Origin of the sequence: Burkholderia sp. Bp9099 (assembly GCF_003857805.1) — a bacterium.
Classification (GTDB): Bacteria; Pseudomonadota; Gammaproteobacteria; order Burkholderiales; family Burkholderiaceae; genus Burkholderia.
The window spans coordinates 108,971-166,641 of sequence record NZ_QTPU01000003.1; the positions used below are offsets into that span (position 1 = coordinate 108,971).

The following is a 57,671-nucleotide window of genomic DNA, read 5'->3' on the forward strand; positions in this document are numbered from 1 at the left end:
CTTGAAGTTCGACGCGATCGCGCCGGTTCCGACGTGATTTCGCGACGCCCGGACGCCGGTTCATCTGCCTCAACCGTCCATCCCGTCTGCGTTAGCACTTTTGAGTATTAAAAAATAAGGAACGATTATTTTTAATCATGTAACCCGTTCGCTAGACTGGCCCGACATCGCAATACCGACAACACTGGAGAACCAAGGATGGCGAAGCGCAATACGGGGCTGGTGGGCGGAGTGGGCCGCCTGATCGCAACACTCGCGCTGGGCGCGGCGGCGGCGCTGGGCGTCGCGACGCATGCCCAGGCCGATACGACGTTCCTGAACGTGTCCTACGACCCGACGCGCGAGTTGTACCAGGACTTCAACCAGGCGTTCGGCAAGGCGTGGAAGGCGCAGACGGGCGAGACGGTCAACTTCAAGCAGTCGCACGGCGGCTCGGGCGCGCAGGCGCGCTCGGTGCTCGACGGCCTGCAGGCCGACGTCGTGACGCTGGCGCTCGCCTACGACATCGACGCGATCGCCAACAAGGGGCTCGTCAACAAGGACTGGCAGAAGCGCCTGCCCGACAACGCATCGCCGTACACGTCGACGATCGTGTTCCTGGTGCGCAAGGGCAACCCGAAAGGGATCAAGGACTGGGATGACCTGACCAAGCCGGGCATCTCGATCGTCACGCCGAACCCGAAGACGTCGGGCGGGGCGCGCTGGAACTACCTGGCCGCATGGGCATACGCGGTCCACAAGCCGGGCGGCAACGAGCAGAGCGCGAAGGAATTCGTGACGAAGCTCTACAAGAATGCGGGCGTGCTCGACTCGGGCGCGCGCGGTGCGACGACGAGCTTCGTGCAGCGCGGGATCGGCGACGTGCTGATCGCGTGGGAGAACGAGGCGTTCCTGTCGATCAAGGAATTCGGCACCGACAAGTTCGAGATCGTCGTGCCGTCGGTGAGCATCCTGGCCGAGCCGCCCGTTGCCGTGGTCGACAAGGTGGTCGACAAGAAGGGCACGCGCAAGCTGGCCGAGGCCTACCTGAATTTCCTGTACAGCCCGCAGGGCCAGGAAATCGCGGCGCGCAACTACTACCGTCCGCGTTCGAAGAACGTGCCGGCGGACCTGACGAAGCAGTTTCCGAAGCTGAAGCTGTACACGGTCGACGACACGTTCGGCGGCTGGACGAACGCGCAGAAGACGCATTTCGCGGACGGCGGCGTGTTCGACTCGATCTACAAGCCGCAGTAACACCAGGCAGCAGCAAACCACAACGACAGCGGCGCGCCACGACAGCGCGCCGCATCCCCGACGGCCCGCCGGCGCGACTCCCCGCGCCGGCGTTTGCGTCGGACCCGTGAGCAGCAACGACCCAGCAAGAGCATCCGATGACGACGTACACCTTTCGCAAGCCGAGCGCGCTGCCCGGTTTCGGCGTGACGCTCGGCATCACGGTGGCCTATTTGAGCCTCGTGGTGCTGATTCCGCTCGCCGCCACGTTCCTGAAGACCGCGACGCTGTCGTGGGACCAGTTCGTCACCGCCGTCGCGTCGCCGCGCGTACTCGCGTCGTACCGGCTGACGTTTGCCTCCGCGCTCGGCGGTGCGGTGATCAATGCCGTGTTCGGTTTTCTCGTCGCGTGGGTGCTGGTGCGCTACACGTTCCCGTTCAAGCGGCTCGTCGACGCGATCGTCGACCTGCCGTTCGCGCTGCCGACGTCGGTCGCCGGCATCTCGCTTGCCGCCGTCTACGCGACCAACGGCTGGGTGGGCCAGTATCTCGCGCCGTTCGGCATCAAGATCGCGTTCACGCCGGTCGGCGTGCTGGTGGCGCTGACCTTCATCGGGCTGCCGTTCGTCGTGCGCACCGTGCAGCCCGTGCTCGAGGATTTCGAGCGCGAGCAGGAAGAGGCCGCCGCGTGCCTCGGCGCAACGCGCTGGCTGACGTTCCGCCGCGTCGTGCTGCCGGCCGTGCTGCCCGCGCTGCTCACCGGCTTCGCACTGGCGTTCGCGCGCGCGCTCGGCGAGTACGGGTCGGTGATCTTCATCGCCGGCAACGTGCCGATGAAATCCGAGATCACGTCGCTGCTGATCATCACGAAGCTCGAGCAGTACGACTACGCGGGCGCGACCGCGCTGGCGGTCGTGATGCTGGTCGTGTCGTTCCTGATGCTGCTGCTCATCAACACGCTGCAGTGGTATCTGCAGCGCCGCACGAGCAAGGGCGCGAGCGGCCCCGCGCCCGCGACCGTCACCGTTGCCGCGACTGCCGCCGGAGGCCAGCAATGAGCCAGGAGTCCACCGCCGTGCTGAACAACCCGTCCGCCGCGCGCGTGCGCGCCGCGAAACAACCGGATCCCGTCAGCGAGCCGCGCGCCGTGCGCTGGCTGCTGATCGGCGTCGCGCTGGCGTTCCTCGCGTTCTTCCTCGTCGTGCCGCTCGCCGCGGTGTTTTTTGAGGCGCTGCGCAAGGGCGTCGGCTTCTATCTCGAATCGCTCGCGGATCCCGACGCATGGTCGGCGATCAAGCTGACGCTGACCGTCGCGGTGATCGCGGTGCCGCTGAACCTCGTGTTCGGCGTGTGCGCGTCGTGGGCGATCGCGAAGTTCGAATTCCGCGGCAAGGCTTTACTGACGACGCTGATCGACCTGCCGTTCTCCGTGTCGCCAGTGATCTCGGGCCTCGTCTACGTGCTGCTGTTCGGTGCGCAGGGCTGGCTCGGGCCGTGGCTGCAGGGCCACGACGTGCAGATCATCTTCGCGGTGCCGGGCATCGTGCTCGCGACGATCTTCGTCACGTTCCCGTTCGTCGCGCGTGAACTGATCCCGCTGATGCAGGCGCAGGGCACCGACGAGGAGGAGGCCGCGCGCGTGCTGGGCGCATCGGGCTGGCAGATCTTCCGGCGCGTGACGCTGCCGAACGTGAAGTGGGGCCTGCTGTACGGCGTGATCCTGTGCAATGCGCGCGCGATGGGCGAGTTCGGCGCGGTGTCGGTCGTGTCCGGCCACATCCGCGGCGTGACCGACACGATGCCGCTGCACGTCGAGATCCTGTACAACGAATACAACTTCGCGGCGGCGTTCGCGGTGGCGTCGGTGCTGGCGCTGCTCGCGCTCGTCACGCTCGCGCTGAAGCTGCTCGCCGAGCGTCACCTCGCCGCCGAACTGGCCGGCGCACGCGATGACGTTCCCGCTCATGCCGGCCCCGCCGCCGCCATTTCGTCGAAATCGTAAAGAGGCAACCAGAATGGGTATCACCGTCCGTCACCTTCAGAAGCGCTTCGGCGATTTCACCGCGCTCGACAACGTGTCGCTCGACTTTCCGCCGGGCGAGCTCGTCGCACTGCTCGGGCCGTCCGGTTGCGGCAAGACCACGCTGCTGCGCGTGATCGCGGGCCTCGAGCACGCGGACGCCGGCCAGGTCGTGCTGCAAGGGCTCGACGTCGCGTCGGTCGGCGCGCGCGAGCGCCAGGTCGGTTTCGTGTTCCAGCATTACGCGCTGTTCCGCCACATGACCGTGTTCGAGAACGTCGCGTTCGGGCTGCGCGTGAAGCCGCGCCGCGAGCGGCCGTCGGAAGCCGTGATCCGCGAGAAAGTGCACGAACTGCTGAAGCTCGTGCAGCTCGACTGGCTTGCGCAGCGCTACCCGTCCGAGCTGTCGGGCGGCCAGCGTCAGCGGATCGCGCTGGCCCGCGCGCTCGCGGTCGAGCCGAAGGTGCTGCTGCTCGACGAGCCGTTCGGCGCGCTCGACGCGAAGGTGCGCAAGGAACTGCGCGGCTGGCTGCGGCGCCTGCACGACGACCTGCACATCTCGACGATCTTCGTCACGCACGACCAGGAGGAGGCGCTGGAAGTGGCCGACCGGATCGTCGTGCTGAACCGCGGTCATGTGGAGCAGGTCGGCAGCCCGCAGGACGTCTACGATCATCCGCAAAGCGCGTTCGTCTACGAATTCCTCGGTGCGGCGAACCGGTTGCCGGGCACGGTCGCCGGGCGCGGCTTCGTGGCCGAGGGGGCGGCCGCGCCGATCGCGGTCGACGCCGATTTCGCGGGTCCCGCGAACGCATACGTGCGGCCGCACGACCTGCAGCTGTGGCCGGCCGGCGACGACCATCGCGACGGCATCGCGGTCGACGTGCGCCGCGTGATCCCGCTCGGCGGCTCGGTGCGGGTCGAACTCGAGGCGCGCACGGGCGGCGCACTCGAAGCGGAACTCGATCGCGACGCGTGGCGTGCGCTCGCGCTGCAGGTGGGCGACGGCGCGACGGCCGTGCCGCGCGCGGTCCGCGTGTTTCCCGCGCACTGACGTCCGGCCGCGGTAAAGAGAAGAGGGCGGATACCGCTCCGAATCGACATTCAAACAACGACAGCCTAAGAGGCATACCCATGAATTTTCAGCAATTGCGTTTCGTGCGCGAGGCCGTGCGCCAGAACATGAACCTGACGGAAGTCGCGAACGTGCTGTACACGTCGCAGTCGGGCGTGTCGAAGCAGATCAAGGATCTCGAGGATGAACTGGGCGTCGATATCTTCATCCGGCGCGGCAAGCGGCTCACGGGGCTCACGGAGCCCGGCAAGGCCGTGCATCAGCTGATCGAGCGGATGCTGCTGGATGCGGAAAACCTGCGCCGCGTCGCGCGCCAGTTCGCGGACCAGGACAGCGGCCACCTCGTCGTCGCGACGACGCACACGCAGGCGCGCTACGCGCTGCCGAAGGTGATCCGCCAGTTCACCGAGGTGTTTCCGAAGGTGCATCTCGCGCTGCGCCAGGGCAGCCCGCAGCAGATCGCGCAGATGATCCTGAACGGCGAAGCCGATCTCGGCATCTCGACCGAGGCGCTCGATCGCTATCCGGACATCGTCACGTTCCCGTGCTATTCGTGGCACCACACGGTCGTCGTGCCGAAGGGGCATCCGCTCGTCGGTCGCGAGAACCTGACGCTCGACGAAATCGCCGAGTACCCGATCATCACGTATGACCAGGACTTCACGGGCCGCTCGCACATCGACCAGGCATTCGCGCAGGCCGGCGCCGTGCCCGACGTCGTGCTGACTGCAATCGACGCGGACGTGATCAAGACCTACGTCGAGCTCGGGATGGGGATCGGCGTCGTCGCGGCAATGGCCTTCGATCCGCAGCGCGACACCGGGCTCGTCGCGCTCGACACGCAGCACCTGTTCGAGGCGAGCACGACGCGGGTCGGGTTGCGCAAGGGCGCATTCCTGCGCGCGTATGCGTACCGGCTGATCGAGATGTTCGCGCCGCATCTTAACGAAGCGGAAATCGCCGGGCTGCTGCGCGAAGCGGTCTGACGGCGGGACGATGTTCCGGGGGCGCGGCAGGCGCCCTTCGGACGCGTTGCATCGGGCGCCGATGCTGCATCCGCCATTTCAGGGCGTGCCGACGCGTCGGTCCTTCGATCGAAGCTGTCGCTCACAAGCCGGGTTGCCGTGAGCGGCGGCCGTCAACTAATCGCCGGTCAACAGAAAAACAAGAGGGCGCATGCGCGTGCCTCGCTTCGATCATGTAACGCGCCGCAATCGGCGCGTGCAACCGCGCGCTCCGAATAAACCCTTAAATATTGATCAGACGGGTTGCGCGTCGAACCGAAACGGTACAGCATAGCTTCCACTCCGCCGGCGTCCCGCCGGCGGTGGCGCGTCACGACAGCACGCGCCAGGCAGTCGGCCGTCTGCCTCGCTTCCATTCCGTGGTACCGACAAGCAGCATCGATGGCCGATGCCCGGGAAGTGTAGCGCAAACGTTTGCTCTCATTAAAACAACAGTCAAACAATAATCTGGCCCGTCGGGCCAGTCGCCAGGAGATGTGTATGAATGTCCTCTTTCGCCGTCGCTTCCTGACCGCCGCACTTGCCGCCGTCGCGGTTGCTGCCGCACCGGCCGTCCATGCGCAGGCCGCGGCCAAGCCGAAGGTCGCGCTCGTGATGAAGTCGCTCGCCAACGAGTTCTTCCTGACGATGGAAAACGGCGCGAAGGAATACCAGAAGCACAACGCCGGCCAGTTCGACCTGATCACGAACGGCATCAAGGACGAGACCGACACCGCGAACCAGATCCGCATCGTCGAGCAGATGATCGTGTCGAAGGTCGATGCGATCGTGCTCGCGCCGGCCGATTCGAAGGCGCTCGTGCCCGTCGTGAAGAAGGCGGTCGACGCGGGCATCACCGTCGTGAACATCGACAACCGGCTCGACCCGGACGTGCTCAAGTCGAAGAACCTGAACGTGCCGTTCGTCGGCCCCGACAACCGCAAGGGCGCGCGCAAGATCGGCGACTACCTCGCGAAGCGGCTGAAGGCGGGCGACCAGGTCGGCATCCTCGAAGGCGTGTCGACGACGACCAACGCGCAGCAGCGCACGGCCGGCTTCGAGGACGCGATGAAGGCGGGCGGGATGAAGGTCGTGTCGGTGCAGTCGGGCGAATGGGAGATCGACAAGGGCAATGCGGTCGCGTCCGCGATGCTCAACGAATACCCGAACCTGCGCGCGTTGCTGTGCGGCAACGACAACATGGCGATCGGCGCCGTGTCGGCCGTGCGCGCGGCGGGCAAGCAGGGCAAGGTGTTCGTGGTCGGCTACGACAACATCAATGCGATCAGGCCGATGCTGAAGGACGGCCGCGTGCTCGCGACCGCCGACCAGTACGCGGCGAAGCAGGCCGTGTTCGGCATCGACACGGCGCTCAAGGCGATCGCCGAGCATCGCAAGCAGGCCGACATGTCCGGCGTGGTCGAGACGCCGGTGGATCTCGTGACGAAGTAACGCCGCCCCGTCGCGGCCGCCGGCCTCAAGAAGCGGGCCCGGCGGCCGTTATACGGAGTGAGCGCGATCACGGCCACTGCATGCACATGCACTTGTGAGCGTCACACCCGCGCGCCGCGTGCGCGCGGCCGCAACCAGGATCGCGATGGAACCGACCTTCCAACCCTCCCGTTCAGCCGTTCCCGTGCTGTCCGTCTCCGGTGTGGGCAAGACCTACGCCGAACCGGTGCTCGCCGACGTCACGTTGACGCTCGTGCCGGGTGAAGCGCTCGCGCTGACGGGCGAGAACGGCGCCGGCAAGAGCACGCTGTCGAAGATCATCGGCGGCCTCGTCGACCCGACCGCCGGCACGATGCAACTCGGCGGCCAGGCCTACGCGCCGGCGAGCCGCACGCAGGCCGAGGCGCTCGGCGTGCGCATGGTGATGCAGGAGCTGAACCTGCTGCCGACGCTGACGGTCGCCGAGAACCTGTTCCTGAACCGTCTGCCGCGGCGCTTCGGCATCATCGATCGCGCGCGGCTGCGCGACGATGCGCGTGCCGCGATGGCGCAGGTCGGGCTCGACGCGGTCGATCCCGATACGCCGGTCGGCGCACTCGGCATCGGCCACCAGCAGATGGTCGAGATCGCGCGCAACCTGATCGGCGACTGCCGTGTGCTGATCCTCGACGAACCGACCGCGATGCTGACCGCGCGCGAGGTCGAACTGCTGTTCGAGCAGATCGACCGGCTGAAGGCGCGCGGCGTGGCGATCGTCTACATCTCGCACCGGCTCGAGGAACTCGCGCGGGTCGCCGAGCGTGTCGCGGTGCTGCGCGACGGCCGGCTCGTGCACGTCGGCGACATGGCCGCGACGACGTCCGACGGGCTCGTCACGCTGATGGTCGGGCGCGAGGTCGGCGAGCACATCGACCTCGGCGCGCGCCGCATCGGCGCGCCGCGCCTCGTCGTGTCGGGCATGACGCGCGGCACGGCCGTGCAGGACGTGTCGCTCGAAGTGCGCTCGGGCGAAATCTTCGGCATCTCGGGGCTGATCGGTGCCGGGCGCACCGAATTGCTGCGGCTGATCTACGGCGCGGACACGCCGGACGCCGGGATGATCGCGGTCGGCGATCCGCTGAAGCCGGCGCGCATCGGCTCGCCCGTCGACGCGGTGAAGCACGGCATCGCGCTGATCACCGAGGACCGCAAGGGCGAAGGGCTGCTGCTGTCGCAGTCGGTCACGTCGAACGTGTCGCTCGGCCAGCTCGACCGGCTCGCGCGCGGCGGCATCGTCGATACGGCGCGCGAGACGGCGCTCGCCGAGCAGCAGATCGACGCGCTGCGGATCCGCACCCACGGCGCCGCGCAGGCGGTCGGCGAACTGTCGGGCGGCAACCAGCAGAAGGTCGTGATCGGCCGCTGGCTCGCGCGCGACATGGGCGTGCTGCTGTTCGACGAACCGACCCGCGGGATCGACGTCGGCGCCAAATTCGAGATCTACACGCTGATGGGCGCGCTCGCGCGCGAGGGCCGGGCGCTGGTGGTCGTCTCGAGCGACCTGCGCGAGCTGATGCTGATCTGCGACCGGATCGGCGTGATGTCGGCCGGCCGCATGACCGCCGTGTTCGAACGCGGCAACTGGACCCAGGATGCGCTGCTGGCCGCGGCGTTCGCCGGCTTCGGCCGCGCAGCGCTGCCGGACGGCGCACGCCATCCGGATGCGGAAAGCGCGCCGCGCGCGGCTTCCGCCTCTTCGACGACAGGACGACAGCAATGACCCAGCCTCCCGTATCCCCGAGCGACGCCGGCGCGCAGCAGGACGTGACCGGGCGCCGCGCGCGCACGCTGTCCGGCACGCGGCTCGGCGTGTCGAACTATCTCGGGCTCGCCGGCGCGCTCGCCGCGATGATCGCGCTGTTCTCGACGCTCAGCTCGCATTTCCTGACCTACGATACGTTCAGCACGATCGCGAACCAGATCCCCGATCTCGTCGTGATGTCGGTCGGGATGACGTTCGTGCTGATCATCGCCGGCATCGACCTGTCGGTCGGCTCGGTGCTCGCGCTGGCCGCGTCGATGGTCAGCGTGGCCGCGCTGAAATGGCATTGGGGGCCGCTGCCCGCCGCGCTGATCGGGATCGCGGTCGCGACCGTGACCGGCTCGCTGACGGGCGCGATCACGGTGGGCTGGCGGATTCCGTCGTTCATCGTGTCGCTCGGCGTGCTCGAGGCCGCGCGCGGTGTCGCGTACCAGCTGACGAATTCGCGCACGGCCTACATCGGCGACGCGTTCGATTTCCTCTCGAACCCGATCGCGCTCGGCATCTCGCCGGCGTTCCTGATCGCGGTCGCGGTGATGATCGCGGCGCAGTTCGTGCTCACGCGCACCGTGTTCGGGCGCTATCTTGTCGGTATCGGCACGAATGAAGAAGCCGTCCGGCTTGCCGGGGTTAACCCGCGGCCGTATAAAATCCTCGTATTCGCACTGATGGGCGCGCTCGCGGGGCTCGCGTCGCTGTTCCAGATCTCGCGGCTCGAGGCCGCCGACCCGAACGCGGGCGTGGGCCTCGAACTGCAGGTGATCGCGGCCGTCGTGATCGGCGGCACGAGCCTGATGGGCGGGCGCGGCTCGGTGATCAGCACGTTCTTCGGCGTGTTGATCATTTCCGTGCTCGCCGCGGGGCTGGCGCAGATCGGCGCGAACGAGCCGACCAAACGGATCATCACCGGGGCGGTGATCGTGGTGGCGGTCGTGCTCGATACGTATCGCAGCCGGCGCGCGCGCGCCCGGTAAAACTACACAGAAAGCAGACCAGAGAGAAACGGGAAATGGCGACGATCAAGGATGTGGCGGCCATGGCGGGCGTGTCGTTTACGACCGTCTCGCACGTGGTGAACAATTCGCGGCCGGTGTCCGCGGATGTGCGTGCGAAGGTCGAAGGCGCGATCCGCGAGCTGAACTACGTGCCATCGGCCGTGGCGCGCTCGCTGAAGGCGCGCTCGACGGCGACCATCGGCCTCGTCGTGCCGAACAGCACGAATCCGTACTTCGCGGAGCTTGCGCGCGGCATCGAGGACCAGTGCGCGGCCAACGGCTATTGCGTGTTCTTCTGCAACTCGGACGACGATCCCGTGAAGCAGCGCAACTACCTGCGCGTGCTGCAGGAAAAGCGCATCGACGGGCTAATCGTCGCGTCGGCCGGCGAGGACGCGGTGCTCGCGCAGACGCTCGCCGACGCGCATGCGCCGCTCGTCGTCGTCGACCGCAACATCGAGGGGCTCGCGGCCGATCTCGTGCAGATCGACCACGAACGCGGCGCCTACCTGGCGACGCGTCATCTGCTCGAACTCGGGCACGCGAAGATCGGCTGCATCACCGGGCCGACCGACACGGCCGTCAGCGCGATGCGCGTGCACGGCTTCATCCGCGCGATGGCCGAGCGCGGGATCGACATCGTGCCGGGCGCGATCGCGGAAAGCGATTTTTCGTGCCTGGGCGGCTATCACGCGGCATCGCGGCTGTTCGAGTCGGTGCACCCGAGCGCGATTTTCGCGGGCAACGACCTGATGGGCGTCGGCGCGCTGCGCGCGGCGGCCGAGCGCGGCATGCGCGTGCCGGACGACTGCTCGATCATCGGCTTCGACGACATCGAATTCTCCCGTTATACCTATCCGGCGCTGTCGACGGTCGGCCAGTCGGTGCGCGCCCTCGGCGAAATGGCCGCGCAGACGCTGATCGAGCGGATCGGCGGCGGCTCGACGGCCGCGCCGAGCCGTCGTCGTGTCGTGTCGCCGCGCCTGGTGCTGCGCGAATCGACGGCGGTCTACCGCGAGCCGGCCGCGCCGGGTGCTCGCCCATGACGGCGCGTGCGGCAGGCGCCGGCCGCGTGACGGTGGTCGGCAGCCTCAACATGGATCTCGTCGTACGGGCGTCGCGGCTGCCATTGCCGGGCGAAACGCTCGCCGGTCACGCGTATGCGCAGGCCGCGGGGGGCAAGGGCGGCAACCAGGCCGTCGCGGCCGCACGGCTCGGCGCGCAGGTCGCGATGATCGGCTGCGTCGGCGCGGATGCGCACGGCAGCACGCTGCGGGCCGGCCTCGAGACCGAAGGCATCGACTGTTCGCGGCTCGCGACGAGCAAGACGGCGTCGACCGGCGTCGCATTGATCGTCGTCGACGACGCCAGCCAGAACACGATCGTGATCGTCGCGGGCGGCAACGGCGAAGTCACGACGGATACGGTGGCGCGGCACGAGGCGGCGCTGGCCGCGACCGACGTGCTGATCTGCCAGCTCGAGACGCCGCCGGACGCCGTGTTCGCTGCGCTGTCGGCCGGGCGGCGGCTCGGCCGCACCGTGGTGCTCAATCCGGCGCCTGCCGTCGCGCCGCTGCCGGACGGCTGGTTGCCGCTGGTCGATTACCTGATCCCGAACGAAGTCGAGGCGGCCGCGCTGACCGGGCTGCCGGTGCGCAATCCGGCCGAGGCGGAAGCCGCGGCGCGTGCGTTGCGGGCAGCCGGCGCGCGCAATGTGCTGATCACGCTTGGCGCGCGCGGCGTGTTCGCGCTGACGGCCGACGGCGCGGCGCGCCACTATCCGGCCCCCGTCGTCAAGGCGGTCGACACGACCGCGGCGGGTGACACCTTCATCGGCGGTTTCGCCGCACGGCTCGCGGCCGGCGCGGACGTCGATGCCGCCATCCGCTTCGCGCAACGCGCGGCGGCGCTGTCGGTCACGCGCGCAGGCGCGCAGCCGTCGATTCCCACGCTCGCCGAACTGGCCGAATAGGGCCCGATCGCGCATCCCGGCCGGCGCGTGCGACAGCAGGCGGCCGGCCATCCTTCCCCACTTGCCTGACCTCGATTGCTTGCCGCGGGCGTTCGCGAAGCGGGCCGGCGATGCTTCGCCCCCATTATTCGGGAATCTGTAATGAACTGGTGAATTGCTGAAAAAATTGATGTGAATACCATCAAGCTGCGCAACATCCGGTCGTAAATACACCTGGGCGAAACACTGTTTCGAAAAACGGGCCTTGCCCGTTCACGACGACGCAATACAGGAAGAATGATGGTGATCGGAAACCTGACGATACGTGCGCGCATCGGTTTGACGATGGCGTTTCTCGCGGTACTGCTGGGCGTGATTGGCGTGCTCGGCGTGTACGGGATGACGCGCTCGAACGATGCGACGCGCGAGATTTTCACGAACCAGATGCCGAGCGCGGTCGACGTGGCCGTTGCCGAAATGTACGCGGCGCGCGAGCGCCTGGCGCTCGATCGCGCCGCGCTGCTGGCGGGCACGCCCGACTCGGCTGCGGCCGTGGAACGCAGCCGCGCGATGCGCACGCAGTCCGACGCGTGGTGGCAAAAATACCTTGCACTGCCGCGCGGCCCGGAGGAAGACCGGCTCGCGCAGGACGTCGCCGCGAAGCGGCAGGCGCTGCAGCGCAGTTGCGACGCGTTCGGAGGGCTGGTCGCGGCGGGCGACCACGACCGGATCGGCGAGGGCGCCAAGCAGCTCTCGACGCTTTATAACGAGCTCTCTGTTGCGGGCGAAGCACTGCGCAATTTCCAGTTCACCGACGGGCAGGCCGGCTTCGACCGCGCGGAATCGTTGTACGAGACGCTGCGCGTGCTGTCGATCGTCCTGCTGGCGGCCGGTCTGGTTGCCGCCGCGTTTTCCTGGCTGACGCTCAGCCGCGCGATCGGCCGTCCGCTCGCGGACGCGCTCGCGCATTTCGACGCGATCGCCGCGGGCGACCTGCGCCGCTCGATCGTCGTGCATCGGCGCGACGAAATGGGCCAGCTCCTGGACGGTCTCGCGAGGATGCAGCGCGGCCTCGTCGACACGGTGCGCACCGTGCGCGGCGGCAGCGAGTCGATCGCGACCGCGGCGCGCCAGATCGCCGCCGGCAACATCGACCTGTCGTCGCGCACGGAAGAGCAGGCGTCCGCGCTGCAGGAAACCGCATCGAGCATGGAACAGCTGACCGGCACCGTGAAGCAGAACGCGGACAATGCGCGGCAGGCAAGCTCGCTGGCAGCGAACGCGTCGGAGATTGCAAACAAGGGCAATACGGTAGTCGGCCAGGTGGTCGGCACGATGGGCGAGATCAACGACAGCTCCGCGAAGATCGCGGACATCATCGCAATCATCGAGGGAATCGCGTTCCAGACCAACATCCTGGCGCTGAACGCGGCGGTCGAAGCCGCGCGCGCCGGCGAGGAAGGCCGCGGCTTCGCGGTCGTCGCGGGCGAGGTGCGCAGTCTTGCGCAGCGTTCGTCGAGCGCGGCCAAGGAGATCAAGATGCTGATCGACGCGTCGGTGGAGCGCATCCGGACGGGGTCGACGCTGGTCGACGAAGCCGGCCGCACGATGAGCGACGTGATCGGTGCGGTGCAGCGCGTGACCGACATCATGGGCGAGATCGCGGCGGCGTCCGAGGAACAGAGCGGCGGCATCGACCAGGTCGCGCGCGCGGTCGCGCAGATGGACGAGGTCACCCAGCAGAACGCCGCGCTCGTCGAGGAAGCGGCGGCCGCCGCGCAATCGCTCGACGAACAGGCCGCGCGCCTGCGCGAGACGGCGTCGGTGTTCCGGATCGACGACGACGCGGCGCAGCCGGCGACCGCTGCCGCCGCACGTCAGGCGCCGCGCGCGGTGCCCGCAGCGGCTGCGGTGCCGGTTTCGCCGCCCGCGCCGGCCGTGGCGCGCAACGATCGTGATGCAGCGCCGAAGCGCGCCGCGCCGGCGCGCAAGCCGGCTGCCGCGGCCGCCGCGCCCGCTCCGGTGGCTGCCGGCGCCGACGACTGGGAAACGTTCTGATTCGCGCGTGACGCGCATCTTTTCGCGGTAACGCTCCCCGGTATCTTTCCCCGTATCTCTCCCCATTTGGCAGCACACGACGCCCGCGACATGCGGGCGTCGTCGTTTCGACCGATGGAATGTGACAGCGCACGTGAAAGTTCGTGCGTCGCCGCGCGCTGCGTGTTCGCATCCGCACTACGGGTATCTCCGGACGATGCGAAAAAAATTTGTAACGGCGCGCGCAGCGTGTCGTCGTAAACGGCCGCTCGAACGTCTAGGGATGAAGGGGGAGTGAAGGGTGCCGCGACGACGACGGAGGTGTCCAACGCACGAGACGTTCCGATGCTCGACGAGACGTCGCGGATGCCGTTTCCGCGACACGGGAGATCGATTGTAAAGCGTCGAAATGCGTTGTCCAAGCGGTGTTGTCGAGAATGACGAACTTCATACGAAGAGTTCGTGAAAAAAAATAAGAAAGGGTTTAGGATGAATTCGAACGCGCTTGCTTCTGCGCAGTCATAGAAGGCAGGCACGTCTTCAGACTCAGGCGAGGGAGGTAGCATGGATATTTACAGCAGCTTCGCGAACCGCTTCGAAAAAACGCGAGAGGAAGAGTTCTCGCTGGAGGAGTACCTCGCGCTCTGCAAGAACGATCCGTCAGCGTACGCCACGGCTGGCGAACGCATGCTGGCTGCAATCGGGGAACCCGAACAAATCGATACCCGCATCGACCCGCGCCTGTCGCGGATCTTCGCGAACAAGGTTATCAAGGTCTATCCCGCGTTCCGCGAATTCTACGGAATGGAGGAAGTGATCGAGCAGGTGGTCGCGTACTTCCGCCACGCTGCGCAAGGGCTCGAAGAGAAGAAGCAGATTCTCTACCTGCTCGGCCCGGTGGGCGGCGGCAAGTCGTCGATCGCCGAGCGGCTGAAGCAGCTGATGGAGCGTGTGCCGTTCTATGCGCTGAAGGGTTCGCCCGTCAACGAATCGCCGCTCGGGCTGTTCGACTACGACGAAGACGGCCCGATCCTCGAAGAGCAGTACGGCATTCCGCGCCGCTACCTGAAGAGCATCCTGAGTCCGTGGGCCGTCAAGCGCCTGCACGAATACAACGGCGATATCCGCCAGTTCCGCGTGGTACGCCGCTTTCCGTCGATCCTGCGGCAGATCGGCATCGCGAAGACGGAACCTGGCGACGAGAACAACCAGGACATCTCGTCGCTCGTCGGCAAGGTCGACATCCGCAAGCTTGAACAGTACGCGCAGGACGACGCCGATGCGTACAGCTACTCGGGCGGCCTGTGCCTGGCGAACCAGGGCCTGCTCGAATTCGTCGAAATGTTCAAGGCGCCGATCAAGGTGCTGCACCCGTTGCTGACCGCGACGCAGGAAGGCAACTTCAAGGGCACCGAAGGATTCGGCGCGATTCCGTTCGACGGCGTGATCCTCGCGCACTCGAACGAGTCGGAGTGGAAGGCCTTCCGCAACAACCGCAACAACGAGGCACTGCTCGACCGGATCTTCGTCGTGAAGGTGCCGTATTGCCTGCGCGTGTCGGAAGAGATCAAGATCTACGAGAAGCTGATTCGCAACTCGTCGCTGGCCGAGGCCGTGTGCGCGCCGGGCACGCTGAAGATGATGTCGCAGTTCTCGGTGCTGTCGCGCCTGCATGAGCCGGAGAATTCGAGCCTGTTCTCGAAGATGCAGGTGTACGACGGCGAAAACCTGAAGGACACCGATCCGAAAGCGAAGTCGTACCAGGAGTATCGCGACTATGCGGGCGTGGACGAAGGGATGACCGGCGTGTCGACGCGCTTCGCGTTCAAGATCCTGTCGCGCGTGTTCAACTTCGACTCGAGTGAGGTCGCGGCCAACCCCGTGCACCTGATGTACGTGCTCGAACAGCAGATCGAACGCGAGCAGTTCCCGCCGGAGACCGAGCAGAAGTACCTGTCGTTCGTGAAGGACGTACTCGCGTCGCGCTACGCGGAGTTCATCGGCAAGGAGATCCAGACGGCTTACCTCGAGTCGTATTCGGAGTACGGGCAGAACATCTTCGACCGCTACGTCACGTATGCGGACTTCTGGATCCAGGACCAGGAATTCCGCGATCACGACACGGGCGAGAGCTTCGACCGCGCCGCGCTGAATGCGGAGCTGGAGAAGATCGAGAAGCCGGCCGGGATCAGCAATCCGAAGGATTTCCGCAACGAGATCGTGAACTTCGTGTTGCGTGCACGGGCGGCGAACGCCGGGAAGAACCCCGTGTGGACGAGCTACGAGAAGTTGCGCGTCGTGATCGAGAAGAAGATGTTCTCGAATACCGAGGAACTGTTGCCGGTGATTTCGTTCAACGCCAAGGGTTCGGCGGAGGAGCAGCGCAAGCATGAGGACTTTGTGAACCGGATGGTCGCGAAGGGCTATACGCCGAAGCAGGTGAGGCTGCTTTGCGACTGGTACCTGCGCGTGCGCAAGTCGTCATGACGCGCGCGGTACCGCGCCCGTGCGGCGAGTCCGTACGGGCGCTTTCAGAGGCGCCGCCCGCATGACGGCAGACGGCATGCGCGGCGAGTGCCCCGGCAGATCGACTTTCGAGCGGGAGACCGGGAGTGCTTCATCAAATCATCGACCGCAGGCTGGCCGGCAAGAACAAGAGCATCGCCAACCGCGAACGCTTTCTGCGTCGCGTCAAGAACTACATTCGTCGTGCCGTGTCCGACGCGGTGCGCGACCGTAGCATCAAGGATATCCAGAGCACGCAAAGCATCACGATTCCGCGCAAGGACATCGCCGAGCCGAATTTCCGGCACGCGCCGGGCGGGCGTCGCGAATACGTGCACCCGGGCAACGAGGACTACGTGCGCGGCGACAAGATTCCGCGTCCGCAGGGCGGCTCGGGCGGCGGCGGCAGTCAGGCGAGCAACGAAGGCGAAGGGCAGGACGACTTCGTGTTCGAGCTGTCCCGCGACGAATTCATGCAGTACTTCTTCGACGACCTCGAACTGCCGCGCCTCGTGAAGACGCACCTGCTGACGGTGCCGAGCTGGAAGAACGTGCGCGCGGGCTGGTCGGCGGAAGGCACGCCGAACAACATCGACGTCGTGCGCTCGCTGCGCAGCGCGCTCGGGCGACGCATCGCGCTCGGTTCGCCGCTCGTCAACGAGCTGCGCGAACTCGAAGCGCGGCTCGAGGTGATGAAGCTCGATCCGGAAGACCGTCGCGAGGATATCGCGACGCTCGAGGCCGAGATCCATCATCTGAAGGGGCGCATCTGGCGGATCCCGTTCATCGATCCGTTCGACCTGCGCTACATCAACCGCGTGAAGCAGCCGCAACCGTCGAGCCAGGCCGTGATGTTCTGCCTGATGGACGTGTCGGGCTCGATGGACGAGCAGCGCAAGGATCTCGCGAAACGCTTCTTCATCCTGCTGTACCTGTTCCTGAAGCGCAACTACGAGCGCATCGAGGTCGTGTTCATCCGTCACCACACGCGCGCCGAGGAGGTCGACGAGGACACCTTCTTCCATTCGACCGAAAGCGGCGGCACCGTCGTGTCGAGCGCGCTCGAACTGATGCGCAAGGTGATGAACGAGCGCTACTCGCCGACCGAGTGGAACATCTACGGCGCGCAGGCGTCCGACGGCGACAACTGGACTGACGATTCGCCGAAGTGTCGCAAAATCCTGGAAGAGGATATCCTCACCAAGACGCGTTACTTCGCGTATATCCAGGTCGCCCCGGAAGAGCAGAACCTGTGGCTGGAGTACGCACAGCTGGCGCTGTCGCAACCGCACCTCGCGATGAAGAAAGTCGAATCGGCTGCCGATATTTACCCGGTGTTTCGCGAATTGTTCGAAAAGCAGGTGGAAATGTCATGACGACCCGCCATCTGCACAACGAGTCGCGCGGCTACGCGCCGCGCCCTTCCGGCGACGACACGGCCGGCCCTGCCGCATCGCAGCAAAGCGGCCGGACCGAACCGGCGGCGCCGGCCGCCGACTTGCCCGGTGCCGGGCAGAAGGAAGCGCGTATGAACGTTGCCGAACGCAAGCCGCTGCCGTGCCCGTCCGACTGGACGTTCGAGCTGCTCGAGGAATACGACACGCACATCTCGCAGGTCGCCGAGCAGTACGAGCTCGACATCTATCCGATCCAGCTCGAGCTGATCAGCGCCGAGCAGATGATGGATGCGTACGCGTCGGTCGGGATGCCGGTCAACTATCGCCACTGGTCGTTCGGCAAGCACTTCCTCGCGACCGAGAAAAGCTATCGCCGCGGCCAGATGGGCCTCGCGTACGAAATCGTCATCAACTCGAATCCCTGCATCGCGTATCTGATGGAAGAGAACACGATGACGATGCAGGCGCTCGTCATCGCGCACGCGGCGTACGGGCACAACTCCTTCTTCAAGGGCAACTACCTGTTCCGGCTGTGGACCGACGCGCACGCGATCATCGACTATCTCGTGTACGCGAAGAACTACGTCGCCGAATGCGAGGAGCGCTACGGCCTCGATCGCGTCGAGGAACTGCTCGATTCGTGCCATGCGCTGATGAACTACGGCGTCGACCGCTATAAGCGGCCGCAGAAGCCGTCGTTGTCGAAGGAGGCCGCGCTGCGGCGCGAGCGCGAGGCGTATCTGCAGTCGCAGGTCAACGAGCTATGGCGCACGCTGCCGGGCAAGAAGCCCGAGCAGATGGAGGAGCAGGAAGGCCGCTATCCGCCTGAGCCGCAGGAGAACCTGCTGTATTTCGCGGAGAAGAACGCGCCGCTGCTCGAGCCGTGGGAGCGGGAAGTGATCCGCATCGTGCGCAAGATCGGCCAGTACTTCTATCCGCAGCGGCAGACGCAGGTGATGAACGAAGGCTGGGCGACGTTCTGGCACTACACGCTGCTGAATACGCTGTACAACCAGGGCAAGCTGGAAGACGGCTTCATGATGGAGTTCCTGCACTCGCACAGCAACGTGGTCTACCAGCCGCCCGTCACGAAGCCGTACTACAGCGGGATCAACCCGTATGCGCTCGGCTTCTCGATGATGAGCGACATCCGCCGGATCTGCGAGGCGCCGACGGAAGAGGACTACAAGTGGTTTCCGGAGATCGCGGGCACCCCGTGGCTGCCGGCGATGCACTACGCGATGCGCAACTTCAAGGACGAGAGCTTCATCGCGCAGTACCTGTCGCCGAACCTGATCCGCGAGATGCGGCTGTTCTCGGTGCTCGACGACGACATGCGCGATTCGCTCGAGGTGTCGGCGATCCACGACGAGTCCGGCTACCAGTACGTGCGGCAGGCGTTGTCGCGGCAGTACGACATCCATCACCGCGAGCCGAACATCCAGGTGTGGGCCGTGAACACGCGCGGCGACCGCAGCCTCACGCTGCGCCATTTCATGACCGACAACCGCCATCTGTCGAACGACAGCGAGGAAGTGCTCAAGCACATGGCGCGGCTCTGGCAGTTCGACGTGTTCCTGGAAAGCGTCGACGAGGCCGGGACCGTGCGCAAGCGCTACGAGTGCCGCTACGTGCCGCCGGAGGTGCGCGTCTGACGATCGCCCGAGAGCAGTTTGCATCGGACGCCAGCCTGAGGGCTGGCGTTTTCATATGACGAACGCGTACCGGGAGAAAAATTTTCTACATCCGGACGAACCCGGAAAGCCCGTTACTTTACATTTCGCTAAAATCCCGTAGCGCCGTGCCGCCGGAACCGGTGCCACGTGCGACCGTACGCGACGGCCCGCGAGCCGTCTCGCCCAGAAAGCACTAAAAGGAACAGACCAACCCATGGACGTCCAGACCGACCAAGCTGCGCTGTCCGCGCATGACACCCGGCGGCGCGTGTTCGCCATCGTCGGCGCCTCGTCGGGCAACCTCGTCGAGTGGTTCGACTTCTACATCTACTCGTTCTGCGCGCTGTACTTCGCACCGGCGTTCTTCCCGAGCGGCAACACGACCACGCAGCTGCTGAACACGGCCGGCGTGTTCGCGGCCGGCTTCCTGATGCGTCCGATCGGCGGCTGGCTGTTCGGCCGCATCGCCGACCGTCACGGCCGTCGCACGGCGATGATGATCTCGGTGCTGATGATGTGCGGCGGCTCGCTCGTGATCGCGGTGCTGCCGACCTATGCGCAGATCGGCGCGCTGGCGCCGGCGCTGCTGCTGGTCGCGCGCCTGTTCCAGGGGCTGTCGGTGGGCGGCGAATACGGGACGAGCGCAACCTACATGAGCGAAGTCGCGCTGAAGGGGCGGCGCGGTTTCTTCGCGTCGTTCCAGTACGTGACGCTGATCGGCGGCCAGCTGTGCGCGCTGCTGGTACTCGTGATCCTGCAGCAGGCGCTGTCGAACGACGAGCTGAAGGCGTGGGGCTGGCGCATTCCGTTCGTCTGCGGGGCGGCGGCCGCGCTGATCTCGCTGTACCTGCGCAAATCGCTCGACGAGACGTCGACGAGCGCATCGCGTGACAAGAAGGACGCGGGCACGATCCGCGGCGTGTGGCAGCACAAGGGCGCCTTCTTCACGGTGGTCGGCTTCACGGCCGGCGGCTCGCTGATCTTCTACACCTTCACGACGTACATGCAGAAGTACCTCGTGAATACGGCCGGCATGCATGCGAAGACGGCCAGCAACGTGATGACCGTCGCGCTGCTCGTCTACATGCTGATCCAGCCGGTGTTCGGCGCGCTGTCCGACAAGATCGGCCGCCGCACGTCGATGATCCTGTTCGGCACGTTCGCGGTGATCGGCACGGTGCCGCTGATGCACGCGCTGAAGACCGTCACGAGCCCGACGGCCGCGTTCGTGCTGATCACGATCGCGCTGGCGATCGTCAGCTTCTACACGTCGATCAGCGGCCTCATCAAGGCCGAGATGTTCCCGCCGGAAGTGCGCGCGATGGGCGTCGGCCTGTCGTATGCGGTCGCGAACGCGATCTTCGGCGGTTCGGCCGAGTACGTCGCGCTGTGGTTCAAGTCGATCGGCAGCGAGGAAACCTTCTACTGGTACGTGACGGTGCTGTGCGCGATCTCGCTGATCGTGTCGTGGCGGATGCGCGATCCGAGCAAGGAAGGGTACCTGCGTCACGAACCGTGATCGGCAGGGCAGCCCGCCGGGCTGCCCGCATCGACCGGCAACGTGCAACGGGACGGCGCTCCGCCATGCAGGCGGAGCGCCGTTTTTTTATGCGTGACGTTTTCGCATGGGCGCGTGCAAGCTCATCGCGGGGCGCACGATATCGATATCGGAATCGCTTCGTTGTCCGCAGCGGACGATGCGCTTATTCTGAACGCGTAGTTCGTGTGACACCTCCTTGACTGGGATTCGCGCCCGCTGCGTGCAGCGGGCGTTTTTTTGTGCGCATGCGCCGCATGCAGCCGCTGCAAGCCTCATCACGAAACCCGCAGAGCAAAGCACCATTTGTTGGTTCGGAATCGCCGCACGCGCTGATACGTTAGCGGCTTCGCGACGACACACAGCGTCGCGATGTTCCTCGAACCGGCCGCCGCGCGATCCGCGCCGGCCTTCATAACAAATCAGGTCGTGCTCATGAAACTCCACACTCTCGCTACGTGGCTCGTCGGGGCCGCACTCGTCGCGGCCGGCACGGTCGCGCACGCGGACCGCCTCGACGACATCAGGAAGGCCGGCGTGCTGCGCGTCGCGACCTTCGACAGCAATCCGCCGTTCGGCTATGTCGACGGCAAGAGCAATCACATCGTCGGCCTCGACGTCGACTATGCGAAGGCGCTGGCCGACAAGCTCGGCGTGAAGCTGCAGCTGCAGCCGACCAATCCCGCGAACCGCATTCCGTTCCTGACCTCCGGCAAGGTCGACCTGGTGCTCGCGAACTTCACGATCACCGACGAGCGCGCGAAGCAGGTCGACTTCAGCATCCCTTATTTCTCGTCGGGCCAGCAGTTTCTCGCGAAGAAGGGCGTGCTGAAATCGGCCGACCAGCTGAACGGCTTGCGCGTCGGCGCGGACAAGGGCACGACGAACGAGATCACGCTGCGCGAGAAATTCCCGAAGGCGACGATCGTCGCGTACGACGACACGCCGTTCGCATTCGCCGCGCTGCGCGCCGGCAACGTGCAGGCGATCACGCAGGACGGGCCGAAGCTGATCGGCCTGCTCGCGAACGTGCCCGACAAGCAGAACTACGAGATCCCGGCATTCACGATCTCCAACGACTACATGGGCGTCGGCGTGCCGAAGGGCGAGACGCGCCTGCTCGGCTTCGTCAACGACACGCTCAAGGGGCTCGAGGCGAATGGCCGCGCGGGCCAGATCTACGACGCGTGGTTCGGTCCGACGACGAAGACGCCGCTCACGCGCATCTTCCGCATCGGCGACAAGACCTGAGTCGCATGCAGGACGCGCCGCGCTCCGCCATCGGTCGTGCCGGTGCGCGGGGATCGCGGCGTTTTTCGTTTCTCCTGATCGCTTGCTTCGCGCCCGCACCACCATGCTCGGCTTGGCTCCCAAATATCTGTCCTGGCTCTGGCAGGGCTTCCTGCTGACGCTCGGCCTCGCGGCCGCGTCGGCGCTCGCCGCGACGGTCGGCGGACTGCTGCTCGCCGTCATGCGGCATGCGCGCGGAACGGCGCCGCGCACGCTCGCGGCCGGCTATGTCGTCGCGTTCCGCAACACGCCGTTGCTCGTGCAGTTGCTGTTCTGGTATTTCGGCGTCGCGTCGTTGCTGCCCGACACATGGGTCGCATGGCTGAACGCGCGCCATCAGCTGAGCGCGGGCCCGTTCACGCTCGCATGGCCGTCGTTCGAGTTCGTCGCGGGCTGGTTCGGGTTGAGCGCGTACACGGCCGCGTTCGTCGCCGAGGAATGCGAAGCCGGGCTGCGCGGCGTGCGCCGTGCGCAGCATGATGCGGCCGCGGCGCTCGGCCTCACGCCGATGCAGTCGCTGCGCTACGTCGTGCTGCCGCAGGCCGTGCGCATCGCGCTGCCGCCGTTGTTCGGCCAATACATGAATCTCGTGAAGAACTCGTCGCTCGCGATGGCGATCGGTGTCGCCGAGCTGTCGTACGCGTCGCGGCAGGTCGAGACGGAGACGTTCAAGACCTTTGCCGCCTTCGGTGTCGCGACCGTGCTGTACGTCGCCGCGGTGGCCGCGATCGAGGCCGGTGCCTACGCGGCCACGCAATGGCGCGACCGGCTCGGGGCGGGGCGTTGACGATGGATCTCTCGCTGCTGCTCGACAACCTGCCGTACCTGCTCGTCGGCGCATTCCCGGATGGCCCGCTCGGCGGCGCCGCGCTGTCGCTCGTGCTGGCGATCGCGTCGGCCATCGCATCGGCGGTGCTGGGCGTGGCGCTCGGTGTCGCGATGGCGCTCGCGCGCGGCCCGCTGCGCGTGCTGCTGCTCGCGTTCATCGGCTTCTTTCGCGCGATTCCGGTGCTGATGCTGATCTTCTGGACGTACTTCCTGATGCCGATGCTGCTGCACATGGACGTGCCGGGGCTCGCGACGGTCGTGTGCGCGCTGGCGCTGATCGGCGGCGCGTATCTCGCGCATGCGGTGCATGCGGGCATCGTCGCGGCCGGCGACGGGCAGTGGCAGGCGGGGCTGTCGCTCGGGCTCACGCGCTGGCAGACCGTGCGCTACGTGCTGCTGCCGCAGGCGATCCGGATCATGACGCCGTCGTTCGTCAACCAGTGGGTCGCGCTCGTGAAGGACACGTCGCTCGCGTATATCGTCGGCGTGCCGGAACTGTCGTTCGTCGCGACGCAGGTGAACAACCGGCTGATGGTGTATCCGGCGCCGATCTTCCTGTTCGTCGCGGCGATTTATCTGGTGCTGTGCACGTCGCTCGACGGTGCGGCGCGCTGGTTGCTGTCGCGTCGTCCTCGCGCGGAGCGCATCGCGCGGGCTGCGGCTGAACGCACGGAACAGGTGCGGTGACGGCGTGCGCGCCGCGTGCGATGCATGCGGCGCGTTTCCGGTGATGAAGGTGAGAGCGTGCGGCTATCCGCAGCGGGCCGCGTCGTCGCCGAGCGAGCGGCGACGGGCGTGAAGGTGCTTCAGAACTTCGGTGCTTGAGAACTTCAGCACTTCAGCGCGTCAGCGTCAGGACGCGCTGTAGTGCGTATCGAACACCGAACGCAGCGTCGACGGACCGGTCGCGAAATCGCCCCACAGCGGGCCGTCGCTCTGCGCGAATGCAAACGGCGTCGTACTGATCGACGCGAGGCGGAAGCGCCATTGCGCCGCTTCCTGGCGGAACGCGGTGAGCTGCATGTCGGACAGCCCCGTCTGCGCGCTCGCGAGCGTGACGAGCGGATCGACCGGGTCGTTCGCGACGCGCACTTCGAAATGCAGGTGCGGACCGGTGGCCGCGCCGGTCATCCCGACCGAGCCGATGCGCTGGCCCTGCTTGACGGTTTCGCCGGTCTTCAGCCCGCGCGCGAACGCGGACAAATGCGCGTAGTAGGTCGAATAACCGTCGGCGTGATCGACGATCACGTAGTGGCCGTAGCCGCCCGGATCGGTTCCGACGAACGACACGATGCCGTCGGCCGCCGCATTGACGGGCGTGCCGGACGGTGCGGCGAGGTCGACGCCGGTATGGAATGCCATCGCCTGCGACAGCGGGTGGACGCGCTCGCCGAAGAACGAGCTGATGCGCGTCCACTTGACCGGCATCGTGAACGCGGCCGCTTCGAGCGGCGCGCCGTCGAGCGTGTAGTACGCGCCGTGGTCGGCGCCCGGCGCGCGGAACCAGATCGCCCCGAACGTGCGGCCCGCGACGCGCAGCTCGAGCGCGGTGAGGTGCGGCGTGCCGTTGTTGGTGTCGTACGCGATGCGGTAGTAGTCGCCGCGCTGCGCGCCAGCGCGCAGCGCGACCTTGCCGGTGACGAGATCGCCGAGCTGGATGCGCACTTCGGGCGGCACGTCGAGACGGTTCAGCGTATCGGACAGCGTGAGTTCGATGTCGCCCGCGCGCATTCCGTGCTGCTGCTCGGGCGGCGCGAGCTGGAACAGGCTCGTATAGCCGAGCATGTCGTTGCGGTGCGCGCTGAGCGGCGCGAACAGGCCCGGCTGCAGGTTGCGGTCGGGGCGTTCGTCGCGTTCGTTGCGCTCGCCGATCGTGCGCGCGAGTTCGCTCGTCACGAAATGCTGCGCGGTGGGAAACGGCGTGTCGGACAGCACGCGCTGCGGCAGCGCGGCCGTGCCCGAGTCGACGGCGCCCGGCAGTTGCGAGACGGCCGGCAGCGCGGCGGCGAGACCGAAGGCGGCGAGGGCGCCGAGCACGGCGGCCGGCACGAGCGCGCGCACGAGGCGCTGCGCGCGCCCGGGCGCGAAAGCATCAGGAATTGCGGCAGGCTTGACCAAAGGTGTCCACATCCAGGAAAAGCGGTTCAAAGAGGTGTGGGCGGGAACCATCGGCGGCAGATCCGTCGGGTGACGACGGGGCGGGCGACGGGCGTGCAACAAAACAGGCCCCGCCAGGGGCCTGTGTCGTTTCCGTTCGACCCAACTCGCGGGCAGGCCCGCTTCGAACGGCGGCGTGACCTTTCCGGGTCGAACCCGGTTTATCACGAAGACGCTAAAGAAAGATGACAGCGTCAGTCTACCGATGTTCCGCGAAACGTTAAAAATTTTAAAGAGGGTCGGCTCATTCGTTTCGCACTGCGGTAAATCGGGTTAAATCAGCATTTATTGCGCGGCTTTTCGTCAGACAGGAAATTTTTGCGCGCGCACGCGCAGCGCGGCGGATGTCCTGACCGCGTCGAAGCCGGCGTCGAGCATCGCTTCCGCGTCGTTCCACAGATTGCCGCGCAAGCGGTTGGTCCAGATCATCGATGCGAACACGCCTTCGAGCAGCGACACGAGATGGACGGCCGCGAGATGCACGTCGAGATCGGCGGCCAGTTCGCCGGCCGCGATCGCGCGGCGCAGCAGCGCCTTGGTGATGCGCAGCATCTGCAGCTCGAGCAGCATGCGGCGGCGCTGCAACGCGCCGTTCTCCTCGCTCTGCTCGCATTTCGTATAGAGGATCACGAGCACGCGCTGCATCGCGCCCGGCTCGCCGCATTGCCGCAGGTAATGCGATGCCGCGCGGCGCAGCGTGGCGAACGCGGGCAGGCTGTCGACCGCGTCGAACCCTTCCGACGTACGCGCGAATGCGCGGTCGCACATCGCGAGACACACTTCCATCTTGTTGCGGTAATGGCCGTACACGGCGCCCCGCGACATTCCGGCGGCCTCGGCGAGGTCCGCCATCGCGGTTTGCGCGACGCCTTTTTCGAGCAGCACGAGCTCGGCGGCGTCGAGGATCCGGTGCTTGATGGCGAGCGATTCTTCCCGGGTCTTGCGGGCCATGTCGTGAATTTCCTTACAGTTCGCTGTCGTTTTATTGAGACAGTATGGCGGCCGGATGACGACCGCCTGTATTTAATCAGTCGTGACTGATTATAATCGGCCACCCTGAGCCGCCGCATTGTATCGGCGGCGAACGATCCGAGGTCAGCACATGAATAACAAACGCTCCCTGGGGCGCCGCCTGCGGCTGGCGTCGTTCGCGCTCGCGGCCGTGCTGGCCGCGACCGGCTGCGGAAAGGGCGAACGGGACAAGGCGCCGGAGGCCATCCAGAACGCGACGGTCGTGACGGTGCGTCCGACGGCCGTGCCGATGACCGTCGAATTGCCGGGCCGGCTCGACGCATATCGGCAGGCGGAAGTGCGCGCGCGGGTCGCGGGCATCGTCACCGCGCGGACTTACGAGGAAGGCCAGGAAGTGGAGCAGGGCGCGGTGCTGTTCCGCATCGACCCCGCACCGCTGAAGGCCGCGCGCGACGCAGCGAGAGGGGCGCTCGCGAAGGCGCAGGCCGCCGCGCTCGCGGCGAGCGACAAGCGCCGCCGTTACGACGACCTGGTGCGCGACCGCGCGGTCAGCGAGCGCGATCACACCGAGGCCGTCGCGGGCGACACGCAGGCGAAGGCCGACGTCGCGTCCGCGCAGGCCGAGCTCGCCCGCGCGCAACTGCAGCTCGACTATGCGACCGTCACCGCGCCGATTTCCGGCCGCGCCCGGCGCGCGCTCGTGACCGAAGGCGCGCTCGTCGGCCAGGACCAGGCGACGCCGCTCACGACCGTCGAGCAGCTCGACCCGATCTACGTGAATTTCTCGCAGCCGGCGGCCGACGTCGACGCACTGCGCCGCGCGGTGAAGAGCGGGCGCGCGACGGGCATCGCGCAGCACGACGTCACGGTGACGCTGCTGCGCGCCGACGGCACCGCGTATCCGCTGAAGGGCAAGCTGCTGTTCAGCGATCTCGCGGTCGATCCGACCACCGATACCGTCGCGATGCGCGCGCTGTTCCCGAATCCCGAGCGCGAACTGCTGCCGGGCGCGTATGTGCGGATCGCGCTCGACGCGGCCGTCGACCAGCGCGCGATCCTCGTGCCGCGCGATGCGCTGCTGCGCACGGCCGATCGCACATCGGTGCGCGTGGTCGACGAGAACGGCAAGGTGAAGGACGTCGAAGTCGCCGCCGACCGGATGAGCGGCCGCGACTGGCGCATCACGCGCGGTCTCGCGGGCGGCGAGCGCGTGATCGTCGACAACGCCGCGCAGTTCGCGCCGGATACCACCGTCAAGCCCGTCGAGCAGGCCTCGCCGACGAAGGCCTCGTCGGCGAAGGCCGCATCACCGGCGGCCGCCCGTCAAACCTGACCGGTTCACATAGACCAACATGGCACGTTTCTTCATCAATCGCCCCGTCTTCGCGTGGGTGATCGCACTCTTCATCATGCTCGGCGGCGTGTTCGCGATTCGCGCGCTGCCCGTCGCGCAGTATCCGGACATCGCGCCGCCCGTCGTCAGCATCTATGCGACGTATCCGGGTGCGTCCGCGCAGGTCGTCGAGGAATCGGTGACCGCGCTGATCGAGCGCGAGATGAACGGCGCGCCGGGGCTGCTGTATACGTCCGCGACGAGCAGCGCCGGGATGGCATCGCTCTACCTGACGTTCAAGCAGGGCGTCAACGCCGATCTCGCGGCCGTCGAAGTGCAGAACCGGCTGAAGACGGTCGAGGCGCGGCTGCCCGAACCCGTGCGGCGCGACGGCATCCAGGTCGAGAAGGCCGCGGACAACATCCAGCTCGTCGTGTCGCTGACGTCCGACGACGGCCGGATGAGCGACGTGCAGCTCGGCGAATACGCGTCGGCGAACGTCGTGCAGGCGCTGCGCCGCGTCGACGGCGTCGGCCGGGTGCAGTTCTGGGGCGCCGAATACGCGATGCGGATCTGGCCCGACCCGGTGAAGATGGCCGGGCACGGCCTCACCGCGTCGGACATCGCGTCGGCCGTGCGTGCGCACAACGCGCGCGTGACGGTCGGCGACATCGGCCGCAGCGCGGTGCCGGACAGCGCGCCGATCGCGGCGACGGTGTTCGCCGACGCGCCGCTGAAGACGCCGGCCGACTTCGGCGCGATCGCGCTGCGCACGCAGCCGGACGGCGCCGCGCTCTATCTGCGCGACGTCGCGCGCATCGAGTTCGGCGGCAACGACTACAACTATCCGTCGTACGTGAACGGCAAGGTCGCCACGGGCATGGGCATCAAGCTCGCGCCCGGCTCGAACGCGGTGGCCACCGAGCAGCGCGTGCGCGCGGCGATGGACGCGCTGTCCGCCTACTTCTCGCCGGGCGTGAAATACCAGATCCCGTACGAGACGTCGTCGTTCGTGCGCGTGTCGATGAACAAGGTCGTCACGACGCTCGTCGAGGCCGGCGTGCTGGTGTTCCTCGTGATGTTCCTGTTCATGCAGAACCTGCGCGCGACGCTGATCCCCACGCTCGTCGTGCCGGTCGCGCTCGCGGGCACGTTCGGCGTGATGCATGCGGCCGGCTTCTCGATCAACGTGCTGACGATGTTCGGGATGGTGCTCGCGATCGGCATCCTCGTCGACGATGCGATCGTCGTCGTCGAGAACGTCGAGCGACTGATGGTCGAGGAAGGGCTCGGGCCCTACGACGCGACCGTCAAGGCGATGCAGCAGATCAGCGGCGCGATCGTCGGCATCACGGTCGTGCTGACGTCGGTGTTCGTGCCGATGGCGTTCTTCGGCGGCGCGGTGGGCAACATCTACCGGCAGTTCGCGCTGGCGCTCGCGGTCTCGATCGGCTTCTCGGCGTTTCTCGCGCTGTCGCTGACGCCCGCGTTGTGCGCGACGCTGCTCAAGCCGGTATCCGGCGACCATCACGAAAAGCGCGGTTTCTTCGGCTGGTTCAACCGCTTCGTCGCGCGCTCGACGCAGCGCTATGCGACGCGCGTCGGCGCGATGCTGAACAAGCCGCTGCGCTGGCTGGTCGTGTACGGTGCGCTGACCGCGGCGGCCGCGCTGATGCTCACGCAACTGCCGAGCGCGTTCCTGCCCGACGAGGACCAGGGCAACTTCATGGTGATGGTGATCCGGCCGCAGGGCACGCCGCTAGCGGAAACGATGCAGAGCGTGCGCGAGGTCGAATCGTACATTCGTCGCGACGAGCCGGCCGCGTACACGTTCGCGCTCGGCGGCTTCAACCTGTACGGCGAGGGGCCGAACGGCGGGATGATCTTCGTCACGCTGAAGAACTGGAAGGAGCGCAAGGCCGGGCGCGATCACGTGCAGGCGATCGTCGCGCGCATCAACGCGCGCTTCGCGGGCACGGCGAACACCACGGTGTTCGCGATGAACTCGCCGGCGCTGCCCGATCTCGGTTCGACGGGCGGCTTCGACTTCCGGCTGCAGAACCGCGGCGGGCTCGACCATGCGGCGTTCAGCGCCGCGCGCGAGCAACTGCTCGCGGCGGGCGGCAAGGATCCGGCGCTCACCGACCTGATGTTCGCCGGCACGCAGGACGCGCCGCAGCTCAAGCTCGACATCGATCGTGCCAAGGCGTCGGCGCTCGGCGTGTCGATGGACGAGATCAACACGACGCTCGCGGTGATGTTCGGCTCCGACTATATCGGCGACTTCATGCACGGCACGCAGGTGCGCCGCGTGATCGTGCAGGCCGACGGGCGGCACCGGCTCGATCCGGACGATGTGCAGAAGCTGCGCGTGCGCAACGCGCGCGGCGAGATGGTGCCGCTCGCGGCGTTCGCGACGCTGCACTGGACGCTCGGGCCGCCGCAGCTCACGCGCTACAACGGCTATCCGTCGTTCACGATCAACGGCTCGGCCGCGCCGGGACACAGCAGCGGCGAAGCGATGGCCGCGATCGAGCGGCTCGCCGCGAAACTGCCGGCCGGCATCGGCTACGCGTGGTCGGGGCAGTCGTTCGAGGAGCGGCTGTCGGGCGCACAGGCGCCGATGCTGTTCGCGCTGTCGGTGCTCGTCGTGTTTCTCGCGCTCGCGGCGCTGTACGAGAGCTGGTCGATCCCGTTCGCGGTGATGCTGGTCGTGCCGCTCGGCGTGATCGGCGCGGTGCTCGGCGTAACGCTGCGCGCGATGCCGAACGACATCTACTTCAAGGTGGGGCTGATCGCGACGATCGGGTTGTCCGCGAAGAACGCGATCCTGATCGTCGAAGTCGCGAAGGACCTGGTCGCGCAGCGCATGTCGCTCGTCGACGCGGCGCTCGAGGCCGCGCGCCTGCGGCTGCGGCCGATCGTGATGACGTCGCTCGCATTCGGCGTCGGCGTGCTGCCGCTCACGTTCGCATCGGGCGCCGCGTCCGGCGCGCAGATGGCGATCGGCACCGGCGTGCTCGGCGGCGTGATCACGGCGACGGTGCTCGCGGTATTCCTCGTCCCGCTGTTTTTCGTGATCGTCGGCCGCCTGTTCGACGTCGGCCCGCGCCGGCGCGGCGGGTCGCGGCCGGCGACGATGGAGGGTGCGCAATGACGTTTCACCTGAAGGCGCGCTCGACGCCGCGGGCCCCGGTCGCGCTGGCCGCGGCACTCGCGTTCGCGCTCGCCGGCTGCTCGCTCGCGCCGCGCTACGAGCGGCCGGCGGCGCCGGTGCCGGCCAGCTATGCGCCGGTCGACGGCGGCACGCAGCCGGCGTCGGTCGCGGCGCCTGCCGATGCCGCGCTGCTCGACGACTGGCGCGCATATTTCACCGACCCGGCGCTGCAGGCCTGGATCGACGCGGCGCTCGCGAACAATCGCGACCTGCGGATCGCGGCCGGCCGGCTCGACGAAGCGCGCGCGCTGTACGGCGTGCAGCGTGCGGACCTGATGCCGTCGCTCGACGCGAACCTCGGCTACGAGCGCACGCGCCAGTACGACCCGGTCGTGCGCGAGAGCGCGGTGAGCGGGCTGTATCGCGCCGGCGTGGGTATCAGCGCGTACGAGCTCGACCTGTTCGGCCGCGTGCGCAACCTGTCGGATGCGGCGCTCGCCGAGTATTTCGCGACGGCCGACGCGCAGCGCACGGTGCGCATCGGCGTGATTGCCGAAGTCGCCGGCGCGTACGTTTCCGAACGGTCGTTGCACGCACAACTGGCGCTGGCGCAGCACACCCTCGACGCACGCGAGCGCATCGCCGCGCTCACGCAGCGCCGCTATGCGGCCGGCACGAGCGATGCGATCGAGCTGCGCTCGGCCGAGATGCTGGTCGCGTCCGCACGTGCGTCGCAGGCCGCGCTGCAGCGCGAACACGCGCAGTCGGTGCGCGCGCTGCAGTTGCTTGCCGGCGATTTCGCGCGCACGGTGCCGGCCGACGGCACCGCGCTCGACGCGCTCGCGGTCGCGCCGGTGGCACCCGGCGCGCCGAGCGCGCTGCTCGAGCGGCGGCCGGACATCCGGCAGGCCGAGTCGCGGCTCAAGGCCGCGAACGCGCAGATCGGCGCCGCGCGCGCGGCGTTCTTCCCGCGCGTCGCGCTGACGACCGACTACGGCTCGGTCAGCGACGCGTTCTCGAGCCTGTTCGCGGGCGGCACGAGCGTGTGGACGTTCGCGCCGCGCATCACGCTGCCGATCTTCGCGGGCGGCCGCAATCGCGCGAATCTCGACGTCGCGACCGCGCGCAAGCACATCGCGGTCGCCGAATACGAGAAGACCGTGCAGACCGCGTTTCGCGAAGTGGCCGACGCGTTCGCCGCGCGCGACTGGATCGATCGCCAGCTTGCCGCGCAGCAGGACGTGTACGCGGCCGACGGCGCGCGGCTGAAGCTCGCCGAGCGCCGCTATGCGGGCGGCGTCGCGACGTATCTCGAACTGCTCGACGCGCAGCGCAGCACGTACGAGTCGGGACAGGAACTGATCCGGCTCAAGGAACTGAGGCTCGCGAATGCGATTGCGCTGTATCGCGCACTGGGCGGCGGCTGGACGCCGGCGTCAGCCGGGGAGGCCGCCGCGTGATTCGCTAGCCGTGCGGGTGGCGATCGCGCATTGCGATGTGTCGTCGCCACCCCGGCCGGTGTGGCGTCCATCCGGCCATCGGCACCGATCGACGATGAACGCATCCGCGCGTCGTCGTCATCCACGTAGTTTCTCCCCGCTGTCGAGCTGAAGCGCGCCTTCAACCCGTCACGCATCCTGGCGACCGATCGTGTCGTCACACGGCCCCGAGCGTGCCGGACTTCCTCCTTTTTCGATTCCATCCAGGGCACCGAAACGTCGCGTGCGCGTCGTCGCGCATGTACGCCGAATGCCGAGACGGCGCACGGCATTACATGCGGCTTTTAATCCCGGGTTGACGATTCAATTGATTCTTGTATCGGGAATAATGACGGGTGACGAAATGTCGCGGTAAAACGTTTGTGCGGATTGCGCAATCGTTTGCGCGAGAAATCCGCAACACCGAAAATCGGCCGTTAATTTCCTCTCAGTTGAAAATCGATGAATGCATTCGTTGCGGTCGGGCAACGATGGCAGGATCGGACAGAATTTTGGCATTTTTGATTGGTAATCCGTCGAAGCCATATCCAGCAAGGGAGGGCGGGGAATAAGCGATCCCAAAAAGGAAATGTCTTTAATTTTCAGTCGGTTCTAGAAAATCAAAAAGGACTGCGGATGAAAATATCGTGATTGAGAATTTCAAGGAAACAGTGGGTTTGAAAGTACGCAAGGCGAAGATTGTCATTTGCGATTTGACAATGCTTTACAGAATTCTTTCATTCATATCTCGATAATGCCGCCTCGTGACGGACGGAAGCCAACCACACGCTGCCTTTTGTATCCGCCACGTCGTCCATTCCCTTTGCAATTCTCACGGAAAACGTCATGAAAAAATCCCTCCTGGCCGCTGTCGCACTCGCAGCCCTGTCCACCTCGGCCTTCGCAGCCGGCACCGGCACGATCAACTTCACGGGCGAGATCGTCGCGGGCGCGTGCGGTATCGACTCGGGTTCGGTCAACCAGACCGTGAACCTCGGCAAGGTGCCGACCCACACGTTCAAGAAGGCCGGCGACAAGTCCGAGCCGGTCAAGTTCGACATCGTCCTGACCGACTGCGACACCAGCATCTCGAAGAACGCATTCTTCACGTTCACGGGTACGTCGAACGCGGCCCAGCCGAAGCTGCTCGCCACGATCGGCTCGGCAACCAACGTCGGCATCCGCGTACAGGGCGCAACGGGCGAAGACCTCGACAACGGCGTCGAACAGGCCGCTGCAACCCTGCTGCAGAACGGCAACAACACCGTGCGCTTCGCTGCACGCTACGAAGCGACGGCAGCCGACGTGACGCCGGGTACGGCCGACGGCGTCGCGAACTTCACGGTTCGCTACCAGTAAGCGGCCGTCACGGGGGAGGGGTGCGCGCACCCCTTCTCCTGCCTGTTTTCCTGCCCAGTTTTTCTCGGACTTCCGGTAGCACCGCGTGCGAATCAGACATTCCTTCCTTTGCGTCTCCGTGCTGGTGGTCGGCAGCCAGAGCCATGCGACGGAATTCAATTCGTCGTTCCTCGACATCGACGGCTCGAACAACTTCGACCTGTCGCAGTTCGCGCAGGCCGACTTCACGCTGCCGGGCGAATACATGCTCGACGTGCAGGTCAACGACCTGTTCTACGGGCTGCAGGCGATCCAGTTCATCGCGCTCGACCCGTCCGGCGCTGGCAAGCCGTGCCTGCCTCCGGAACTCGTCGCGCAGTTCGGGCTGAAGCCGTCGCTCGCGAAGGACCTGCCGCGCTTCCAGGGCGGTCGCTGCGTCGATCTCGGCGCGATCGAGGGCGCCACCGTGCGTTACCTGAAGAGCGACGGTCGGCTCAAGATCACGATTCCGCAGGCCGCGCTCGAATTCACCGATTCGAACTACCTGCCGCCGGAGCGCTGGTCCGAAGGGATTCCGGGCGCGATGCTCGACTATCGCGTGATCGCGAACACGAACCGCAACTTCGGTTCGGGCGGCGAGCAGACGAATTCGATCCAGGCCTACGGAACGATCGGCGCGAACTGGGACGCGTGGCGCTTTCGCGGCGACTACCAGGCGCAGTCGAACGCGGGCAGCAGCGCGTACGCGGATCGCACGTTCCGCTTCAGCCGGCTTTACGCATTTCGTGCGCTGCCGTCGATCCAGTCGACGGTGACGTTCGGCGACGACTACCTGAGTTCGGACATTTTCGACACGTTCGCGCTGACCGGCGCGTCGATCCGCAGCGACGACCGCATGCTGCCGCCTTCGCTGCGCGGCTATGCGCCGCTGATCGCGGGCGTCGCGCGCACCAACGCGACCGTGACCGTCTCGCAGGCGGGCCGCGTGCTGTACGTGACGCGCGTGTCGCCGGGCGCATTCGCGCTGCAGAACATCAACACGAGCGTGCAGGGCACGCTCGACGTCGCAGTCGAGGAAGAAGACGGCAGCGTGCAGCGCTTCCAGGTGACGACGGCCGCCGTGCCGTTTCTCGCGCGCACCGGACAGCTGCGCTACAAGGCCGCGGTCGGCAAGCCGCGGCAGTTCGGTGGCGCCGGCATCACGCCGTTCTTCGGTTTCGGTGAAGCGGCGTACGGCCTGCCGCTGGATTTCACCGTGTACGGCGGCTTCATCGCCGCGTCGGGCTATACGTCGATCGCGCTCGGTGTCGGCCGCGATTTCGGCACGTTCGGCGCAGTCTCGGCCGATGTCACGCATGCGCGTGCGCGCCTGTGGTGGAACGGCGCGACGCGCAACGGCAACTCGTACCGGATCAACTATTCGAAGCATTTCGACACGCTCGATGCCGACGTGCGCTTTTTCGGCTACCGCTTTTCCGAGCGCGAATACACGAACTTCGCGCAGTTCTCGGGCGACCCGACCGCATACGGCCTCGCCAACAGCAAGCAGCGCTATTCGGCGACGCTGTCGAAGCGCTTCGGCGACACGTCGACCTATTTTTCGTACGACCAGACGACTTACTGGGCGCGCTCGTCCGAGCAGCGCATCGGCCTCACGTTGACGCGTGCGTTCTCGATCGGTGCGCTGCGCAACCTGAACGTCAGCCTGTCGGCGTTCCGTACGCAAAGCGCGGGCACGAGCGGCAACCAGTTCTCGGTGACCGCGACGCTGCCGATCGGCGGTCGTCACACGGTCACGTCGAACCTGACGACGGGCAACGGCAGCACGAGCGCGAACGCAGGCTACATCTACGACGATCCGGACGGCCGCACCTACCAGGTCAACGCGGGCGCGACCGACGGCCGCGCATCGGCGAACGCGAGTTTCCGCCAGCGCACGTCGACGGTCCAGTTGACCGCACAGGCGTCGACGGTCGCGAACGCGTATGCGGCCGCGTCGCTCGAGGTCGACGGCTCGCTCGTCGCGACGCAGTACGGGCTCGCCGCACACGCGAACGGCAACGCGGGCGATACGCGCCTCCTGGTCTCGACCGACGGCGTGCGCGACGTGCCGCTGTCCGGCACGCTCACGCACACCGACTCGCGCGGCTATGCGGTGCTCGACGGGATCTCGCCGTACAACGTGTACGACGCGACCGTCAACGTCGAGAAGCTGCCGCTCGAGGTGCAGGTATCGAACCCGATCCAGCGCATGGTGCTGACCGACGGCGCGATCGGCTTCGTCAGGTTTTCGGCGGCGCGCGGCAGCAACCTGTACCTGACGCTGACCGACGCGGCCGGCAAGCCGCTGCCGTTCGGCGCATCGGTGCAGGACGCGGCGAACGGCAAGGAGCTCGGCATCGTCGGCGAGGGCGGCGCGGCGTTCCTGACCCAGGTTCAGCCGAAATCGGCGCTCGCGGTGCGCGCGGGCGAACGCACGCTGTGCACGGTGGACGTGCTGCCGAACCAGCTTCAACTCGAAGGCACGCCGATTCCGGTGACGTGCCAGGCATCCGGCGAGTCGCACGCAGCGGCCGCACGGATCGAACGATGATTTCACGGATCCAGCGATGAACCACGTTTTCTCCCTTTCCTTCCTGCGCCGCGCGTCGTGCATGCTGAGCGCGGCGAGCGCGCTGCTCGCCGGTGTCGCGCACGCGGCGATCGTCCCGGACCGCACCCGCGTGATCTTCAACGAAGGCGAACAGGCCGCGATCGTCACGATCACGAACAAGAGCACGACGTATCCGTATCTCGTGCAGTCGTGGCTCGAGGACGCGAAGGGCAACAAGATCGCGTCGCCGCTGATGGTCGTGCCGCCGCTGCAGCGCATCGAGGCGAACGAGCGCAACGTGCTGCGGATCGCGAAGCTGCCCGGTGCCGCGCTGCCGGCCGATCGCGAATCGGTGTTCTACCTGAACATCCGCGAAGTGCCGCCGAAGTCCGATATACCGAACACGCTGCAGATCGCGCTGCATACGCAGATGAAGCTGTTCTACCGGCCGAAGGCCGTGCAGCCCGCGCGCGACGAGGACTGGACGCTGCCGATGACGCTGCGGGTGGACCCGGCCGCGCACACGCTCGTGTTCGACAACCCGACGCCGTACCACGTGACGGTGGTGGAGGTGACGGCCGGCGCGCAGAAGACGCCGGTGCCGATCGAGCCGGTGATGGTGAGCCCGATGAGCACGGCCGGCGTGCCGTTCAAGGCCGCGACGCCGTCGACGCTGTTCGTCACGCATATCGACGATTACGGCGGCCAGGTGGCGGTCGAATACGCGTGCGACGCCGGTGCGTGCAAGAGCGTGAAGCGATGAGCGGCGGGATGCGCGAACGGCAATGGCCGGCAGCATGGCTGCGCTGGCTCGTGCTTGCGTTGCTGGTCGCGGCGGCGCAGCCGGCGTGGGCGCTGCGATGCCTGACGAACAGCGGCGCGACCTCGCTGACCGAGCCGATCGGCGGCGTGGCGTCGTATCCGACCGACGCGCCGGACGGCTACGTGATCTGGGTGTCGCCGGTCCGCACGACGTCGGGGTATTGCTACAAGGACCTCGGCGATGCCGACAGCCTGAAAGTCGTCGACAACATCTATTTCTACGCGAATCCGAATCGCACGAACCCGGCCGCGTGGGGGCTGGAGATCGGCATCCGCTACAAGGGCGTCGACTACTTCGACAAGACGAGCAATCGCGGCGGCGGGGTGTTTACCGGCTATGCGGTGCCGCCGTGCAGCAGGGAAGACTTCGATCACAGGCGTTGCGAGCAGACCCGCATCAGCATCGACTACCAGGTCGTCGTGCGCAAGAAGGGCAACTGGGTCCAGCCGCCGAGCGATATCTACACGGTGTTCCAGTTCGACGGCGAGTTCGGGCTGAATGCATTCGGCACGAGCTTCCAGTACCGCCTGAGCGGCCTGCGCAACCTCAAGCCGACGCCGTGCTTCGTCGACGTGCTCGTGACGCCCGAACCGGGCATCGTCAACTTCGGACAGGTGCAGGCGGTGGGTAACGGCTTCCTGCCCGCGGTGCCGCGCAAGCCGTTCTCGTTGTCGTTGTCCAAGAAGTGCAACGTCGCGGTGCGCGTCGACGGCTATTTCGAAACGAGCTATCCGCTGCAGAACGGCCTGCTGGTGCCGGCGAAGGACAGCAATTTCGGGATCGGCATCGAGGACAGCAAGGGCAACGCGATTCCGTTCAACCAGCAGTTCACGCTCGCGCAGTTTCCGTCGAACGTGATGAATCAAAGCGTGCGGATGGACGCGGTGCTGAAGTCGTTCGGGCCGCCGAAGATCGGGCGGTTCGATGCAACCGCAACGATCCGGCTGTTCATCTACTGACGCGCGCTGCGTGCGCGGCCGGACGCGTCGCGCGCGCCATGAAAGAAGCGCCGGCATGCCGGCGCTTCTTTGCGGCGCTCCCGACGCCGTGCCACACCCACCTGGCGCCGCGGGCCGTTTACGGTGCCATGCCAATTCCTTCCCGCGGAAAGCTTTCCCCACGCCACCGCTGCGCGGCAGCCATCCCGTCCGACAAAAACACGGATCCCGTCAATTAATCAGACAAATCCTGACGATCTGAAGGGGCATTTCGTAATCGCATTGAGAATGATTTGCGTTTACGTTAAATTGCGCTATCTCGAAATCTGACGGAGCAGATCGATGGCAATGGCGGAAGTGCTCGAACGGCCGGCAGCCGCAGCGGCGAACCCGTTCCTCGGCAGTTGTCCGGACCTCCCGTCACGTCCCGCACCGCGGGCGCATCGCGGCGCGCAGCCGCGTGCGCAGGGCGCGCTGCTCGACGTGCTGATTGCCCATCGCACGATGCTCGTCAACGTCGCGCGCGGCTTCGTCGGTTGTGCGAGCCGGGCCGAGGACGTCGTGCACGACGTGTTCGTGAAGCTCGTCGAATTCCCGAACCAGGACGCCGTGCGCCAGCCGGTCGCGTACGTGACGCGGATGGTGCGCAACGCGTCGATCGACGCGTGCCGCCGGCAAAGCCTCGAGAACGTCTATCACACGGAAGAGGACGACGGCTTCGACGTGCCGTCGCCGGAACCGACGCCCGAGGCCGCGCTGCTGACGCGCGACACGCTGCGTCGCGTATGGGCCGCGCTCGACGACCTGCCGGCGCGCAGCCGCGCGGCGTTCGAGATGGTGCGGCTGCGCGAGGAGACGCTGCAGACCGCGGCGCGCGCGCTGAACGTGTCGCAAACCCTCGTGCATTTCATGGTGCGCGACGCGGAGCGGCACTGCGCGGAATGCCTCGACGCATGCCATCGCGGCGTCGCGTGCCCGGTGTTTCTCGGCGGCCGCGCGCGGCGACGGTAAAAAAACGCGCCGGCCAATCGTCTTCAAGACAGGAGCGGCCGATTCAACGGTCCAACGATCCGACGGTCCGGTCACTTGCCGCTTCGCATCCTTCAACCGCTTCCCGTTTTTTCGATCATGACGCAAGCCACGACGCCTTCCGCCGACACCGACGACCTCGTCTACACGGTCGTCATCAACGACGAAGAACAGTATTCGATCTGGCCGACGTTCCGGCCCGTGCCGGCCGGCTGGCGCGAGGTCGGCGTGCGCGGCCCGAAAGCCGACTGCCTCGCGCACATCGAGACCGTCTGGACCGACATGCGCCCCGCGAGCCTGCGCCGCGCGATGGACGGCGAGCGCGCGACGCGCACGTCGTGACCCGCCGCGCCGCGATCCGGCGCGTCACCTGAAGAGGACGTTGCATGACCCTGCTTTCGTTGCCGACGCTCGACGACCTGCGTATCGAGCCGGGGCTGCCCACCGTCGTGTCGCCGCGCAGCGCCGACGGCATTTCGATCGACGAGATCGCGCCGCTCGCGCATGCGATCGCGGCCGACACGCTCGAACGGGCGGGCGGTGTGCTGTTCACGGGCTTTCACGTGCCGTCGATCGATGCGTTCCAGCAGTTCGCGGCATCGTTCGGCGATCCGCTGATCGGCTATGAATACGCGTCGACGCCGCGCAGCCAGGTCGAGGGCGCTGTCTACACGTCGACCGAATACCCGCCGCACCGCGCGATTCCGCTGCACAACGAACAGTCGTATACGCGCGAGTGGCCGCTGCGGATCTGGTTTCATTGCGCGCTCGCGGCGCCGAAGGGCGGGGCGACGCCGATCGCGGACAGCCGCGCCGTCTATCGCGCGCTCGATCCGGCGCTCATCGCGCGCTTCGAGCAGCGCGAGCTGCTGTACGTGCGCAATTTCGGCCAGGGGCTCGACCTGCCGTGGCAGCAATCGTTCGGCACCGACGTGCCGGCCGAGGTCGAGCGGATGTGCGCGGCGCGCGGGATCGAATGCGCATGGCGCACCGACGACGACGGCGAACTGCTGCTGCGCACGCGCGAACGCTGCCAGGCCGTCGCGCGCCATCCGCGCACGGGCGACCGTGTGTGGTTCAACCAGGCGAACCTGTTTCACCTGTCCGCGCTCGACGACGACATGCAGGAAGCGCTCGTCGACGCGGTCGGGCTCGAGAACGTGCCGCGCAACGTGTACTACGGCGACGGCGAGCCGCTCGAGGCCGACGCGCTCGCGGAGATCCGCGGCGTGCTCGACCGCCAGCGCATCGTGTTCCCGTGGCGGACGGGCGACGTGCTGATGCTCGACAACATGCTGACCGCGCACGCACGGGACCCGTTCGAGGGGCCGCGCAAGGTGGTCGTCGCGATGGCGCAGAGTTACACGGTCCCGCGCGCGACCGAACGGAGGACCGATGACGCGTAGTACCGCCGCGCTGGCCGCGCGCGGGCTGAGCGTGGGTTATCGCGACCATGTCGTGATCGACGGGCTGGACCTGTCGATCGCGGCCGGCCGCGTCACGGCGCTGTGCGGCCCGAACGGCTGCGGCAAGAGCACGCTGCTGCGCACGCTCGCGGGCCTGCAGCCCGCGCGTGCGGGCCAGGTCGACGTGAACGGCAAGCCGCTCGCGTCGTTTCGCCGCCGCGCGCTCGCGCGCGAGCTCACGATGCTCGCGCAGTTCAACCAGATTCCGTCGGGCCTGACGGTGCGCGAGCTCGTCGCGTACGGGCGCTACGCGTACGGCGGCTTCCTGCGCGGGCTGTCGCGCGCCGATCATGCGGCGATCGACGAGGCGCTCGACACGAGCGGTCTCGCCGGCGACGCCGGGCGCGACGTCGGCGCGCTGTCGGGCGGCGAGCGGCAGCGCGCGTGGATCGCGATGGCGCTCGCGCAGCAGGCGCCGATCGTCCTGCTCGACGAGCCGACGACCTATCTCGACATCCATCACCAGCTCGACATCCTCGACGCGCTGCGCGCGCTGAACCGCGCGCGCGGGCTGACGATCGTGTGGGTCCTGCACGACCTGAACCAGGCAGCGGCGTACAGCGACGACATCGTGCTGATGCGTGCCGGCCGCCTCGTCGCGCAGGGCTCGCCCGACGCGATGCTGGAGCCGGCGCGGCTGCGCGCGGCGTTCGGCGTCGACATGCTGAAGCTCGCGCATCCGCAGACGGGCGCGCCGATGTGCGTGCCGGCCTACGGACCGCCGGCATCCGGCGCGACGGACGCGTTCGATCGCACAGTCCAGCGGGATATCGCCGTATGACGACGTTCGCGATGCGCAAACGGCTCGCCGCGAGCGGGCAGGGCGCCCACGGTGCGGCAGCCGGCCGCCGCGCCGGCGCGCTCGCGCTCGGCCTCGTCGCGCTGATCGCGGTGCTGGCGGTGCTGCGCGTCGCACCCGACCTGCGCGTGTGGTGGAACGCCGTGCCGGGCAGCGACGCGGCCGCGCTCGCGGGCGTGTTCCTGTTCGATCTCAACCTGCCGCGCGTCGCGGCCGCGCTCGTGGCGGGCGGCTGCCTCGGCATCGCGGGCGCGCTGTTCCAGTCGCTCACGCGCAACCCGCTCGCGTCCCCCGACCTGCTCGGCGTGACGGGCGGCGCCCAGCTCGGCCTGCTCGCGGCGATGCTGGTGCCGGCGCTCGCCGGGGTCGCATCGGTGCCGCTGCTGTTCGTCTGCGGGCTGGTCGCCGCCGCGTGCGCGATCGTCGCGGCCGGCGGCTGGCGCGCGACGCCGCTGCGGCTCGTGCTCGCGGGCAGCGTCTGCATGCTGCTGTTCGCGGCGCTGTCGACGCTCGTGCTCGCGTTCTTCGAGCAGAACATCGCGGGCGCCGCGCTGTGGACCAACGGCAGTCTCTATCAGCCGGGCGCGACCGGGCTCGCGCTCGCCGCACGCTGGCTCGTCGTGCCGCTGCTGGCGCTGCCGTTCGTGATCCGGCCGCTGAATCCGCTCGCGCTCGGTGACGAGGCGGCGGCCGCGGCCGGCGTGCGTGTCGACGCGACGCGGCTCGCGGCGACGATCGTCGCCGTCGCGTTCACCAGCGTGGCCGTCAGCATCGCGGGCCCGCTGTCGTATGTCGGGCTGGTCGCGCCGAACCTGCTGCGCCAGGTGCGCGGCGCACGCGCGGCGCGGCTCGGCGTGCTGGTGCCGCTGTCGGCGCTCGCGGGCGGTGCGCTCGTGCTCGTCACCGACAGTGCGGTGCTCGCGTCGGGCCTCGACGCGACGCTGTCGACCGGCGTCGCGATCGCGCTCGTCGGCACGCCGCTGATGCTCGCGATGATCCGGCGCGGCGCCGCGTGGTCGGGCGTGCTGCACGCACAAGCCGAACGCGCGGCCGGCGGCGGGGCGACGCGCATGGTCGGCTGGCTCGAACGGCTCGGCTGGCCGCTGCGCACCGCGCTGTTCGTCGTGGCCGGCGCGCTCGTCGTGTTCGTCGGCGTGTCGGCCGGCCCCGAATGGCTGTCGCCGGCACGCTGGTCGGCCGCGCTGTCGGGTCACGATGCCGTCGCACGGATGCTGATCGACCTGCGCATGCCGCGGCTGCTGTGTGCGCTCCTGGCGGGTGCGCTGCTGGCGGTGAGCGGGGTCGCGATGCAGAGCGTCGTGCGCAACCCGCTCGCCGGCCCCGAAGTTCTCGGCGTCACGCAGGGCGCGGGGCTCGTCACGCTGTTCGCGTTGTCGACGTGGCCGCTGATGGGGCACGTGACGCTCGCGGCGGCCGCGTTGAGCGGCGGTGCGGCGTCGCTCGCGATCACGCTCGTGCTGAATCACCGGCATCGTTACGCACCGCTCGCGGTCGCGCTGACCGGCATCGTGATCGGCGCGCTGTGGACCACGCTCGCGCAATGGCTGATCACGCAGCAAAGCGTGCAGCCCGCGCGCTTCGTCGTCTGGCTCGTCGGCGGCACCTACGGCCGCAGCTGGGGCGAGGTGTCGATGCTGCTGCCGTGGTGCGTGCTGGCGCTGCCGGTATTCGCATGGCTCGCGCGGCCGCTCGACATGCTCGCGCTCGGCGACGACCAGGCGGCCGCGCTCGGCCTGCCGGTCGCCGCGCTGCGGCCGCTCGCGCTGACGATCGCGACGCTCGCCGCCTGCGCGGCCGTCGCGGCGGTCGGTCCGGTCGGCTTCATCGGGCTGATGGCGCCGCACGTCGCGACGATGCTCGGCGCGCGCCGGCATCGCACGCGGCTGTGGCTCGCGGCCGCATGCGGCGCGCTGATTCTCGGCCTCGCCGATCTGGCCGCCCGCACGGTCGTCGCGCCGCGCGAAGTGCCGGCCGGCGTGCTGACCGCGCTGATCGGCGCGCCTTACCTGCTCGGGTTGCTGATCCTCGAGGGGCGCCGCGCCCGGCGCGCGGGGCGATGACGCCGGCGCTCGACGGCGCACGCGCCACGCGATTCTCGGCGTTCGCGCCCGAACCGTTCGCCGCGCATCTCGACGCCGTGTGGCTCGGGATGCCCGACGACACGCACGCGCCGGGCCGGATCGTCGTGCCGGTCAGCGCGCTGCCCGAGCATCGCGATACGGTGCTCGACGCGATGGTCCGCCACTACGGCGGCGATCCGGCGCTGCATGCGCGCGCGCTGGTGTCGCAATGGAGCAAGTACTACTTCGGCCGCGCGGCGCCCGCCGGCGTGGTCGCCGCGCTGACGCTCGGCCGGCCGCTCGACATGGCGCCGGAGCGCACCTTCGTCGCGCTCGACGACGGGATGCCGGCCGCGCTGTATGTCTCGCCTGACGCGCTCGGCGCGCCGTGCGACGAACCTGCGCCGCGCTATGCGGGGCTCGTCGCGCATCTCGGCGCGGTGATCGACCTGCTCGCGGCGATGGGCCGCGTCACGCCGCGCGTGCTGTGGAGCAACGCGGGCAACCTGCTCGACTATCTGCTCGACACGTACCGCGCGCTGCCGTGCGCGGCCGATCCCGTTCGCGATGCCGACTGGCTGTTCGGCGCGTCGTGCGTCGCCGGGGAGCCGAATCCGCTGCGCATGCCGGTGCGCGACGCCGTGCCGCGCTCGCCGCTGCTGCCGACGCCGTTTCGCGCGCGCCGCGTGTGCTGCCTGCGCTATGAAATTCCTGGAGAAACGCAACTGTGTGGAAGCTGCCCGCTGCTATTGACGATGGACGACGCGGCGCTGGCCGGGCAGGATGCGATCCGGTGATGCCGGTACCGCATGCCGGCCGCCGCCATGCGCTCGCGGCACTGGCCGCGCTCGGCGCCGCGTGCTGCGGTGCGCCGGCCGCCGCGATCGCGGACGGCGCGCGCGCCGGGCAGGGCGGCATGCCGTCGCAACCGGGCCGCTCGCTCGCGGCCAACCCCGTCGTGTCGCAGGCGAGCGCGACGATGCCCGTGCGGCCGCAGCGCGTGGTCGCGCTCGACTTCATGTTCGCGGAAAGCGTGATCGCGCTCGACCTCGTGCCGGTCGGCATGGCCGATACCGCGTTTTATCCGGGCTGGCTCGGCTACCAGAGCGACCGGCTCGCGCACGTGGCCGACATCGGTTCGCGGCAGGAGCCAGGGCTCGAGGCGATTGCCGCGGTGAAGCCCGACCTGATCATCGGCGTCGGCTTCCGGCATGCGCCGATCTTCGCCGCGCTCGACCGGATCGCGCCGACGATCCTGTTCCAGTTCAGCCCGAACGTGTCGGAAGACGGCGTGCCCGTCACGCAGTTCGACTGGATGCGGCAGATCTTCCGGACGATCGGTCGCGTGACCGGGCGCGAGGCGCGCGCACAGGCGGTCGAAGCGCAACTCGACGCAGGGATCGCGCGCAATGCGGCGCGGCTCGCGGCCGCGGGCCGCGGCGGCGAACACATCGCACTGCTGCAGGATCTCGGGCTGCCCGACCGCTACTGGGCCTATACGGGCAACAGCACGTCGGCCGGCCTCGCGCGCGCGCTCGGGCTCGACCCGTGGCCGAAGAAGCCGACGCGGGAAGGCACGCTCTACGTGACGTCCGCCGATCTGCTCCGGCAACGCGATCTCGCCGTGCTGTTCGTCACCGCGACGGGGATGGACGTGCCGCTGTCGTCGAAACTCGATTCGCCGGTGTGGCGTTTCGTGCCCGCGCTGCGCGAGCGCAGGATCGCGCTCGTCGAGCGGAACATCTGGGGATTCGGCGGCCCGATGTCGGCGCTGAAGCTGGCCGACGTGATGACCGATACGATGCTGAAGCTGCCGGCCGTGCGCTGAACGCGCGGCGGGTCGTGCGCGGGTGGGGCGGCGTGGTCGCGAATTGCATTGTCTCGCGCGTGTTGCGCGAATGCCTGTTCCGCTGCATTCCGTCGGCGTCGCAAACAACTACGCACACCGAACGATATATCTCAGGTTCTTCCGGTACTTCCCGACGCTCACCATTCTTCCAACCTGAAACCGCCTGCGTGCAGCATCCGCTGCGCGCAGGCGGCAGGTGTTTGACGATACTTACGCGCTCAGCACATCCGCATCATCGCGTGCGCGTGACCGCGCGGGCGTCGTATCGCTGACGATCTGCCCGTTGTCGAGCTTCAGCAGGCGATCGGCGAGACCGAAATAGCGGTCGTCGTGCGTGATCACGATCACGGCCTTGCCGCGCGCGCGCAGCTCGGGCAGCAACTGTTCGTAGAACACCGCCTTGAACGACGGATCCTGGTCGGCCGCCCATTCGTCGAACAGGTAGAACGGCCGGTCCTCCAGGTACGCGACGACGAGCGCGAGCCGCTTGCGTTGCCCGGTCGACAGCGCGCGGTTCGAGAACGCGCCGTCGACGACCTTCACCTTGTGATCGAGCGCGAGCTTCGCGACCAGCGCGTTCGCGCGCGCATCGGCCTGCGCCCGCGCCGGATCGTCGGGATCGACGATGCCGAGCAGCGCATCGAACAGGTGGAAGTCGTTGAACACCGCGCTGAAACGCTGCCGGTACGCAGCGCGCTCGCGCCAGCCGATCGGGCGGCCGTCGACCTCGATCGTGCCTTCCTCCGGCTCGTAGAGCCCCGTCAGCACCTTCGCGAGCGTCGTCTTGCCGCTGCCGTTGCCGCCGACGATGAATACGAGCTCGCCCGGCCGGATCGTCAGGTCGATCGGCCCGATGCGGAACATCCGTTCGTCGCGCTCGTGGAAATACGCGTGCGTGACGCCGCGCAGCGTGACGGCGCCTGCCGGCGGCACGTCGGGTGCGTCGCTCGCAGGCGGCACCGTCCGCAGCGCGCCGAATTCGGCCATCACGCCTTCGATGCGCCCGAGCGACACGCGCGCCGCGTTGACGGTCGGCAGGTTGTTCAGCAGACCGTCGAGCGGCACCAGCATGAACAGGAACACGACGACGTAGCCGGCCGCCGTGCCCGCATCGGCATGCACGCCCAGCTGCGGCCAGAACGCGGCCGCGCCGAGGAACACGTAGAACAGGAAGATGATCCAGCCGACGCCGATCGCATACGCGCTGAACGCGCGGCGGCGGTGGTCGCGCACCTCGCCGATCGCGGCGCCGAGCTGGCCGTCGACGAACTGGCGCGCGCGCGCGTCGTGCAGCTTCAGTTCCTTCGCGCCGGAGAACAGCGAGCCGAGATAGCCGAACAGGCGGTCCTGCGCGTGGCCGGCCGCCTCCAGCGACGCGATCGCGCGGCGATCGCCGGTGTGATAGCCGAGCGAGCCGGCGACGATCGCGGTCAGCGCGAGCACGCACACGGGCCACGACAGCCACGCGAGATAGCCGAGGCAGCCGAACACGATCGAGCCGTGCATCACCAGGTTCGGCAGCGCGAAGAACAGCATCGACACGTTGGTCGCGTCGTCGGTCAGCACCGACTGCACGGGCGCCGCGCCGATCCGCTCGATGTCGCGCAGCTCGGCCGCGCCGACGCGCCGCGCGAGATGCATGCGCAGCCGCGCCATCGTGTCCTGCGACAGCCGGGCGAACAGCGTGCCCGACACGATCCGCGTGACGAGCGCAATCACCGCGCACAGCGCGAAGCGCCACGCGAGCGCCGCGTCGGCCGCGCCGGGCGTCGCGAGCGCGCGGTTCAGCGTCGCGACGAGCAGCACGCTCGCGACGCCGTTGAGCACGCAGGCGACGAGCGCCAGCGCGAGCGACGCGCGGCTTTCGCGCAGCAACGCGAGGATCAGGCGGGCCGCAGGGCGGCCGGGGGAGGCGTCGAGGGACGGCGGGGAAGAAGGCTCGTGGGCAGCGGTCATCGGCAACGTCGATAAATGAAGGGCAGGCAAACCCTGCGGAAACGGCAAGACTGATGCGAAAGCGGCGCGCGGGGCGGGCCCGGTTGCGACTTTCCTCCCTGATAGACGAACGGGCCGCGCAAATATTTAGCCCTGCCTTCAAAAAATGCATCCGTGCCGGCTTTGCGCGCAAAACGGTAAAAAATCGGCCGCGCCGTTCGTCACACCAGTGAAGCCGCCCCATGCGGCCCCGAGACTTGGCCGAAGCGGCCGGACCGAAGGACTTCACGCACATGACGAGTTTCCCGACTGCGTTGCATCACCGAATCCGCGAACTGGCGCGCAGCGCGCCCGACGCGCCCGCGCTCGCCGCGCCTTTCCAGAACGACCTGCGCCTGTCGCGCGGCGCGCTCGACGCGCGTGCGTCGCACCTTGCCCGCCAACTGCGCGCGGCCGGTGTCGGCGCGGAAGTGCGGGTGGGCGTCTGTGTCGAGCGCTCGTGCGAGCTGTTCGTCGCGCTGCTCGCCGTGCTGAAGGCGGGCGGCGTATTCGTGCCGCTCGATCCGCGTCATCCGGCCGCGCGCCTCGACTGGATCGTCCGCGATGCGCAACTGCGGCACGGCGTCGTCGATGCGGCCGGCCGCGCGGCGCTCGGCGCGTCGTTCGATCACGCGTTCGACGCAAGCTCCGCGGAGGCCGCTGCCTGCGTCGACGACGAAGACGCGCCGGTACATCCGCGCTCGGCCGCCTACATGATCTATACGTCGGGCTCGACCGGCACGCCGAAGGCGGTGATCGTCGAGCACGGGCCGCTCGCCGCGCATTGCGATGCGCTCGCGGCCGCGCTGCCGATCGCGGGCGGCGACCGCCTGCTGCATTTCGCGTCGGTCAATTTCGATGCCGCGCACGAGTGCTGGCTCGCGCCGCTCGCGGTTGGCGCGAGCGTGACGATCGCGCCGCCGCAACCGTTCGCGCCGGACGCCGCGCATGCGCTGATGGTGCGCGAAGCGGTCAGCGTTGCCGCATTTCCGCCGGCCTACCTGCGCGAATTCGCCGCCGTCGCCGCGCGCGACGGCGTGCCGCCGGCCTTGCGCGTGCTCGCGTTCGGCGGCGAAGCGCTGCCGCAACAGGCATTCGAATTCGTGCGCCGCACGTTCCCGTCGGTACGCCTGATCAACGGCTACGGGCCGACCGAGGCCGTGATCTCGCCGATGCTGTGGCCGGTCGAGCCGGGTGAAATGCCCGCGCTGGCAGCGGACGATGCGTATGCGTCGCTGCCGATCGGTCGCGCGATCGGCCCGCGTGTCGCGCGCATCGACGGCGACGCGGCCGGCGAGCCGAATGAAGCGGGCGAGGGCGGCGAGCTGCTGCTCGGCGGCGTGTGTCTCGCGCGCGGCTATCACGGCCGCCCGGCGCTGACGGCCGAACGCTTCATTCCCGATGCGCACGGCGAGCCCGGTGCCCGCGTCTATCGCACCGGCGATCTTGCACGCCTGCGCGCCGACGGTGCGTTCGATTATCTCGGCCGCCTCGACGATCAGGTCCAGGTGCGCGGCGTGCGTGTGGAGCCCGCGGAAATCGCCGCGTGCCTGCGCACGCATCCGGCAGTGGCCGACGCGGCCGTGATCGCCGAAACCGGCAACGGGCCGACGCGGCTGATCGCGTGCGTCGCGCTGCGCGCGGCCGCCGACGATGCGGAGCTGAAGGCGCACGTGGGCGCGCAATTGCCTGCCGCGTGGCAGCCGCACCGCTTCGTGCGCTGCGCTGCGCTGCCGTACACGCTGAACTGCAAGCTCGACCGTGCCGCGCTGCGCGAGCGCAGCGCCGCCGCGCGCGACGCCGAAGCTCCCGCCGGCGCCGCGCCGTGCACGCCGACCGAAGCGCAGATCGCCGGCTTCTGGCAGACGCTGCTCGGCCTCGACGCGACGCCGTCGCGCGACGACCGCTTCTTTGCGCTGGGCGCCGATTCGCTCGCCGCGATGCAACTGCAGGCCGCGATCCGCGCCGCGTTGCGCGTGAACCTGCGGCTCGACACGCTGTTCGCCGATCCGGCACTGGCCGAGCTGGCCGCGCGCGTCGATCGCGCGGAGCGCGAAACGGGCGCGCCGCTGGCCGCGATTGCCGCACGCCGTGCACCGGCCGAAGCCGCCGCATCGGGTGCCCCGCATGTCGATCGTGCCGCATCGCTCGCACAGCAACGCTTCTGGGTGCTCGCGCAAACGCGTGACGCGAGCGCCGCGTATCACATCGCCGCGCACTGGACGATCGACGGCGCGCTCGATCGCGCTGCGCTGCAGCGTGCGCTCGATCACGTGATCGGGCGGCACGACGCGTGGCGCACGACGCTCGTCGACAACGACGACGGCATCGTGATGCAGCGCATCCATGCCCGTCTGCCGGTTACGATCGCGACGCTCGACTTGCGCGACCAGCCGCCGGCCGCTCGCGACGCGCAAGCCGCGCGTATCGCCGAGCGCGACGCGGGCGCACCGTTCGATCTGTCGAACGGGCCGCTGCTGCGCGCGACGCTCGTCGTGCTCGCCGACGATCGCCACCGGCTGCTGCTGACCGCGCACCACGCGATCACCGACGGCTGGAGCTCGCGCTGCGCATTCGACGAATTGTCGGCCGCGTACCGTGCGTATGCGGAAGGGCGCGAACCGGCGTTGCCGCCACTGCCGATCCAGTACGCCGACTATGCGGACTGGCAGCGCGACATGCTCGCCGGCGGCGAAGGCGAGCGTCAGCTCGATTACTGGCGCGACGCCTTGCGCGACGTGCCGGGCCCGCTCGCGCTGCCGGTCGATCGGAAGCCGGGTGCGACGCGCACGCTGCAGGGCGCACGCGTGTCGGTTCGCCTGCCCGACACGGTTGCGGCGGACGTCCGGCGTCTCGCGCGCGACGCGCAGGCCACGGTCTTCACGGTACTGCTGGCCGCGCTCGACGCATGGCTGTCGCGCCTGACCGGCGAGACCGACGTGGTCGTCGCGGTGCCGGTCGCGCATCGGCAGCGGCCGGAAACCCGCGCGCTGCTCGGCCTGTTCCTGAACACGGTCGCGCTGCGCGTGCGGGTGGCGCCGACGCTGCCGTTCCGCGCGCTGGTCGACGCGGCGCGCACGGCGGCACTCGACGCGGTCGCGCACCAGGACGTGCCGTTCGAGCGCGTCGTCGATGCGGTGAAACCGCCCGTCCGGCGCGGCGACGAATGGCTGCGCGTGAAATTCGCGCAGCAGTTCGATGCGCGGCACGACAGCGTGCTGCCGGGCGCGACCGCCGTTGCGACGCCGGGGCCCGATCTCGCCGCGCGCTTCGACTTCGCGCTTGATTTCACCGACGACGCGCACGGGATCGAACTGGTCGCCGCCTATGCGACCGACTGCATCGCTGCCGACACCGCGCGCGCATGGCTCGACAGCTATGCGGCGCTCGTCGCCTCCGCCGCACATGAACCGCACCGCGCGACGACCGCGCTGCCGTGCGATGCGTCGCCGGCATCGCGCCAGCCGCGCGACGGCCGTGCGTTGCGGATCGAACACGCCGACATCGTCGCCGCTTTCGCGCGGCAGGCCGCCGCGTATCCGCATCGCGTCGCACTCGCCGATGCGTCGGCGTCGCTGACGTTCGCCGAACTCGACGATGCATCGAACCGTATCGCACATGCGCTGAAACTGCGCGGCGCGACGGCCGAAGCACCGGCCATCGTCTGCATCGAGCGCTCGGCCCGCTTCGTCGTCGGCCTGCTCGGCGCACTGAAGGCCGGCGCGCTGGCCGTGCTGCTCGACCCGGCCCAGCCGGCCGCGCGCCTCGTGGCCGCGGCCGCCGATTGCGGCGCGCGCTGGGCGCTCGTCGCGCAGCAGCCGGACGGGGCCGCGTGGCCGGCCGGCAGCGCCGCACAGCCGCTCGACGTCGACACGCTCGCGCAGGACGCGACGCTCGCGCATGCGGCCGGCATCCGCGTCGCGCCGCATCCGGAACAGGGCGCGTACCTGATCTATACGTCGGGTTCGACCGGCACGCCGAAGGGCGTCGTCGTGTCGCACGGCGCACTGGCCGACTACGTGCAGGGGATGCTCGACGAACTCGCGTTCGCACCGGACGCGTCGTTCGCGATGGTGTCGACCGTCGCCGCCGACCTCGGCCACACGACGTTGTTCGGCGCGCTGTGCGCGGGCCGCACGCTGCACCTGCTGCCGGCCGCGTGCGCGTTCGATCCGGACCTGTTCGCCGACGAGATGCGCCGCCGCGACGTCGGCGTGCTGAAGATCGTGCCGAGCCACCTGCAGGCGCTGCTCGACGCGCGCGTGCCGGCCGACGTGCTGCCGCGCCATGCGCTCGTGACCGGCGGCGAAACGCTGACGTGGGCGCTCGTCGCGCGAATCGCCGCGCTCGCGCCGGCCTGCCGCGTGATCAACCATTACGGGCCGACCGAGGCGACCGTCGGCGCGATCGCGTGCGACACCGCGTCGATCGCCGCCGATGCGCGCGATCCCGCGAGCGGCGTGCCGCTCGGCGGCCCGCTGCCGAATGCGCGCGCGCTCGTGCTCGACGCGTTCGGCGCGTGCGTGCCGGCCGGCGCGGCGGGCGAACTGTATCTGGGCGGGCCGGGCGTGGCGCGCGGCTACCTGAACCGGCCCGCGCAGACCGCCGAGCGCTTCGTGCCCGATCCGTTCGCGGCCGGTGCGCGCCTGTATCGAACCGGCGATCGCGTACGCCTGCGCGCGGACGGCCGTCTCGCGTTCCTCGGCCGCATCGACGACCAGGTGAAGATTCGCGGCTATCGCGTCGAGCCGGGCGAGGTGAGCACGGCGGTACGCGCGGCCGGCCCGATCGCGCAGGCCGAGACGCTCGCGATCGAGCACGACGCCCGCCTGCGGCTCGCCACGTTCGTCGTGATGCGCGACGGCGCGGCATTCGACGAAGCGGCCGTGCGCGCGGCGCTCGGCGCGGCGTTGCCCGACTACATGGTGCCCGCGCAGTTCGTCGTGCTCGCACGCCTGCCGGTGACCGCGAACGGCAAGCTCGATCGCGCGGCGCTGCGCGAACTGGCCACATCGCCGGTGGCGGTGGCCGCCGGCGATGCGCCGCAGGGGCCGGTCGAAACGGCGCTCGCCGAAGTCTGGCAAGCGGTGCTGAAGGCGCCGCACGTCGGCCGCGACGACAATTTCTTCGAGCTCGGCGGCGATTCGATCCTCGTGCTGCAGGTGATCGCACGCGCCCGCAAGCGCGGCGTGCGCTTCACGCCGAAGCAGCTGTTCGACGGCCCGACGGTCGCCGAACTCGCGCGCATCGCGAAGATCGAGGACGTTGCCGCCGCAACGACATCGACCGCGCCGGCTCGGTCCGCAACCGCTTCCGCAGCGGTCCTGACGCCTGCACAGCAGCGCTTCTTCGCGCTCGACGTGCCGCATCCGGGCCACTGGAACCAGTCCGTCGCGTTCGACGTGCGCGGTCCGTTCGACGCCGACGCATTCGCGCGTGCATTCGACGCGTTGCTCACCCATCACGACGCATTCCGCCAGCGCTTCGCGCGTGGCGCGGACGGCAAGTGGCGCGCGAGCGATGCGCCGAAACCCTACGACGCGCTGCCGTTCGTCGAAGTCGCCGCGCGCGACGAAGCCGACGCACTGGCGCGCTTCGACGCGTTGCAGCGTCGCCTCGACCTCGGCCGCGGGCCGCTCGCGTGCGCATGCGCGGCGCGTCTGCCGGACGGCGCGGCGCGGCTGTATCTGGCGATTCACCACGCGATCGTCGACGGCGTGTCGTGGCGCATCCTGCTCGACGACCTCGACGCCGCGTATCGCGCCGCATGCGAGCGCACGCCCGTTCGCCTCTCGCAGCCGGGCCTGCGCGCGGATGCGTGGGCCGCGCGCCTCGCGCGTGCCGCGACGGAGCCGGCATCGCCGTTCGCCGCTGAAGCGGCTTACTGGGCCGGCATGGCACAGGGCGACGACCTCGTGCCCGATCATCCCGACGCACCGGCGACGAACGCCGACGCGGCGGTCGTCGTGCAGACCATCGACGCGGCATTGACCCGCGCCGCGCTGACCGACGCGCACGCCGCGTATCGCACGCAGACGATCGAACTGCTGGGCGCGGCGCTCGCGCTGGCGCTGGCCGGTGCCGACGGCGCCGCGTCGTGCCGCGTCGAACTCGAAGGGCATGGCCGCGAGGCGCTGTTCGACGATGCGGACGCGAGCCGCACGATCGGCTGGCTGACGAGCCACTATCCGGTCACGCTGCCGGTCGAAGCCACCGCGCGCGACACGCTGTGCGCGGTCAAGGACACGCTACGCGCGGTGCCGCACAAGGGGCTCGGCTTCGGCGTGCTCGCGCATTACGGCGACGCGGCGACGCGTGCGGCGCTGGCCGCCGTGCCGCGTCCGCGCGTCACGTTCAACTATCTCGGCCAGTTCGACGCACCGCGCGACGCGACGCTCGTGCCGCGCTTCGGCGGCACCGGCATCGAGCGCGACCCGCAAGGGCCGCTCGGCAACACGCTCGCGATCCATGCGTACCTCGATACCGACCGCGACGGCGCACGCACGCTGAAGGTTCACTGGGTATACGGCGCGCCGCAGTTCGAGCGCGCGACGATCGATGCGCTCGCGGAACGCTTTGCGGCCGCACTGCGCGAACTCGCCGACGCATGCGCATCGCGTGTCGCGCATCGCGGCGGCGGAGCGACGCCGGGCGACTTCCCGCTCGCGCAGGCTGCCGGCCTCACGCAGGCCGCGATCGAGCGCGCGCCGCTCGACTGGCGCACGATCGACGACGTGTATCCGCTGTCGCCGATGCAGCAGGGGATCCTGTTCCATGCGCTGTTCGCGCCCGGTCATGCGAGCTACGTGAACCAGCTCGTCGCGACCGCGACGGCGCTCGATGCCGACCGGCTCGCGGCCGCGTTCGCCGCATCGGTCGCACGTCACGACATCCTGCGCACCAGCGTGATGCCCGACGAGGCCGCACCGCTGCAATGCGTGCATCGCCATGCGCGGATGCCGGTCGAGCAACTCGACTGGCGTGCGCGCGGCGACACGCTCGACGCCGACTTCGACGCGTGGCTCGCGGCCGATCGCGCACGCGGCTTCGACTGGCGCGAGCCGCCGCTGATGCGGCTCACGCTGATCCGCGTAACGGACGACGCGTGGCGCGTCGTGTGGACGCGCCACCACGTGCTGCTCGACGGCTGGAGCACCGCGCGCCTGCTCGCGGACGTGCTGCGCGACTATCGCGACCCCGATGCGGTGTCGCCGTTCGCGAGCCGCCCGGCGCTGCGCTATCGCGACTTCATCGCGTGGCTCGGCACGCGCGACCGCAACGCCGATGAGCGTTTCTGGACCGGGCGGCTCGCGCGCCTCGACGCGCCGACGCTGATCGCCGAGCGTGTGGCCGACCGCGCGGACGCCGAGATGGTCACGTGGCGCGCGACGATCGACGCGGCCGCGACGACGCGTATCGCGCACACGGCGCGCGCGCTGAAGCTGACCGTGAACACGCTGGTGCAGGGCGCGTGGGCGCTCGCGCTGCAGCGCATGACGCATCAGCCGGCCGTCGCGTTCGGCGCGACCGTCGCGGGCCGTCCCGAAGCGCTCGCGGACGTCGATACGGTGCTCGGCCTTTTCATCAACACGCTGCCGGTGATCACGGCGCCCGCGCCGCAACAACGCGCGGCCGACTGGCTGCAAGGATTGCAGCGCGAGAACGCGGCGGCCGCCGAGCATGCGCATACGCCGCTCGCCGACATCCAGCGCTGGGCGCGCGGCGCCGGCGGCGCACTGTTCGACACGCTGGTCGTGTTCGAGAACTACCCGGTCGACGACACGGCGCGCGATGCCGATCCGCGTGCGCTCGCGCTGAGCGGCGTGCGCAGCATCGAGTCGACCGATTTCGCGCTGACGCTCGTGATCGAAAGCGGCGCCGAGCTGACGATCGACTACGGCTACGACACCGCGCGCGTCGATGCGCACCAGGTCGAGACCTGGCACCGCGCGTTCGCGTGCGCGCTCGATGCGCTGGCCCGCACGCCCGACGCGCTGCTCGGCACGCTGTCGATCGCCGACGACGCGACGCGCGACGCGCTGGCCCGCGCGCAGGACACCGCACGGAGCTGGCCGGACGCGCAACGGCAACCGCTGCATCTTCAATTCGCGGACGCCGCACGCGCCACGCCCGATGCGATCGCACTCGAATACGCGGATGCCCAGGGCCACGTGCAACGCGCGACCTATCGCGAACTCGACCGGAACACGACGCGCGTCGCCGCCGCCTTGCGCCGGCGCGGCGTGCAGCCCGACACGCCGGTCGCGCTGTGCGTCGAGCGTTCGTTCGACATGGTGACGGCGCTCGTCGGCGTGCTGAAGGCCGGCGCCGCGTACCTGCCGGTCGACCCCGACTATCCGGCCGAGCGCATCGCGTACCTGCTGCGCGACGCGCGGCCCGCGGTCGCGATCACGCAAGCCCATCTGAGCGCGCGAGTCGAGGCTGCGCTCGGCGACGACGCGACGACGCAGTTGCTGACGGTCGCCGATCTGCTCGCCGATGAAGCGAACGATGGCGGCGAGTACGGCGAAGCGGGCGATGCCGCCGAGATCGCGACCGACATCGACGCCGCCCAGCTCGCATACCTGATCTACACGTCCGGCTCGACCGGCAAGCCGAAGGGCGCCGGCAACTCGCACGGCGCGCTCGCGAACCGGATCGCGTGGATGCAGCACGCGTACCGACTCACGCGCGACGACGTCGTGCTGCACAAGACGCCGTTCGGTTTCGACGTGTCGGTGTGGGAATTCGTGTGGCCGCTCGCGACCGGCGCGAAGCTTGCGATCGCCGCGCCCGGCGACCACCGCGATCCGGCCCGCCTCGCGGCCGCGATCCATGCGCACGGCGTGACGGTGCTGCACTTCGTGCCGTCGATGCTGGCCGCATTCGTCGCGTATCTCGACGATTTCCAGGCCGCCGCGCAATGCGACAGCGTGCGCCTGATCGTCGCGAGCGGCGAGGCGCTCGCGCCGGAACTCGTCGCGAAGGTCGCGCGGCTCGTGCCGGACGCGACGCTCGTGAACCTGTACGGGCCGACGGAAGCCGCGATCGACGTGTCGCACTGGACCTGCGGCCCCGACGACGCCAACGCATTCGCGGTGCCGATCGGCCATCCGATCGCGAACCTGCAGCTGCACGTGCTCGACGCGGCCTGGCAGCCGGTGCCGGCCGGCGCGACCGGCGAACTGTATCTGGCCGGCGCGGGGCTCGCGCGCGGCTATCTCGGCCGCCCGGGGCTGACCGCCGAGCGTTTCGTGCCCGATCCGTTCGTGCCGGGCGCGCGCATGTATCGCACCGGCGACCTCGCACGGCGTCGCGCCGACGGCGCGCTCGACTACCTCGGCCGCGTCGACACGCAGGTGAAGCTGCGCGGCCAGCGGATCGAGCCGGGTGAAATCGAGGCGCTGCTGCGCACGGCGCCGGGCGTGCACGACGCGGTCGTGATCGTGCGCGACGATCAGCTGATCGGCTATGTCGCACGCGGCGACGCGGGGCCGCTCGACCGTGCGGCCATGCTCGATTCGCTGCGCGCGCAGCTGCCGGCCTACATGGTGCCGTCGCAGCTGATCGAACTCGACGCGCTGCCGGTCACGCCGAACGGCAAGTGCGACCGCCATGCGTTGCCCGCACCGGTGCGCGAGGCGGCCGCGGCCAGCGAACTCGCGACCGACACGGAGCGCGCGCTCGCGGCGATCTGGCAACGCGTGCTGCACGTCGACGCGATCGGCCGCGACGACGATTTCTTCCTGCTCGGCGGCCACTCGCTGCTCGCGACGCAAGCCCATGCGCAGGCGAACCTGCACTGGGGCCTCGCGCTGCCGCTGCGCACGCTGTTCGACACCCGCACGCTCGCACGCTGCGCGGACGCGATCGATGCGGCCTGCGCGGCACGCGGTGCGACCGACGCGGCGAGCGCGATCGACGCGCTGCTCGGCGAACTGGAAACCCAATAAGGACGACGGATGACGAGGATGCAACCCGACTGGCTCGCACTCGCGACGCGTTTCGCGCAATTGCCCGACGCGCAGCGCGCGGTGTTTATCGACAAGCTCGGCGCGGCCGGCATCGACTTTCGCATGCTGCCGATCCCGCCGCGTACGCCGCGCGGCGACCGTGTGCCGGCATCGTTCGCGCAGACGCGGCTGTGGCTGCACGCGCGGCTGATCGACGCGCCGGACGCGTATCACATCACCGAGCGGCTCGCGCTGACGGGTCCGCTCGACGCGCACGCGCTGCGGCTCGCGTGCGATGCGCTGATCGCGCGCCATGAAGCGCTGCGCACCACCTTCGACGAAGCGGAGGACGGCGTCGCGCAGACGATCCATCCGCCGCTGCGCTGCCCGTGGCGCGAGACCGGTCTCGAAGCGCTGCCCGACGCGCAGCGCATGGCACGCGCCGAAAGCATCGCGACGGCCGACGAAGCCGCCGCGTTCGATCTCGGCGCGGCGCCGCTCATGCGCGCACACCTGATCCGTCTCGACGCGACGCATCACTGGCTCGCGCTGACCGTTCACCACATCGTGTCGGACGGCTGGTCGTCGAACGTGATGCTGTTCGAACTCGCGGCGTTCTATCGCGCGTATGCGTCGGGCGCGCCGGTGCCGCTCGCGCCGCTGCCGATCCAGTATGCGGACTATGCGCTGTGGCAACGCCGCTGGCTCGATGCCGGCGAGCGCGATCGCCAGCTGGCGTTCTGGCGCGAGCGCCTCGACCCGCAACGCGGCGTGCTGACGCTGCCCGGCGCGGCCGCACGGCCCGCGCGCCGCAGCGCACGCGGTGCGCGTCACGTGTTTTCCCTCGACGCACACACCGGCGCGCGGCTGCGCGCGTTCGCGGCCGCGTCGGGCGCGACGCCGTTCGCGGCGCTGCTCGCGGCGCTCGACGCGCTGCTCGCGCGCGCG

At 68.6% G+C, this 57,671-nt stretch carries 37 protein-coding genes (1 of these 37 cut by a window edge); 34 read left to right on the plus strand and 3 right to left on the minus strand.

What is annotated here, in order from left to right; genetic code table 11:
* The first annotated feature begins 198 nt into the window (after positions 1 to 198).
* The 18 genes from DIE17_RS04185 to DIE17_RS04275 all read left to right on the plus strand — a co-directional run bounded on the left by DIE17_RS04185 (position 199) and on the right by DIE17_RS04275 (position 23,470).
* Positions 199 to 1,236 carry a sulfate ABC transporter substrate-binding protein gene (locus tag DIE17_RS04185; RefSeq protein ID WP_124485540.1) on the plus strand — a complete coding sequence of 346 codons (1,038 nt, stop codon included), beginning with the start codon at positions 199 to 201 and terminating at the stop codon, positions 1,234 to 1,236.
* A 137-nt stretch (positions 1,237 to 1,373) separates the two neighbouring features.
* Positions 1,374 to 2,273 (plus strand): sulfate ABC transporter permease subunit CysT, encoded by a 900-nt coding sequence (gene cysT, locus DIE17_RS04190; RefSeq protein ID WP_044843608.1) that lies wholly within the window; start codon positions 1,374 to 1,376, stop codon positions 2,271 to 2,273.
* Positions 2,270 to 3,217, plus strand: a complete 948-nt coding sequence (gene cysW / locus DIE17_RS04195; protein WP_044843607.1) for a sulfate ABC transporter permease subunit CysW — start codon at positions 2,270 to 2,272, stop codon at positions 3,215 to 3,217. Before cysT ends, cysW begins: the two co-directional genes overlap by 4 nt.
* Before the next feature lie 13 nt (positions 3,218 to 3,230).
* Positions 3,231 to 4,289: a sulfate/molybdate ABC transporter ATP-binding protein gene (locus DIE17_RS04200; protein ID WP_044843606.1), complete on the plus strand. Its 1,059-nt coding sequence runs from the start codon at positions 3,231 to 3,233 to the stop codon at positions 4,287 to 4,289.
* An 80-nt stretch (positions 4,290 to 4,369) separates the two neighbouring features.
* A complete protein-coding gene (locus tag DIE17_RS04205) occupies positions 4,370 to 5,296 on the plus strand; it encodes a CysB family HTH-type transcriptional regulator (RefSeq protein WP_044843605.1) in 927 nt (308 codons plus the stop codon).
* A gap of 519 nt (positions 5,297 to 5,815) precedes the next feature.
* Entirely contained in the window at positions 5,816 to 6,766 is a 951-nt protein-coding gene (locus DIE17_RS04210; protein WP_044843604.1) for a sugar ABC transporter substrate-binding protein, read from the plus strand.
* Between the two features lie 145 nt (positions 6,767 to 6,911).
* Positions 6,912 to 8,525, plus strand: a complete 1,614-nt coding sequence (locus DIE17_RS04215) for a sugar ABC transporter ATP-binding protein (protein ID WP_124485539.1) — start codon at positions 6,912 to 6,914, stop codon at positions 8,523 to 8,525.
* Positions 8,522 to 9,541 carry an ABC transporter permease gene (locus tag DIE17_RS04220; protein WP_044843602.1) on the plus strand — a complete coding sequence of 340 codons (1,020 nt, stop codon included), beginning with the start codon at positions 8,522 to 8,524 and terminating at the stop codon, positions 9,539 to 9,541. Before DIE17_RS04215 ends, DIE17_RS04220 begins: the two co-directional genes overlap by 4 nt.
* Before the next feature lie 35 nt (positions 9,542 to 9,576).
* Positions 9,577 to 10,608, plus strand: coding sequence for a LacI family DNA-binding transcriptional regulator (locus tag DIE17_RS04225; protein WP_044843601.1), 1,032 nt, complete (start codon positions 9,577 to 9,579; stop codon positions 10,606 to 10,608).
* The gene (gene rbsK / locus DIE17_RS04230; protein ID WP_124522209.1) at positions 10,605 to 11,534 is read left to right on the plus strand and encodes a ribokinase; all 930 of its coding nucleotides are present in this window, start codon (positions 10,605 to 10,607) and stop codon (positions 11,532 to 11,534) included. Before DIE17_RS04225 ends, rbsK begins: the two co-directional genes overlap by 4 nt.
* Before the next feature lie 279 nt (positions 11,535 to 11,813).
* Positions 11,814 to 13,571: a methyl-accepting chemotaxis protein gene (locus DIE17_RS04235; RefSeq protein ID WP_124522273.1), complete on the plus strand. Its 1,758-nt coding sequence runs from the start codon at positions 11,814 to 11,816 to the stop codon at positions 13,569 to 13,571.
* A 543-nt stretch (positions 13,572 to 14,114) separates the two neighbouring features.
* Complete coding sequence (locus DIE17_RS04245; RefSeq protein ID WP_044843599.1) at positions 14,115 to 16,037, plus strand: PrkA family serine protein kinase; 1,923 nt, start codon at positions 14,115 to 14,117, stop codon at positions 16,035 to 16,037.
* Positions 16,038 to 16,162: 125 nt separating this feature from the next.
* Entirely contained in the window at positions 16,163 to 17,431 is a 1,269-nt protein-coding gene (locus DIE17_RS04250; protein ID WP_044843598.1) for a YeaH/YhbH family protein, read from the plus strand.
* The gene (locus DIE17_RS04255; protein WP_044843597.1) at positions 17,428 to 19,107 is read left to right on the plus strand and encodes a SpoVR family protein; all 1,680 of its coding nucleotides are present in this window, start codon (positions 17,428 to 17,430) and stop codon (positions 19,105 to 19,107) included. Before DIE17_RS04250 ends, DIE17_RS04255 begins: the two co-directional genes overlap by 4 nt.
* A gap of 235 nt (positions 19,108 to 19,342) precedes the next feature.
* A complete protein-coding gene (locus tag DIE17_RS04260) occupies positions 19,343 to 20,647 on the plus strand; it encodes an MFS family transporter (RefSeq protein ID WP_124485536.1) in 1,305 nt (434 codons plus the stop codon).
* 453 nt (positions 20,648 to 21,100) lie between these two features.
* Positions 21,101 to 21,916: an ABC transporter substrate-binding protein gene (locus DIE17_RS04265; RefSeq protein ID WP_124522207.1), complete on the plus strand. Its 816-nt coding sequence runs from the start codon at positions 21,101 to 21,103 to the stop codon at positions 21,914 to 21,916.
* A 103-nt stretch (positions 21,917 to 22,019) separates the two neighbouring features.
* Entirely contained in the window at positions 22,020 to 22,742 is a 723-nt protein-coding gene (locus DIE17_RS04270; protein WP_124522206.1) for an amino acid ABC transporter permease, read from the plus strand.
* A 2-nt stretch (positions 22,743 to 22,744) separates the two neighbouring features.
* Positions 22,745 to 23,470, plus strand: a complete 726-nt coding sequence (locus tag DIE17_RS04275; RefSeq protein ID WP_124485533.1) for an amino acid ABC transporter permease — start codon at positions 22,745 to 22,747, stop codon at positions 23,468 to 23,470.
* A 165-nt stretch (positions 23,471 to 23,635) separates the two neighbouring features.
* On the opposite strand, the gene DIE17_RS04280 is transcribed toward DIE17_RS04275, so the two are convergent.
* Complete coding sequence (locus DIE17_RS04280; protein WP_124485532.1) at positions 23,636 to 24,913, minus strand: M23 family metallopeptidase; 1,278 nt, start codon at positions 24,911 to 24,913, stop codon at positions 23,636 to 23,638.
* Between the two features lie 330 nt (positions 24,914 to 25,243).
* Positions 25,244 to 25,891, minus strand: a complete 648-nt coding sequence (locus DIE17_RS04285; RefSeq protein WP_124485531.1) for a TetR family transcriptional regulator — start codon at positions 25,889 to 25,891, stop codon at positions 25,244 to 25,246.
* Between the two features lie 151 nt (positions 25,892 to 26,042).
* Here DIE17_RS04285 and DIE17_RS04290 point away from each other — a divergent pair, with 151 nt between their 5' ends.
* From DIE17_RS04290 to DIE17_RS04355, 14 genes are all read left to right on the plus strand, one after another.
* The gene (locus tag DIE17_RS04290; protein WP_124573115.1) at positions 26,043 to 27,245 is read left to right on the plus strand and encodes a MexX/AxyX family multidrug efflux RND transporter periplasmic adaptor subunit; all 1,203 of its coding nucleotides are present in this window, start codon (positions 26,043 to 26,045) and stop codon (positions 27,243 to 27,245) included.
* A 19-nt stretch (positions 27,246 to 27,264) separates the two neighbouring features.
* Positions 27,265 to 30,402 (plus strand): multidrug efflux RND transporter permease subunit, encoded by a 3,138-nt coding sequence (locus tag DIE17_RS04295; RefSeq protein WP_124522200.1) that lies wholly within the window; start codon positions 27,265 to 27,267, stop codon positions 30,400 to 30,402.
* Positions 30,399 to 31,862, plus strand: a complete 1,464-nt coding sequence (locus DIE17_RS04300) for an efflux transporter outer membrane subunit (RefSeq protein ID WP_124522198.1) — start codon at positions 30,399 to 30,401, stop codon at positions 31,860 to 31,862. Before DIE17_RS04295 ends, DIE17_RS04300 begins: the two co-directional genes overlap by 4 nt.
* An 864-nt stretch (positions 31,863 to 32,726) precedes the next feature.
* On the plus strand, positions 32,727 to 33,239 hold the full coding sequence (locus DIE17_RS04305) for a fimbrial protein (protein WP_044843588.1): 513 nt from the start codon (positions 32,727 to 32,729) through the stop codon (positions 33,237 to 33,239).
* Positions 33,240 to 33,357: 118 nt separating this feature from the next.
* Positions 33,358 to 35,811, plus strand: coding sequence for a fimbria/pilus outer membrane usher protein (locus tag DIE17_RS04310; RefSeq protein ID WP_124920752.1), 2,454 nt, complete (start codon positions 33,358 to 33,360; stop codon positions 35,809 to 35,811).
* 16 nt (positions 35,812 to 35,827) lie between these two features.
* Positions 35,828 to 36,574, plus strand: a complete 747-nt coding sequence (locus DIE17_RS04315; protein ID WP_124485527.1) for a molecular chaperone — start codon at positions 35,828 to 35,830, stop codon at positions 36,572 to 36,574.
* The gene (locus DIE17_RS04320) at positions 36,571 to 37,593 is read left to right on the plus strand and encodes a fimbrial protein (protein ID WP_124485720.1); all 1,023 of its coding nucleotides are present in this window, start codon (positions 36,571 to 36,573) and stop codon (positions 37,591 to 37,593) included. Before DIE17_RS04315 ends, DIE17_RS04320 begins: the two co-directional genes overlap by 4 nt.
* Before the next feature lie 321 nt (positions 37,594 to 37,914).
* Complete coding sequence (locus DIE17_RS04325) at positions 37,915 to 38,583, plus strand: RNA polymerase factor sigma-70 (protein ID WP_124522196.1); 669 nt, start codon at positions 37,915 to 37,917, stop codon at positions 38,581 to 38,583.
* A 117-nt stretch (positions 38,584 to 38,700) separates the two neighbouring features.
* Positions 38,701 to 38,943 (plus strand): MbtH family NRPS accessory protein, encoded by a 243-nt coding sequence (locus tag DIE17_RS04330; RefSeq protein WP_044843583.1) that lies wholly within the window; start codon positions 38,701 to 38,703, stop codon positions 38,941 to 38,943.
* Positions 38,944 to 38,987: 44 nt separating this feature from the next.
* A complete protein-coding gene (locus DIE17_RS04335) occupies positions 38,988 to 40,007 on the plus strand; it encodes a TauD/TfdA family dioxygenase (protein WP_124522194.1) in 1,020 nt (339 codons plus the stop codon).
* Positions 39,997 to 40,848 (plus strand): ABC transporter ATP-binding protein, encoded by an 852-nt coding sequence (locus DIE17_RS04340; protein WP_124522192.1) that lies wholly within the window; start codon positions 39,997 to 39,999, stop codon positions 40,846 to 40,848. Before DIE17_RS04335 ends, DIE17_RS04340 begins: the two co-directional genes overlap by 11 nt.
* A complete protein-coding gene (gene fhuB / locus DIE17_RS04345) occupies positions 40,845 to 42,947 on the plus strand; it encodes a Fe(3+)-hydroxamate ABC transporter permease FhuB (protein WP_124522190.1) in 2,103 nt (700 codons plus the stop codon). Before DIE17_RS04340 ends, fhuB begins: the two co-directional genes overlap by 4 nt.
* Positions 42,944 to 43,744: a siderophore-iron reductase FhuF gene (fhuF, locus tag DIE17_RS04350; protein WP_124522188.1), complete on the plus strand. Its 801-nt coding sequence runs from the start codon at positions 42,944 to 42,946 to the stop codon at positions 43,742 to 43,744. Before fhuB ends, fhuF begins: the two co-directional genes overlap by 4 nt.
* A complete protein-coding gene (locus DIE17_RS04355; protein ID WP_124522186.1) occupies positions 43,744 to 44,775 on the plus strand; it encodes an ABC transporter substrate-binding protein in 1,032 nt (343 codons plus the stop codon). The genes fhuF and DIE17_RS04355 overlap by 1 nt, the downstream gene beginning before the upstream one ends.
* Before the next feature lie 231 nt (positions 44,776 to 45,006).
* On the opposite strand, the gene DIE17_RS04360 is transcribed toward DIE17_RS04355, so the two are convergent.
* Positions 45,007 to 46,752, minus strand: a complete 1,746-nt coding sequence (locus DIE17_RS04360) for a cyclic peptide export ABC transporter (protein WP_124522184.1) — start codon at positions 46,750 to 46,752, stop codon at positions 45,007 to 45,009.
* Between the two features lie 272 nt (positions 46,753 to 47,024).
* On the opposite strand from DIE17_RS04360, the gene DIE17_RS04365 reads away from it, so the two are divergent.
* Positions 47,025 to 56,723: a non-ribosomal peptide synthetase gene (locus DIE17_RS04365; protein WP_124920753.1), complete on the plus strand. Its 9,699-nt coding sequence runs from the start codon at positions 47,025 to 47,027 to the stop codon at positions 56,721 to 56,723.
* A 9-nt stretch (positions 56,724 to 56,732) separates the two neighbouring features.
* A protein-coding gene (locus tag DIE17_RS04370; protein WP_124522182.1) for a non-ribosomal peptide synthetase crosses the window boundary here: on the plus strand, positions 56,733 to 57,671 show its start. It continues 4,059 nt past the right edge of the window; the window shows 939 of its 4,998 coding nt (coding positions 1-939); its start codon is at positions 56,733 to 56,735; its stop codon lies beyond the right edge, outside the window.

Coding starts and splice junctions, on each gene's coding strand:
- DIE17_RS04265 (WP_124522207.1), top strand. CDS start 21,101: ATGAAACTCCACACTCTCGCTACGTGGCTCGTCGGGGCCGCACTCGTC.
- DIE17_RS04300 (WP_124522198.1), top strand. CDS start 30,399: ATGACGTTTCACCTGAAGGCGCGCTCGACGCCGCGGGCCCCGGTCGCG.
- DIE17_RS04275 (WP_124485533.1), top strand. CDS start 22,745: ATGGATCTCTCGCTGCTGCTCGACAACCTGCCGTACCTGCTCGTCGGC.
- DIE17_RS04185 (WP_124485540.1), top strand. CDS start 199: ATGGCGAAGCGCAATACGGGGCTGGTGGGCGGAGTGGGCCGCCTGATC.
- DIE17_RS04325 (WP_124522196.1), top strand. CDS start 37,915: ATGGCAATGGCGGAAGTGCTCGAACGGCCGGCAGCCGCAGCGGCGAAC.
- cysT (WP_044843608.1), top strand. CDS start 1,374: ATGACGACGTACACCTTTCGCAAGCCGAGCGCGCTGCCCGGTTTCGGC.
- DIE17_RS04335 (WP_124522194.1), top strand. CDS start 38,988: ATGACCCTGCTTTCGTTGCCGACGCTCGACGACCTGCGTATCGAGCCG.
- DIE17_RS04320 (WP_124485720.1), top strand. CDS start 36,571: ATGAGCGGCGGGATGCGCGAACGGCAATGGCCGGCAGCATGGCTGCGC.
- DIE17_RS04205 (WP_044843605.1), top strand. CDS start 4,370: ATGAATTTTCAGCAATTGCGTTTCGTGCGCGAGGCCGTGCGCCAGAAC.
- DIE17_RS04210 (WP_044843604.1), top strand. CDS start 5,816: ATGAATGTCCTCTTTCGCCGTCGCTTCCTGACCGCCGCACTTGCCGCC.
- DIE17_RS04280 (WP_124485532.1), bottom strand. CDS start 24,913: ATGTGGACACCTTTGGTCAAGCCTGCCGCAATTCCTGATGCTTTCGCG.
- DIE17_RS04255 (WP_044843597.1), top strand. CDS start 17,428: ATGACGACCCGCCATCTGCACAACGAGTCGCGCGGCTACGCGCCGCGC.
- fhuB (WP_124522190.1), top strand. CDS start 40,845: ATGACGACGTTCGCGATGCGCAAACGGCTCGCCGCGAGCGGGCAGGGC.
- fhuF (WP_124522188.1), top strand. CDS start 42,944: ATGACGCCGGCGCTCGACGGCGCACGCGCCACGCGATTCTCGGCGTTC.
- DIE17_RS04360 (WP_124522184.1), bottom strand. CDS start 46,752: ATGACCGCTGCCCACGAGCCTTCTTCCCCGCCGTCCCTCGACGCCTCC.
- DIE17_RS04270 (WP_124522206.1), top strand. CDS start 22,020: ATGCTCGGCTTGGCTCCCAAATATCTGTCCTGGCTCTGGCAGGGCTTC.
- DIE17_RS04365 (WP_124920753.1), top strand. CDS start 47,025: ATGACGAGTTTCCCGACTGCGTTGCATCACCGAATCCGCGAACTGGCG.
- DIE17_RS04225 (WP_044843601.1), top strand. CDS start 9,577: ATGGCGACGATCAAGGATGTGGCGGCCATGGCGGGCGTGTCGTTTACG.
- DIE17_RS04305 (WP_044843588.1), top strand. CDS start 32,727: ATGAAAAAATCCCTCCTGGCCGCTGTCGCACTCGCAGCCCTGTCCACC.
- DIE17_RS04340 (WP_124522192.1), top strand. CDS start 39,997: ATGACGCGTAGTACCGCCGCGCTGGCCGCGCGCGGGCTGAGCGTGGGT.
- DIE17_RS04220 (WP_044843602.1), top strand. CDS start 8,522: ATGACCCAGCCTCCCGTATCCCCGAGCGACGCCGGCGCGCAGCAGGAC.
- DIE17_RS04245 (WP_044843599.1), top strand. CDS start 14,115: ATGGATATTTACAGCAGCTTCGCGAACCGCTTCGAAAAAACGCGAGAG.
- DIE17_RS04290 (WP_124573115.1), top strand. CDS start 26,043: ATGAATAACAAACGCTCCCTGGGGCGCCGCCTGCGGCTGGCGTCGTTC.
- DIE17_RS04295 (WP_124522200.1), top strand. CDS start 27,265: ATGGCACGTTTCTTCATCAATCGCCCCGTCTTCGCGTGGGTGATCGCA.
- rbsK (WP_124522209.1), top strand. CDS start 10,605: ATGACGGCGCGTGCGGCAGGCGCCGGCCGCGTGACGGTGGTCGGCAGC.
- DIE17_RS04285 (WP_124485531.1), bottom strand. CDS start 25,891: ATGGCCCGCAAGACCCGGGAAGAATCGCTCGCCATCAAGCACCGGATC.
- DIE17_RS04330 (WP_044843583.1), top strand. CDS start 38,701: ATGACGCAAGCCACGACGCCTTCCGCCGACACCGACGACCTCGTCTAC.
- DIE17_RS04355 (WP_124522186.1), top strand. CDS start 43,744: ATGCCGGTACCGCATGCCGGCCGCCGCCATGCGCTCGCGGCACTGGCC.
- DIE17_RS04315 (WP_124485527.1), top strand. CDS start 35,828: ATGAACCACGTTTTCTCCCTTTCCTTCCTGCGCCGCGCGTCGTGCATG.
- DIE17_RS04200 (WP_044843606.1), top strand. CDS start 3,231: ATGGGTATCACCGTCCGTCACCTTCAGAAGCGCTTCGGCGATTTCACC.
- DIE17_RS04260 (WP_124485536.1), top strand. CDS start 19,343: ATGGACGTCCAGACCGACCAAGCTGCGCTGTCCGCGCATGACACCCGG.
- DIE17_RS04235 (WP_124522273.1), top strand. CDS start 11,814: ATGGTGATCGGAAACCTGACGATACGTGCGCGCATCGGTTTGACGATG.
- DIE17_RS04215 (WP_124485539.1), top strand. CDS start 6,912: ATGGAACCGACCTTCCAACCCTCCCGTTCAGCCGTTCCCGTGCTGTCC.
- cysW (WP_044843607.1), top strand. CDS start 2,270: ATGAGCCAGGAGTCCACCGCCGTGCTGAACAACCCGTCCGCCGCGCGC.